Below are 57671 nucleotides of genomic sequence, written 5' to 3' on the forward strand. Positions count from 1 at the left end.
TCAATAAAGTTACTTTTTTACCTATCTCATCAGAAGTCACCGATGTAAACCGCTATCGTGCGGGTGAAATCGATATGACTTATAGCAATCTGCCGATTGAATTTTTCCAAAAATTGAAAAAAGAGATCCCAGATGAATTACGTATCAGCCCATACTTATGTACTTATTATTATGAAATTAATAATGAGAAAGCTCCCTTTGACGATCCACGAGTACGTGAAGCACTAAAACTATCTATGGATAGAGATATCATCACTTATAAAGTGAAAAACCAAGGTGATATCCCTGCTTACGGATTTACACCGCCTTTCACCGATGGCATTAAAGAGAGTAAACCAGAGTGGTTCGCTTCTTGGACCCAAGAGCAACGTAATGAAAAGGCGCGCCAATTATTAGAAGAGGCGGGTTATAACAAAGCCAATCCATTAAAATTCAAGTTACTGTATAACACCTCTGATCTACACAAAAAAGTCGCGATTGCGGCCTCTTCTATTTGGAAGAAAAACTTAGGTGCTGAGGTTTCTCTTGAAAACCAAGAGTGGAAAACGTTCTTAGACACACGCCACCAAGGTAATTATGATGTTGCACGTGCAGGATGGTGTGCAGATTATAACGAACCTTCTTCATTCCTTAACATGATGCTGTCTTACAGCAGTAATAATACCGTTCACTATAAAAACAAACAATTTGATGCGTATATGAAAGAATCTTTACGCGTGAAATCGGATGATGAACGTGCAGAAATTTATCAAAAAGCAGAAGGTGTATTAGATAAAGATTCTGCCATTGTTCCACTTTACTACTACGTAAACACCCGTTTGGTTAAACCTTATGTCGGTGGTTATTCTGGTAAAGATCCACTGGATAATTTACATACTAAAGACTTGTATATTATTGCTAAATAATCGGGCGAGACCTTGCTTAAGTTAAGCGAGGTCTTTTTATCACCACGCCTGAATAGGTTTGTGTTATAGGAACGGGCAATGCTCAAATTTATTTTTCGTCGCTTTTTGGAAGCGATCCCGACACTTTTTATTCTAATAACGATTTCGTTCTTTATGATGCGCTTAGCGCCGGGTAGCCCTTTTACTGGGGAAAGGAAATTACCCCCTGAAGTTATGGCCAACATCGAAGCGAAATATCATTTAAACGATCCCATTTACAAACAATACTTCGATTATTTAATTCAATTATCGAAAGGGGATTTAGGGCCTTCTTTTAAATATAAAGACTACAGTGTTAACACTTTAGTCGGTAAAGCATTCCCTGTTTCTGCAAAATTAGGGCTATCGGCCTTTGTATTAGCGGTTATTTTTGGTGTGGGGGCAGGCGTGATAGCCGCACTGAATCAAAATACCAAATGGGATTATACCGTCATGACATTTGCCATGACGGGGGTTGTGATACCGAGCTTTGTGGTGGCGCCACTATTAGTGCTTATCTTTGCGATTACCTTACGTTGGTTACCGGCGGGAGGTTGGAATGGTGGGCAAATTCAGTACATGTTACTGCCGATGGTTGCATTATCGCTCTCCTACATTGCAAGTATTTCGCGTATCACACGTAGTTCTATGATTGAAGTTTTACACTCAAACTTTATCAGAACGGCCAAAGCTAAAGGCTTACCAATGAAACGCATAGTGCTACGTCATGCGTTAAAACCAGCATTACTGCCAGTGATCTCTTATATGGGGCCGGCATTTGTGGGGATTATCACAGGCTCTATGGTCATTGAAACCATTTTTGGATTACCGGGTATTGGTCAACTTTTTGTTAATGGTGCATTAAATCGAGACTACTCATTGGTATTGAGTTTAACCATTATTGTGGGTGGTTTAACCATTTTATTTAATGCCATTGTTGATATTTTATACGCCGTAATCGATCCGAAAATTCGTTATTAATAGAGACTGGAGCACGTTATGTTATCGATGAAAGAAAATAGCGAAGCTCTGGGGAATTTCTCGGAGCAGCTAGATGTTGAAGGTCGTAGTTTATGGCAAGATGCCCGTCGTCGTTTTATGCACAATAAAGCGGCGATCACCAGCCTAGTACTACTATTTTGTATTTTACTTTTTGTCATTTTCGCCCCCATGTTATCGCCTTTTGTTTATGACGATACGGATTGGGAAATGATGTCAATGCCACCTGATTTTGCCTCTGCGCACTATTTTGGCACTGACTCATCAGGACGTGACTTATTAGTTCGTGTAGCAATTGGTGGACGTATTTCACTGATGGTAGGTATTGCAGCGGCATTTGTCGCGGTGATTGTTGGCACCCTCTATGGCGCGATGGCAGGTTATATTGGTGGGCGCGTTGACTCAGTGATGATGCGTTTACTGGAGATATTAAACTCCTTCCCATTTATGTTCTTTGTTATCTTACTGGTGACCTTTTTTGGGCAAAATATCTTACTGATCTTTGTTGCCATCGGCATGGTATCTTGGCTCGATATGGCTCGTATCGTACGGGGACAAACACTCAGTTTAAAACGTAAAGAGTTTATTGAAGCGGCGTTAGTCTGTGGTGTGTCATCACGTAATATCGTCCTTAAACACATCGTGCCGAATGTATTAGGTGTTGTTGTGGTATACGCTTCATTACTGGTTCCTAGCATGATCTTATTTGAATCATTTTTAAGTTTCTTAGGATTAGGCACACAAGAGCCATTAAGTAGTTGGGGAGCACTACTGAGTGATGGTGCAAATTCAATGGAAGTTTCTCCTTGGTTATTACTTTTCCCTGCTGCATTTTTAGTTGTCACCTTGTTTTGCTTTAACTTTATCGGTGATGGTTTACGTGACGCGTTAGATCCGAAAGATCGTTAAGGAGAACATGATGACAAATTCAACAAATAAGCCATTGTTAAGTGTAAAAGATCTCTGTGTCACCTTTGGTACTCCAGATGGGGATGTAACCGCAGTAAATAAACTCAACTTTGAGCTATCTGCAGGGGAAACCTTAGGAATTGTCGGTGAATCTGGCTCTGGGAAATCGCAAACGGCGTTCGCCTTAATGGGATTATTAGCTAAAAACGGTCGTACTGCTGGAAGTGCGCATTTTAATGGTCGTGAAATTTTAAACTTACGCCAAAGTCAATTAAACAAAATGCGTGCTGAAGAAATATCCATGATATTTCAAGATCCAATGACCTCACTTAACCCCTATATGAAAGTCGGCACTCAGTTAATAGAAGTGCTTATGCTTCATAAGGGTATGAGTAAAAATGATGCATATGCGGAATCTGTTCGCATGCTTGATGCAGTAAAAATGCCCGAAGCCCATAAACGTATGGGCATGTATCCCCATGAGTTCTCTGGTGGGATGCGCCAACGGGTAATGATAGCGATGGCACTATTATGTAAGCCAAAACTATTAATTGCTGATGAGCCAACAACGGCACTGGATGTGACTGTTCAGGCACAAATCATGACACTGCTAAACGAGCTAAAAAAAGAGCTTAATACAGCCATTATCATGATCACCCATGATCTCGGTGTGGTTGCGGGTATTTGCGACAAAGTACTGGTAATGTATGCTGGGCGAACCATGGAATATGGTAATGCGCGAGATATTTTCTACCAACCATCACACCCATATTCTATTGGGTTGCTACAAGCAGTACCTCGTTTAGATGGTGAAGATGAACGTTTGGCGACCATTCCGGGTAATCCTCCTAACTTATTGCGTTTACCTAAAGGTTGCCCATTCCAGCCTCGTTGCCAATATGCAACAGAGCAGTGTTTGAATAGTGAACCTCAATTAACACAATTTGCTCAGGGAAGATTACGAGCCTGTTTTAAAGCGGCGGAGGAGTTAGTATGAGCCAAGCCACCTTACAAGATAGAAAAGTGATCCTCGAAGTTAACGATCTAAAAGTTTATTTCGATGTACAAGATAATAAACAGTGGTTCTGGCAACCTAAAAAAAGCCTCAAAGCCGTTGATGGCGTTACCTTACGTTTATACGAAGGTGAAACCTTAGGTGTAGTAGGGGAATCAGGTTGTGGCAAATCAACTTTTGCGCGTGCCATTATCGGCTTAGTTAAAGCATCGGGTGGTACAGTCACTTGGTTAGGCAATGACTTATTAGGCATGGGCAATAAACAGTGGCGCGATGTTCGTCAAGATATTCAGATGATATTCCAAGATCCACTTGCCTCCTTAAACCCAAGAATGACGATTGGCGATATTATTGCCGAACCACTAAAAACCTATCATCCGAAAATGAAACAGGCTGAAGTGGTTGAAAAAGTCAAAGCGATGATGATGCGAGTGGGGTTATTACCAAACTTAATTAACCGCTATCCTCATGAGTTTTCTGGTGGACAGTGTCAACGGATTGGTATTGCTCGCGCACTGATCTTAGAGCCAAAACTGGTTATCTGTGACGAACCTGTATCGGCACTGGATGTTTCTATTCAAGCTCAGGTAGTCAATCTACTGAAAGATATCCAAAAAGAGATGGGATTATCGCTCATCTTTATTGCGCATGATCTTGCGGTAGTGAAACACATCTCAGATCGTGTCTTAGTGATGTATTTAGGTCATGCGGTGGAGTTGGGGACTTATGATGAAGTTTATCATCACCCATTACACCCTTACACCAAAGCATTAATGTCAGCGGTGCCTATTCCTGATCCGGATAAAGAGCGTAACAAGCATATTGATTTGTTAGAAGGAGAGCTTCCTTCACCAATTAATCCACCATCAGGCTGTATTTTCCGTACACGTTGTCCGATGGCTGATGAAGAATGTGCTAAAACGCGCCCCTTATTAGAGGGAAGTTTCCGCCATGCGGTATCTTGTTTAAAAGTCGATCCGCTTTAATAAATAATAAAATTATATTAATAGGAAAAAGGGTCTGAATTTATTCAGGCCCTTTTTCTTTATATATAAAGCATATGGCTCAAAAATTTAATATTCAAATAAACTTATTTGTAATAGATTTTTTCTAAAAATTTATTTTCTATTTGATATTATCATTTTTTTTAAATATGAAAAGTGTTGATAATGATGATAATCATTTATTATAAATAAGTTATGTTGTTTTTATCGGTTTGTAATTTTAATATCAAAAGTTTTTATAGTTATAAAAATATTATTTTTTAATAAGATAAAATAATGGTTAAAAAAACTTATCTAATTACAAATATCAGTACCAAAAAAAATAAATAAATATTAATTTATATCAAGTAAAAATTTTTAGGATGAGATATAAAGGCATAATCATTAATAAAACTTATTATTGTAACTTTGTTAAAATAACATTTGAAATAAAATGGTATAAATTTTGTACTAACCCTATCTGTTTTAGTTTTACAGTAAGCTAAAACAATAAAAAATATTTCTATTAAAAATTAATAAAAATTTAATATGTTTTTATTAATAGATTATTATGTCTTATTTGTGTCTATTTTTCCGTAATTTTAGAATTAATCACTGCCTTAAAACGACTATTCAAATCAGATAATCAATTAACTCCCTGATACAAATAAAATGAGTATATTTACCTACTCTTATTTAGTGTTTTATTATGAGGTTTTTAATTCGTTAGAAATTTTTGAATAATTGATTTTATTAATCTCATAAAGTAAATTAAATGCAAATACAGTTGAGGAAGTGAATTTTGGAAATAAATAATTTCTCATTGAATTTTGAATATATTTCAGAAAGAAAAATATTTTGTCATTCGATTGGATATGAACTTTTTCTTTTAAGGCAACGTAATTCTATGACGGGGGCTGAGTTAGGAAAATTATTGAATATCTCTCAACAACAAATTTCTCGTTATGAACGAGGAATAAATAAAATACCTATTGATATACTTTTTCACATACTAAATATATTTGATATTTCAATAAGTGATTTCTTTGAAAAGGTTTCCAAAAGAGTTATCACATTAAAATATAAAATAAAATATGATTCTGATAATAATATTCCATTCTTTGAGAATATTATTTAAATGTAAGATAAATAATATTATTGGTGGCAAGTATATCAATGAATTAATTAATAGGGATTTTATTTAAAATTAAAACCCTATTTATTTAATGTTTATTAAATCACCCTTATTAAGGCAGTTAACGCTTTATCATATAATTAGTATATGGATTCAAATATTGTTATCTAATATAGATTTACTATTTTAATTTATAAGTGAAGTTGTTGTGTATATTTACCTGTAATGTAAAAGGAAAAGTCAATGCTTAAAAAAAAGATGTTAGTTAAAGCTCTATTTACAGTATCTGTTTTATCACTGAGCGGTGTTGCTTCTGCAGCGACTATCGTTAATGGTGGTAAAATTAATTTTACTGGAGAAATTGTTAATGCTGCATGTGTTGTTAGTACAAAATCAATAGATCAAACTGTTAATATTGGACAATATCGTACCGCACAATTTGATAGTGTAGGGAAAACAGTTGGTAATACTGATTTTTATATCAATTTAGAAGCTTGTGATACGACTGTCGCACAGAATGCCTCAGTTTCATTTTCAGGTGTAAGTGATTCAAATGATAAAACAGTATTAGCTGTAAGCAACATTACAACAGGTGGTGCGGGTGCTGCGACGGGCGTTGGTATTGAAATTACAGACCATACAGGAAAAGTGTTACCACCAGACGGCTCTGTTTTTTCTACAGCAAAACAGTTAATTGATGGATCAAATACACTTAACTTTGTTGCACGTTATAAATCTACATTAGATACCGTTACCCCTGGTCATGCTGATGCTGATGTAACTTTCAAAATGCAATATGAATAAATAAATTGGATTAACTTAAAGTATGACCTGATAAAGGTCATACTTTTATATCGAGGGAAATATGAAATATAGTTTAATATATTCTATTGTCCTATTTTTTACTCTTTCATTTACAGCCTATTCTAATGACAGGGAAAATATCTCTTTAGACGATGGTATTGTGACTTTTAAAGGGGGAATTGTAGAGCCTGCTTGTACAGTATCTTCTGAAAGTGAATATCAAATTGTTGATCTTGGTGTTATTAGTAGTAACCAATTTCATGGAGTAGGAAGTCACTCTATAAAAATTCCATTTTTTATTAAATTAATGGGATGTAATAAAAGTATTACGGATAAAGTCAGTATAATTATTATAGGTGATGTAAACAATAATGATAAACGATTATTTAGCATCACCGATCAACAAAATTCAGCTTCAGGATTAGGTGTTGCATTATTTAATGATGAAGGTGAAATAATTATTCCTAATAAATTCAATAAGTATAAATTTATTGAAGAGAATGAATTAAAACTAAAATTTAAAGCAAGTTATCTGGCAACGAAAGAAAACGTTATCGGTGGAAAAGCTGACAGCGTAGTTTGGTTTGTTTTCAATTATCAATAAATAAACCTATCATTTGAGGTTAATATGCATTTAATATCTAAACACTTTATTGCGTTATTTTTTCTCTTCAGTTTTTCATCGCTATCATATGCGGGAGGTGTTGCATTAGCTGCAACACGCATAGTCTATCCTATGGATGCAAAACAGACGTCAATTACTCTTAATAATACAGATAAAAGATTACGCTTTTTAGTGCAATCATGGATTGATGATAGCCAAGATCAAAAAAGTAATGAATTTATTGTTACACCACCACTGTTTGTCAGCAAACCAGAAAGTGAAAACAAGCTAAGAATAATTTATGCTGGTAAGGCATTACCAAATGATAGAGAAAGTTTGTTCTGGTTAAATACAAAAGCAATCCCTGAAATTGAGCGAGAAGAAATAAAAGATAAAAATATATTACAGCTAGCAGTATTATCTAGAATAAAAATTTTTATTAGACCTCAAGGATTAAATTTTAACATAGAGGATGTACCTAATAGTCTTGAGTTTAAAAAATCACAAGGAAACATAATAGTAAATAATCCTTCACCTTATTATGCGACATTAATTAATTTAGAAGCTGATAATGAACAGCTAAATAGTATTATGGTTCCTCCTATGGGAACAGTAATGATTAAAGTCAGCAAGCCTAACTATAGTCAAATATCTTATCAAACTATTAATGATTATGGTGCTAGTACACCCAAAGTAACGAAACAGATTGGTAAGTAATGCTATAACATTCATTAATGATAAGGCTTTATTATGCTAAAATCTAAAACTATATGTTTTAATTTATATATCTTTTTAGGTACATGCTTTTCTGGTGTGGTGTATGCGGATAGTTTTTTTAATCCTAACTTAATTTCAAATATTGATAATGAAGTAGCAGATTTATCTCGATTTGATAAAGGTGAAGGCCAACCTGAAGGAATGTATTCAGTAGAAATTTATGTAAACGATGAATATGTTGAAACAAAAAATTTAATATTTTATGAAAGCGATGCATCATCCGATGATACAGGCTTATTACCTTGTATAGATAATAAAACTTTGACAAATTTTGGAATAACTTTAACTGAAAATAGCAAAAAGAAATCAGAAGAGGTAGAAAGTAAAGATAGTGCTTGTGAGAATATTTTAGATAAAATAGAAAACTCAAGTGTTAAATTCGATTTTGAAGGACAAAAATTATTTTTAAGTATTCCACAAATAATGTTTAAAAATAATGTTCGTGGCTTTATCCCACCTGAAAAATGGGATAATGGAATTAATGCGTTTTTACTAAATTATAATTTCACAGGAAGAAATAGTAAGAACTTTAAGGATAACGTTGATAATAATAATTATTTTTTAAACTTAAATCCTGGTATTAATCTTGGTTCATGGCGATTTAGAAATGAAAGTTCATGGAACTATGCTAGTGGTGAAAGTAAGCAAAATAAATGGAGAAATATAAGAACATATGTACAAAAACCTATTATTCCATTACGTGCAGAATTAACCCTTGGTGACTCTTTTTCTAATGGAACCATTTTTGATAGTCTTGGTTTTAGAGGGATTAAGCTAGAATCTGATGATAATATGTTGCCTGATAGCATGAGAGGATTTGCACCTACGATAAAGGGTATTGCGAATAGCAATGCTATTGTTACAGTCAAGCAGAATGGTTTTGTTATTTATCAAATTTCTGTACCTCCAGGTGCATTTGAAATAAAAGATCTCTATGCCACATCAAGTAGCGGTAATTTAGATGTCACAATCAAAGAGAATAACGGTAAAATTACACAATTTGTTGTACCTTATTCAAATGTGCCTATTTTACAACGTGAAGGACGCTTAAAATACGAATTGATTGGAGGGGAATTTCGTAGCGGAGCAGATTATCAAGATAAACCTAATTTTGGTCAATTAAGTTTAGTATATGGCTTACCTTATAATATGACGTTATATGGAGGAAGCCAATTTTCAAATAATTATCAAGCCTATGCGATTGGTTTAGGTGGTAATCTAGGCACCTTTGGGGCGATATCAGCAGATGTAATACAGGCGAATAGTATATTGCCAAACGATGAGCATAAAAAAGGGCAGTCATTCCGATTACTTTATGCTAAATCGATTAATAGCACAGGCACTAACTTTCAAATAATGGGGTATCGATATTCAACGCAAGGCTATTATACCCTAAATGAAGTTAGTTATAAAAAAATGGCAGGGCGTGAAATAGTAACAGATAATGGAATAATAAGAGATGAGGATAACTTATCTAACTACTATAATTTAAATTATTCTAAAAAAGGGAGGTTTCAACTTAATATAAATCAACAAATTACCAATAATAGTTCTTTGTATATTTTAGGCTCTTACCAAAACTATTGGCGCACAACTGAAACTGAACAGTTATGGCAACTGGGTTATAATGCTAATATTGATAGGATAAATTATAGTCTTAGTTTATCGAAATTAAAATCACCGGGTATGCGTGGTGATAATAAAAATGTAGCTTTTAATATATCAATTCCTCTTAATGATGTATTTAACCAGCAAACTGTAAGTGACTTACATTCAAGTAGAAATAGTATGTATGCTGTTTACTCAATGAATAGAAGCGATGACAATGTTTGGGTCAATCAAGTGGGACTAACAGGAACTCTCCTTGAAGACAATAATTTAAATTATAATATTCAACAAGGATATACGCATAATGGTTCTGGTTATTCAGGAATGGTTTATGCTAATTATAAAGGTAAATATGCTAATATAGGTAGCGGATATAATTATAGTAATGATTGGCATGAGTTTAATTATAGTTTAAATGGTGGTGTTGTTGCTCATGCAGGAGGTATTACTTTAACTCAACCTTTAGGGGATACCAATATTCTTATTAAAGCAAATGATGCTAATAATATTAAAGTAGAAAATGCAAATGGTATATTAACTGATAATAAAGGTTATGCCGTCTTACCGTTTGCTTCAACATATAAAAATAATCGAGTTTCATTAGATGTTAATTCATTAGAAGAAAATATTGAATTAGAAAATACGATTATTAATGTAGTTCCTACTAAAGGGGCATTGGTTGAAGCTAATTTTAAAACGAATATTGGCTATCGAGCAATGGTTACATTAAGCAAAAAAGATGGCGCTATTATACCTTTCGGTGCGATGGTTGTTGATGAAGAGCGTTCCGTAAGTGGTATTGTTGGCGATAATGGGAATGTTTTTATCTCTGGTTTAGCACCTGTTGGTAGGCTAAAAGCAAAATGGGGAAAAATGGCTGATCAACAATGTATATTTGATTACCAAATTAATGAGAAGTCATCAAAAGAAAAAGGTATCTATTTTATTTCTTCCACATGCCAATATTAAAAACAAGCATATTTACGGATTTTATTATGATTAGAATAGTATTGTTTACAATAATAGCCATTATTTCAAATAATGCAGTCGCTGTGAGCTGTGTCAGTGGTTGTAATGCGAATGAATATTCCACGCTTAGTGGACAACTATCAAAGACGGAAAATAAAGTCGGTGTTACTAAAGATGCTTCTGATATTACTTTGTCCAATCGAATTACATTAAGATGGAATGCGGGGCAAGCGCAAACATGGGCGACATATTCCAATGGTAATATTCCTAGTGCAAATACCAGCAATAATGATTGGATTTATTCTAAGATAGATGACTATATTTCTGTTGCGTTAAGAATGACTAATAATTGTAGAACAATTTATGTTCCTTATAATGTACCTACGCTAAGCTCTACTTGTGGTGCCCGTACTTATACTGAAAACGAAGAAAGCGTCGTTTCTGTAAGAAAGTATAAACCAGAATAAAAATTGACAAGGCTATTATTTCTGGTACCTATGTAAAAAATATTTTTGTAGGCGAATTTGGTTTTTGCCAACCACAGAATTGTGCGACTAAACAAACTATCATTACAAAGCTATTTTTGAATCTTTCAATGACAGTTCCACAATCTTGCGTTATTAATTCAGGGCAAGTGTTGAATATTGATTTTGACAATATTCCTGCATCAAGTTTTAAAGTAGCAGGGAAAAAAGCCGAAGGAGTTAATACGGTTTCTAGAAACTTAAGTATTCAATGTGACAATATAGATGCCAGTGCTGATTTAACAATGCGATTACAAGCAGATTCAGTTCAAGGTAATGCTATTGTTTCTAATAATAAAAGTGTTGGCTTTGTGGTTGCTAATTCAAGTGGATCTGAATTAACACCTAATGATTTATCAAGTTTTATTCCTTTCAGACTCAACCAAAATGCTGATGCTAATGTCACGATTAATGTTTATCCCGTAAGTATTGATGGAAAAACACCAACTGAAGGCGCTGTCACATCAAGTGGCTTTCTAAGAGTTGATTTCCCTTAATTTTAATAGGCTAATATCATGAATGAGTTATTACATACTAGAAAAATAATGCGCTTTCTATTATGGGGAATGCTACTTTTTAGCGGATATACAGTATTTTTTACTAAAGATGCAACAGCAGAATTAGCTAATACAAATATTGTTATAAAAGCGAACATTGTGGCAAATACTTGTAGAGTCAGCCCTGATTCGCTAAATAAATTTGTTGACTTAGGGGTTTGGGGAACAAAAGATTTTCAGCAAAAAAATACAACAGAGCCAGTAAAGTTTACACTTAACTTAACTGATTGCAGTATTGTTACTAGCGGTGTAAAAGTAATGTTTAGTGGTGATACTGACAGTAAGGATAGTACCTTGTTTAAGTTGGCAGAAAAAAATGCGGCTCAAAATATAGGTATTGCTATTTTAGATAAAAATCAGAATAAAATATTACCGGGAAAAAGTAGTATGATTTACCCTGTAGAGACAACTAATAATATTTCTCTCGATTTTTATGCGCAATATATCGCAACTAATAAGGACGTAGTTGGGGGAAGTGCAAATGGTGAAGTATTATTTTCTTTAGAATATCTGTAAATAACAAGGGAACTGTGTCGTTCCCTTTTAAATACATTTATAACTATTGGTTGTAGAGGATTATATCCATCCTTTAGTTCTAAACTCTTTTAACGTCGCGACAAAATAACTCATCTCCTCAGGGGTTCCTAAGGTCAAACGGCTCCAACCTAATGCGGGAGGAAACTCACGTCCTACCATAATATTTGCCGCTTTCATTCTCTCTTGATAAGTTTTCACATCACCTTTGACTTTATGAAAAATAAAGTTGGCGTGAGAAGGTGCATACTCGATATTTAAGGCGTTTAAAGTATCAACCACCATTTGTCGTGATACATCAATTGACTTGCGACTATATGCCACAAAAGCGTGATCTTTTAACGAGGCTAATGCGCTAACAGCACCGGCAGTATTGGTATTATCAATAGAAACGAAACTATCTACTTCACTAATTACCTCAGGGACTGCCACACCATAGCCTACCCTTAATCCAGCTAATGCATAAATTTTTGAAAATGTACGGGTAACAATCAAGTTTTTATAACCTTGAGCAACTAATGCTATCGCACTGGTAAATTCAGGTGTTGTCACAAATTCAGCGTAAGCTTCATCAATAATAAAAAAGACATTTTCTTTTGCTGAGGTGATCCAATTTGTTAATGCCGCTGTTGGTGTCAGCATTGCGGTTGGGTTATTAGGATTGCACAGATATACCATGCTAATACCATCAAATGCTTGTGCTTTTTTCTGCATGGCGGTTAAATCAAAAGCCAATGTGTTATCAACCGGCACTTTTACGATATTAACACCTAAAGGTTCAGCATAAAGTTCGGCATAATTAAACGTTGGATCAGGCACAATCAGTTGTACTGTTTTACCTGCTTTTTGCGCTTTATTCGCCACATATTGTACGGCTGCTTGTATGGTTTCAGAGGAGCCATTACCTAGAGTGATGTGTTTGTCTGATAGCTTAAATTCTTCACCTAATGCACTGATAAGTGCGCTTCGCGCATCATCTGGATAGCGAAAAGCATGGGGAAGTGCATCAATAATCGCCTGTTTGGCATTGGATGACATGCCTAGCGAGTTTTCATTAAAGTTTAACAGTAAAGGATTTTCTGCATTAAATAGCTGTTTAGGGTTTGAAGTTTCTGCGCCATAGGCAGCGCTAACAAACGAACTTAATGAAAGTCCCCCGATCACTAAGCTTGATGATGTTAAAAATGAACGACGATTCATGTGATGTTTCCCAAGTAAATTATTCTACATTTTTATTGTTTATGTAGATTACTAAAAAAACACAATAAGTAAATAAATATGTTTTAATTTTGATTATTTATTCACTGCTAGGTCAGTTTTTAGGAATTAGCTTAAGCATGTCAATATGAAATAAAGTCAGAAAATAGCGATGTATTGCATGAGGTGTATGATGCAGGCTAATAAAAAAGGGAACCGATAAAACGGGTTCCCTTGAGAGATAAGATAGCTCAGTCGCTAATTAATTTGATTCTGGAAATGTTAATGTTGCACCGGGCGCTTCACGACTTAAGTGAATAAAGTTTAAGTGTTTTTCATATTGGTCGAGAATATCACTGATCACTTGCTCCTTGGTATAGTCCATTAAATCGTTACCCTGTGAACCTTCCCATAAATAGGTTTCTAGTCGGTAATAATGGGATTTTCCTCGACGAGCACGATAAGTAAATGCAGGTACTGAATATTTTTGTGGCCATATTTGATAAATAAAATGCTGCTCTTGGCCTAAATCAACCACTAATTCTAAATGGTTTAAACGAGGCTCTTCTTCCAGCGGGTAAAGATTAAACGAGACATTTGCACCACGTAATGACAGCTCATTAGCCACATCTTGCATCGCTGGGGTACAAACTAAATCTAACATCCGTTGGGTATAGGTAGTACCTGGAAAATTCATCACACGACCTAGACGCTGTTTCCAGTTCATGGTGGTGTTACCATAAAGAGGTGCTGGCGCATTGGTGTTTAATGAACTGACGCGTCTAAAATCTTCTACTTTTAATGACTTATATAGTCCTGCCATAATAAAGAAAATAACAAAGCTAAAAGGTAATCCCATAATAACCGTGGTATTTTGCAAAGCAGAAACCCCGTCTGCCATTAACATACCTAATGTTAATAGACCAATAGCGATAGACCAGAATATGCGCAGCCAATTTGGGGCATCATTATTTATATCACTCAGTTGAGAAGTGAAATTACCTAAAACTAATGAACCGGAGTCTGCCGAGGTTACATAGAAAAGTAATCCTGTAATAGTCGCTACGGAAGCGGTTAAACCAAATCCCGGATAGAGTTCAAGTAGAGAATAAAAGCCTTTTTCTGGTGAGGCTAATACTGTTTCAGCAAAGGTTTGATTACCGTGGATCACTTCATAAAGTGCACTATTACCAAAGATAGACAACCATAATAGCGTGAATACAAAAGGGATGATCAAGGTGCCTATAACGAATTGACGGATAGTTCTCCCCCTTGAGATACGTGCTAAAAATAAGCCCACAAAAGGTGACCAAGCAACCCACCAAGCCCAGAAGAAAAGTGTCCAGCTATTCATCCAATCCGTCGGTCTATCAAAAGCAAAGCTATTTAGTGTCATTCCTAAGAATCGGTTTACATAATCACCGACATTAAGTACTAACGCATTTAATAAAAATTCAGTATCACCAGCAAATAGGATAAATAAAATTAACCCTAAAGCGAGTAATACATTTAATTCTGAAAGAATACGTATGCCTTTATTGACGCCTGATGTGGCTGAGATCACCGCCATAATTACGGAAAGTAGAATTAAACCACCTTGTACACCTAACCCTTGCGGTAAATCGAAGAGAACTTTCAATCCATAATTAAGTTGTACTACGCCAATACCTAAGGTGGTGGCAATACCAAAAATAGTACCCAATACGGCAGCAATATCGACAGTATGACCGATGGGGCCATAAATACGATTACCAAAGATAGGATAAAGTGCAGAGCGGATGGTCAAGGGTAAATTATAACGATAACTAAAATACCCGAGTGCAATACCAATCAGTGCATACATAGACCAGCCCGTCAGGCCATAGTGGAATAATGTCCACACCATCGACTGACGGGCTGCTTCTATTGTTTCACCTTCGCCAGTAGGCGGTAGCATATATTGGGTAATAGGCTCAGCGACTGAGAAAAACATTAAGTCAATCCCAATCCCCGCGGCAAACAACATAGCAGACCAGCTTAATACACTAAATTCAGGCTTTGATTGTTCTGGGCCTAATTTAATATTACCAAAGCGAGATGTGGCAACGAAAATAACGAAAACAATGTACAAAGTTGCCGCTAATAAATAGTACCAACCAAAGGTTTTTGATACCCAACCTAGTGTTTTAATGATCCACGCATTGGCGGTATCTGTCATTAAAATAGTGAAAAAAGAGAACGCTAAAATCAGCGTTGCGGAAGCGAAAAAAACAACAGAATTGAGCTTGTCTTTCTGTGGTTTTTTTGAGCTATTAAGAGTTGTCATCAGAAATTCCAAAAATTTATTCATCTAAAAGTTAAAAGTTGCATTCTTTGCTAATCAATTGATTTATATGCAAAGATTCAAATTTTCACGATCTGCTCCTTATGTCATTTGTGAATTAATTGTGATAAACAATAGTTAATATTGATTGAATGTTCAATTAAAAAAACGTTTAATAAAAGTGTTCAATGTATTTTTTAGGTCTTGAAAACATGCCGAAGATAGGGATGCAGTCGATACGTAAACAGCAATTAATTCAGGCGACATTAGCGGTGATTAATGAGGTCGGAATGCAAGATGCCAGCATTGCATTAATTGCACGAAAGGCCGGGGTATCTAATGGCATTATAAGCCACTACTTCCGTGATAAAAATGGTTTATTGGAAGCGGCAATGCGCCATATCCAATATCAGTTAGGTTTTGCCGTCGCAATGCGATTACGTATTTTAAGCGATGCTGAGCCTAAATTGCGTATTCAAGCCATTGTCGATGGTAACTTTGATACGTCACAAACCAGTGAAACCGCAATGAAAACTTGGCTGGCTTTTTGGGCAAGTAGCATGCATCAGCCTAATTTGCATCGTTTACAAAAAGTTAATGATAGACGTTTGTACTCTAATCTCTGTTATGAATTTGGACGTGCGTTAACAAAAGATAAAGCACGCTTAGCCGCCAAAGGCTTGGCCGCTTTAATCGATGGTTTATGGCTACGTAGTGCCCTTAGCGAGGAGCCATTTTCGTTAGCAGAAGCAAAAAAAATTACTGATGAGTATATCGATATGCAACTTAATCTTTGCCAGGATAAACAGACTTAACTTACTCACTATAAAGGAGAAAATATGCAAAACCCACCGTTACACAAGCTTTATATTCATGGTGGATATGTTGATTGCGCACAACCTGAATGTGAACAATTTGCCGCAATTAATCCTGCTACAGGTGAGGTGATTGCACATTTACAATCAGCCTGTGAAGAAGATATTAATTGGGCGGTAGAAAGTGCAAAGCAAGGACAAAAAATATGGGCTGCCATGCCTGCGATGGCGCGCTCCCGTATTCTTCGACGTGCCGTGGATATTTTACGTGAACGTAATGATGAGTTAGCGCATTTAGAAACGTTAGACACCGGTAAACCCCTGTCTGAAACACGTTATGTCGATATTGTCACCGGTGCTGATGTATTGGAATACTATGCGGGTCTTATTCCTGCCCTAGAAGGGGAGCAGATCCCACTACGTGACAGCGCTTTTGTTTACACCCGTCGTGAGCCATTAGGTGTTGTTGCCGGCATTGGTGCATGGAATTATCCAATTCAAATTGCGTTATGGAAATCAGCACCTGCATTAGCAGCAGGTAATGCGATGATTTTTAAACCGAGTGAAATGACATCATTAACGGCATTAAAATTGGCTGAAATATATACTGAAGCGGGCTTGCCTCAAGGGGTATTTAATGTGGTAACGGGTGATGCCACTGTAGGGCAATGGCTAACGCAGCACCCTGATATCGCTAAGGTCTCATTTACGGGGGGGATCGATACTGGGAAAAAAGTGATGGCGAGCGCTTCTTCATCAAGCTTAAAAGATGTCACTATGGAGCTAGGTGGTAAGTCTCCGTTAATTATTTTTGATGATGCCGATCTTGATACCGCAGCTGATATCGCCATGATGGCTAATTTCTATAGTTCAGGACAAGTATGTACCAATGGAACACGCGTATTTGTGCCAGAAAAGTTAAAACAAGCTTTTGAAGCTAAAATCATTGAGCGTGTCTCTCGTATTCGCGTTGGTTCACCACTGGAAATGGATACCAACTTTGGACCATTAGTCAGCTTCCCTCATCTTGAAAAAGTTTTAAGCTATATCGAGTTAGGTAAAGCTCAAGGTGCAAAACTACTTTGTGGTGGTGAACGTTTATTCGCTGGTGCATTGGCGAAAGGGGCTTATGTGGCGCCAACGGTATTTACCGATTGTACTGATGATATGAAAATCACGCAGGACGAAATCTTCGGCCCTGTAATGAGCATTTTAAGTTATCAAACAGAAGATGAAGTTATTTTACGCGCCAATAATAGTGTCTATGGATTAGCCGCAGGCTTGGTGACTCGAGATCTGACAACGGCACATCGCGTTATACATCAATTAGAAGCCGGAATTTGCTGGATCAATACTTGGGGTGAATCTGCAGCAGAAATGCCTGTTGGTGGTTATAAACATTCCGGTGTTGGCCGTGAAAATGGGCTTGTCACACTACAAAATTACACTCAAATCAAATCTATTCAAGTTGAACTTGGGGAGTTTTCATCCGTTTTTTAATCCATTCTATTTTTAATTTTAATGACTGAAACAGAGGAGATAACAATGGTCTATGACTACATTATTATCGGTGCTGGTTCAGCCGGTAACGTTCTTGCTACCCGCTTGACAGAAGATCCTGATGTTACTGTGCTGCTCCTTGAAGCTGGAGGACCGGACTACAGGTTCGATTTTCGCACACAAATGCCAGCAGCATTAGCTTATCCGTTACAGGGTAGACGCTATAATTGGGCTTATGAAACAGAGCCTGAGCCACATATGAATAACCGCCGCATGGAGTGCGGCCGAGGTAAAGGATTAGGAGGATCATCACTCATTAATGGTATGTGTTACATTCGTGGTAATGCGATGGATTTTGATGAGTGGGCCAAATTACCCGGTCTTGAAGATTGGAATTATTTAAATTGCTTACCCTATTTTCGTAAAGCAGAAACCCGAGATATTGGGGCTAATGATTATCATGGTGATAGTGGGCCTGTTAGTGTGACTACACCGAAAAAGGGGAATAATGTTTTATTCCATGCGATGGTCGAAGCTGGTGTACAAGCTGGATATCCTAGAACTGACGATCTCAATGGTTATCAGCAAGAAGGATTTGGCCCTATGGATAGAACGGTAACCCCCCATGGGCGTCGAGCCAGTACGGCACGGGGTTATCTTGACCAAGCTAAATCGCGCAAAAACTTAACTATTGAGACACATGCTACAACCGATATTATTGAATTTAAGGGTAAAAAAGCAAGTGGTGTGCGCTATTTTAAAGGAACGAATACCACGCCACAGCATGTGAAAGCATGTAAAGAAATACTGCTTTGTGCCGGGGCGATTGCATCACCACAAATCTTACAACGCTCAGGTGTCGGCCCAGAAGATGTTCTCAACGAGTTTGATATTTCGCCAGTACATGTTTTACCGGGTGTGGGGCAGAATTTGCAAGATCATCTAGAGATGTATCTGCAATATGAATGCAAACAACCCGTTTCACTTTATCCAGCGTTAAAATGGTATAACCAACCTAAAATTGGTGCCGAGTGGTTATTTAAAGGAACGGGTATTGGGGCGAGTAATCAATTTGAAGCAGGGGGTTTTATTCGCTCAAGTGAAAAGTTTGCTTGGCCAAATATTCAGTTTCACTTTTTACCAGTGGCGATTAATTATAATGGCAGTAATGCAGTGGAAGTGCATGGTTTTCAAGCTCATGTGGGGTCGATGCGTTCACCCAGTCGCGGACGTATAAAAATAACCTCACGAGATCCACATCAGCATCCAAGCATCTTGTTTAATTACATGTCAACAGAGCAAGATTGGCAAGAGTTTAGGGCTGCTATTCGTATCACGAGAGAAATTATGGCGCAACCTGCATTAGATCCCTATCGCGGTGAAGAAATTAGTCCGGGGAAAGATATTCAAACGGATGAACAGCTGGATGCTTTTGTGCGTGAACGGGCAGAAACAGCATTTCACCCTTGTGGTAGTTGTAAAATGGGAAATGATGAAATGGCCGTCGTAGATGGTGCCGGACGCGTTCATGGTATAGAAAGCTTAAGAGTTATTGATGCTTCCATTATGCCCAATATAATTACTGGCAATTTAAATGCGACAACCATTATGATTGCTGAAAAAATGGCAGACAAAATTAAAGGCATTAAACCATTGCCAGCAAGCCAAGCAGATTACTATGTTGCTGGACATTCACCTGCCAGAAGAAATTAATTAACTTATCAAAACAATAGTCAAGAGGAATGAAAATTCCTCTTTTTTGTGACTGAAAGTAAAGCTTCTTTTTTCGTTATTATTTTATTTTTTTTTAGTTTTATTAAATATTATTTATGTATTTTTTCATAATTAAATGATTATGAACTTTCCATTGTTATCATAAATATTTCTAAAGCAATCTCCTTTTTACAATCATTTTAAATAAGTCGAGTGACTCAAGTAAAACAACCATAACATCAGGATTGATGTGAGATATATCAATTTTTTTTCTATCACCGATCACATTAATTATCATAAACAGAGTACGAAAACGTTTGCATAAAATTTTTATGCCGATAGAATGCGTCAGATTTTTTGGCCTGGTGAAATGAATAGGGGGTTAAAGTGTCTCAGGACAACAATTATAGTCAGGGCCCGGTGCCCATATCCGCAAGAAAGGGTGGATTAGCGTTAACCTTTGTGATGTTGGGATTAACGTTTTTTTCAGCCAGTATGTGGACTGGCGGCGCTCTTGGTACTGGTCTCTCCTTTAATGATTTCTTCCTCGCAGTTCTTATCGGTAATCTTCTCCTTGGTATTTACACCGCATTTCTTGGTTTTATTGGTTCTAAAACAGGTCTTACCACTCATCTTCTTGCTCGTTACTCTTTTGGTATTAAAGGCTCTTGGCTTCCCTCATTTTTACTCGGTGGTACACAAGTCGGGTGGTTTGGTGTCGGTGTTGCGATGTTTGCTATTCCCGTTGGTAAAGCCACGGGGATTGATATTAATCTCCTGATTGCGATATCAGGAATTTTAATGACTATCACTGTGTTTTTTGGTATCTCTGCATTAACTATTCTCTCCATTATTGCGGTTCCTGCTATTGCTATCCTAGGAAGTTACTCTGTATATCTTGCGGTACATGATATGGGAGGGCTTAATACACTAATGGCAGTGAAGCCTGCCGAACAACTCGATTTTAATTTAGCCCTTGCCATGGTGGTAGGCTCTTTTATTAGTGCCGGTACATTAACGGCGGATTTTGTTCGTTTTGGACGTAACCCTAAAATTGCCGTGATTGTCGCTATTGTGGCTTTTTTCTTAGGAAATACTTTGATGTTTGTCTTTGGTGCTGCGGGAGCGGCATCATTAGGCATGGCGGATATTTCCGATGTGATGATAGCGCAAGGTTTATTACTGCCGGCGATCATTGTATTAGGTTTAAATATCTGGACGACCAATGATAATGCGTTATATGCATCAGGATTAGGTTTTGCCAATATTACAGGGTTATCGAGTAAAAAGTTATCTGTGGTTAATGGCATTATCGGCACATTGTGTGCGCTATGGCTTTATAATAATTTTGTTGGTTGGTTAACCTTTCTATCCGCGGCGATCCCCCCTGTAGGTGGCGTTATTATTGCAGATTATCTGATGAATAGAGCGCGGTATAATCAATTCAACGCTGACAAGATGCAAAATGTGAACTGGGTAGCCTTACTTGCTGTGGCTATCGGTATTGCTGCCGGTCACTGGTTACCAGGGATCGTACCTGTTAATGCCGTATTAGGTGGCGCAATCAGTTTCGCGGTATTAAATCCAATATTAAATCGTCGTACAGCTCGACAAGCGGAGATAAGTCATGCTGGGTAAAAATATAGAACAAATTAATCATGCTCGTTTAGCTGGAAAAGAAGGTTTATGGCGCATTACAGTTAAAAATAACCAGATTGCAGCCATTGAGCCACAACCACAAAGCGATTTTCATCCCCAAGGGTTAGATGCACAAGGTGGATTGGTTCACGCTCCTTTTGTTGAACCTCATATACATTTAGACACCACGCAGACAGCAGGACAGCCAAACTGGAATCAATCAGGAACCTTATTTGAAGGTATTGAGCGTTGGGCAGAAAGAAAAGCATTACTCACCCATGATGATGTTAAACAACGGGCGTGGCAAACATTACAATGGCAAATCGCCAATGGTATTCAGCATGTAAGAACCCATGTTGATGTTTCTGATGCATCGTTAACGGCTTTAAAAGCCATGTTAGAAGTCAAACAAGAAGTCAAACCTTGGGTTGATTTACAAATTGTGGCATTTCCCCAAGAAGGGATATTATCTTACCCTAATGGCGAAGCATTATTAGAAGAGGCCTTGAAATTAGGTGCGGATGTTGTGGGGGCAATCCCGCACTTTGAATTTACCCGTGAGTATGGCGTGGAGTCACTACATAAAACCTTCGCATTAGCGCTGAAATACAATCGACTTATTGATGTGCATTGTGATGAAATTGATGATGAACAATCGCGTTTTGTTGAAACCGTTGCTGCATTAGCACATAAAGAAAATATCGGCTCACGGGTGACAGCAAGTCATACAACCGCTATGCACTCTTATAATGGCGCTTATACTTCGCGTTTATTTCGTTTATTAAAAATGTCAGGCATTAATTTTGTAGCCAATCCATTAGTGAATATCCATTTGCAAGGGCGTTTTGATAGTTATCCAAAACGTCGGGGGATCACCCGTGTCAAAGAGATGTTAGCGAGTGGTATTAATGTTTGCTTTGGTCATGACGATGTCTTTGATCCATGGTATCCATTAGGTACAGCAAATATGCTACAAGTGCTGCATATGGGGTTACATGTTTGTCAGTTAATGGGCTATGGGCAAATTGATAATGGATTACAACTTATCAGTCATAATAGTGCAAAAACATTGGCATTAACGGATTATGGTGTGGAAGTCGGTAATAGTGCTAACTTTATTATTCTTCCTGCTGAAAATGGTTTTGATGCGTTACGTCGTCAAGTCCCTGTACGTTACTCTATTCGTCACGGTAAAGTGATTGCACAAACCGAGCCGGCTAAGACAGAAATTATGTTAGCTAAGCCAACACCAATTACGTATAAATAAAGAATAATTGTGCAATATTAACTAATAACGGATAAGTAATAAATGCTTATCCGTTATTGCTATTAGTTTATTATGGCTGGATCAATTACTGACTATTTTGGCGAATAAGCGCAGCTAATTGCGCTAATTCCTCATCATTTGCGCGCTCAAAATCATGAGATGAAAGATAACCGGGGTAGTTATCAAAGAAAACCTTTTGTTTGTTTTCAATGGGCGCCCATTTTGTCATATCACCCGTACCGTGCATTGGGCTGAGTTTGCTATGAACATGATCAACGCCAAAACCTTCAAAAAACATCCCCGTGCGTGACACATCTGGGAATGTTTTATCTAGGATTTTTGCCACTTTTTTAGTGGCAATGATCAATAACGCTAAGGCTTCATCGCTTAAATCAAAAGCATAACTTGGATAGTGTTTTTTCGGAATAACAACCGTAAAACCCTTGGTATTAGGGAAAATTGAAAGAAACGCAAGATGATGTTCATCCTCCCAAATTTTATGGCAAGGTGCTTTTCCCGCTACAATTTGACAGAAAATACAGTTATCCATAGTCGCCTCATAATATAGGGTGAAAAATACTTCAAATTATCGTTATAACTTGAAGTATTTAGCGTATCTAACCGCCATGTTTTTAGTGGTGGGGTTAGTCATATACTGAAGATTCCTAGTGATCTATTCACTTGTCATCTAGATACAAGGGTGATTAAAGTAGATTTCTTTCTGCTAAATCAAGCGCAAAGTAAGAGAGAATTAAATCAGCGCCTGCGCGTTTAATGGAGCCTAGTGTTTCCATTACCACGCGATCTTCATCGATAGCACCCGCTAATGCAGCAAATTTGATTTGCGCATACTCCCCACTAATTTGGTAGGCTGCTAACGGTAATAGTGTACGTTCACGAACATCACGAATAATATCTAAATAAGTACCAGCAGGCTTAACCATTAACATATCCGCACCTTCTTGCTCATCAATCAATGATTCGCGGATAGCTTCCCGACGATTCATCGGATTCATTTGATATGTTTTACGATCACCAATTAAGCGAGAGCCAGCAGCATCACGGAATGGACCATATAATGCAGAGGCAAATTTAGTTGAGTAGGAAACAATACCGGTATCGGTAAATCCTGCTTTATCTAAGGCAGCACGAATAGCGGCAACTTGACCATCCATTGCGGCAGAGGGAGCAATAAAATCAGCACCAGCTTGTGCGGCGGCAACCGCCTGTAGACCTAAATTATGGATAGTTTCATCATTATCGACATGTTCACCATGTAAAACGCCACAGTGCCCATGTGAAGTATATTCACAGAAACAAGTATCTGACATAACAATCATTTCTGGTACAGCATCTTTACAAATACGAGACATGCGAGAAACTAGACCGTCGCTTTTCCAAGCGTCGCTACCTGTTTCATCAAGATGGTGTGAGACACCAAAGGTCATGACCGTTTTGATACCCGCTTTAGCGATACGCTCAATTTCATAAGCAAGGCGTTTTTCAGGAATACGTACCACACCTGGCATACTTTTGATCGGCTGATAATCCTCTAAGCCTTCTTCAACGAAAATAGGTAGGGCTAGATCATTTTTGCTGAGTGTCGTTTCTTGAAACAGCGCGCGCAGGTTCTCTGACTGGCGTAGTCTTCTTAATCGCTGGATGGATTGTTCGTTGCTCACAATATCTCCTTGTTATGGCCAGTTCTAATGATTATTTACTAAAGTATTATAAACCTTAATCGCAATAGATGGATACTATCATGCATAATAAATAGCGGCAGGGAAAAGTTAGCAGGGTTAAACGTAAGAAATGAAATAGGGGGGTTAATAAAAAAAGAGCAGGATTATTTCTGCTCCTTGGACTCTGCGCTTAATCATTTAAGGCAGTCAATGGATTATTTTTTCTGCTCTTGTAAAACAGAATCCATTTGAATTTTACATGCCGCAACAATTTGCGTTAAGCCTTCTTGGAACTCTTCACGTGAACCAATTTCTGCTTTTGCATCACGTAAAGATTTAACAACTTCAACGGTGCCATTAGAAAAATCAGCTTCCGTTGCATCTAGTTTTGCAAAATCAAAGTTTTGAGATTTCAATGTTGCTAATGCGTCTTTGGCGATTTTCTCAGGTGCTTCATTAGTATCATAAGCTTTTACTGAGATATCTTTGAATGTATTGCAATAATCTTCAGCCATTTTACTTGGGTTAGCAAATGCAACAGCAGGAAGTAAAAGCAGGGATAACAGAAGTGGTTTCATTATAAGCCTCATGGTTTATTTTTGGTGCGTACACTGTAAGTGTAACATATAAACCCATATAGCGTTAAATCAGAATAGGATTAACATTAGTTATTTATTACAGATAAAAAAATCCCCTCTATAACAATAGAGGGGCAGTTAAATGAATAAAGAATGGTTTATTTCGGAATTAAGTATATAGACTTTTCAGATTTACTTTTTGCTTATTTGTGCAGCACAAAAAGAAGCGACAATAAATTAAAATCATGCGCAATTGCACTTTGATGACGTCAATATCATTATTGACGATAAGCTGTTTTAATTTGGTTTAATGTGTTGCGGAAGGTTTCTGCTTGTTGTTCATCAGCAACTTCGGAAATAGCTCGCTCAATATTTAAGATAACGCGTCCAGCATCTGCTTGACCTAATGCTTTTAACATATAAGTCACAAGCGTTTTTAGGCATGCAACTTCTTGCGCTAATGTTTCAACATCTGCTTGTGTTTTAAACTTCTCATTCATGGTGAATTTCCCTTTATATCGTTTGTTTATTAACCTAAAAATAATGCCTAGTAACAGAATAACATTGTATTCATCTGGTATGAATAGCTTTTCTTATCGCCCATAAAAGAAATAAATGAATAAAACGAATAAACAAATAGTAGATAAGAAATCATTTCCGCTAGCACACTCTTATTATGATTATGTCATCGATATCACGCTATACTTTAAATTAGCCATTACCGTTTCATGCGGTTTGATATAAAAATAAACACTCAGCAATAAAAGGTGAGGAATATGAGGAATAATAGATGAACAGAGAGCAACTATTACAAGCAATATCTCACTATCCTGCACTCGCTCAGCGAAATATGGGAAATACACATAAAGGCACTTTTGGTACATTAGCCATTATCGGCAGCTCAGAAGGCATGAGTGGTGCGATTGTTTTGGCGGGAAAAAGCGCGCTTAAAGCAGGGTGTGGTAAAGTCTTTTTGGGCTTTGCACAACCACAATTGCCACTGCCTTTTATTGATAGTGCACCCGAACTGATGCTACAAACAGCCATAACATTATTAGAGCAACCACAAATATCAGCATGGGCGATTGGCTGTGGTTTAGGGCTTTCACCTGATTCGGAACAATTGCTGACTACAGTACTAGCACAACGTAACGAGAAAATACCTTATGTTTTTGATGCCGATGCGCTGGTGTTATTGGCTCAATTAAACTTATCGCATATTAACACGAATTTAACCGCTAATTGTGTATTAACGCCCCATCCGAAAGAGGCCGCAACTTTACTTCATTGTGATGTTGCTGATATTCAAAATAACCGTCAACAAGCAGCAATAGAAATTACACGCCAATATCATTGCTGGGCCATAGTGAAAGGACAAGGAACGGTGATTGCTTCACCTCAAGGAGATATCACAGTAAATACAACAGGGAACAGTGGATTATCGACAGCAGGGAGCGGTGATGTATTAACCGGTGTCATGGCAAGTTTTTTAGCACAAGGTATGCCAATCGCAGAGGCTGTGCCGAGTGCCGTATGGATACATGGTATAGCCGCAGACCAATTAATAAAACAAGGAATAGGGCCAATAGGATTAACCGCATCAGAGCTTATTGATACCATCCGTGCGGTTCGCAACCAAATGTGGGCAACCCACCAACAGCACAGCACTGATTTATTTTAACTGAGTAGTTTATTTTTTGTAGTAACTCATTAATACTTAAAGCCGATTGATAATTGATATTAGGTTGGTTTTAGTTAATTGACTCACAGTAATCTTGAGGTTATTGCGATACTATTAAGGCAAATGGAGAGTTGAGAGGAGTTATTATGTATAAAACAATTTTAGTGCCTATCGATATTGTAGAAGAAGAGTTAACCAGTAAAGCAGTACGCCATGCGGTTTATTTAGCCAAAGAAACAGGAGCTAATTTACATCTTATCCATGTGCTTCCTATCTCTTCAGCCATTATTAATGCTTATTCACTGGGTTATCCCGAAATTAAAGACAAAGCGACAGTAAAAGCCGAAAATGATATGCAAATGCTGGTGGATTCGGTGGATCTGCCTGCTGAAAAAGTGGCTTACACTGTCACTTTTGGCTCTCCCCGTGATGAAATTTTAACGACAGCAAAAGATATTCAAGCAGATTTAATTGTTATCGGCTCTCGCAGACCCAACATTAGCACACATTTATTAGGCTCTACGGCCGCAGGCGTTGTTCGTTATGCAGATATTTCTGTGTTAGTGGTTCGTTAATTGACACATGCTAATAGGTTATGAGGTTTCATAACCTATTTTTTTCTTTTAAATTATCTATTTTACCATTATTAAATTATTTTCATTGGGTTGCGCATTAATAGAGTCAATGGGATGGAAAAATTTACACAAGAACTTTTAAGGCTCGACCATTTTATTCTACGTATTCTACGCTACTATATAATAGGTACTGTATTCTTTTTTTTAGGATTATTACCGGGCGTGCTAGGGTTCTATTTTATTGAAGGACATACTTTTATGGAGTCCTCATTAAACGCAATATCAATGTTAAGTGGTCAACCGGTAGAGCCTGCGCCTGCAACACCAACAGGGCGTTTTTTTATTGCGATTTATGGTTTGTTTCTTCAGTGTGTTTTTATTTTATCGATTGGATTAGTGGTGACCCCTTTTATTCATCGACAATTACATAAATGGCATCTTGAAGAGGATTAGCAATCATACTGTTGGTTGAAAAAATCAAAATAACAAACAGACGATAATTAATAATGAGGAGTTGCTATGTATAAGACAATTCTAGTGCCCGTGGATATTTCAGAAGATGAATTAACCGAAAAGGCTTTACAACACGCTGTTTATATTGCAAAGCTTGAAGGGGCTAAGATCCATTTGTTTCATGCTATTCCTGATGTTTCACGTTTTTCAATTAGTTATAGCTACCATTATGATATGTTAAGCTCTTTTGCTAATAAAGCGATTGAACGAGTTCAGGAACAACTGCAAGAATTAGCTAATTCTGTAGATTTACCTAAAGAGCAAGTTGATTTCTCTGCCGCATTTGGCTCAGCAAGAGATAAAGTGTTAGAGCTGGCAGAAAAAATTAAAGCGGATTTAATTGTCGTTGGCTCTCGTCGTCCTAGCATTTCAACTCATTTATTAGGCTCTAATGCATCAGGAATTGTGGCTTACGCCAAACAATCTGTGTTGGTTGTGCGTTAATCCTATAAGCGATGAAATAGGCTAACATCATAGTATAATATGGTATAAAAGGAGATAGAGGTAACACTATCTCCTTATTAATCAAACTAGAATATTTAGTGTTTGATAATCAATTATTTTATCGATACTACTTGCTTAGTATTGGGATCATCAGCAATTGTAAAGGAGATGTAACTATATCTAGCGCCAAAGTAACGGGTAATAATATTCTTGGTGTGCTGGCACCAATAAGATTTTCTTTGTATTGGTAGAATTCAACATTAAAGGGATGGTTAAAAGGTAGTAAATACTCATTTTTTTGTTCTTTATTTTTTTGATGAACTGTTCCAAGTAAATTATCTATTTTTAGTGAACAGGTGTTTATATCTTTTTTACATATAAAACCGTAAGTTAGTGCTGCTTCTTTATCGGTTTGAGTTATCCAGTTATAATTTATTTTAATTTTCCCATTAAATTGCTTCTTTTCATTATCAATAATAAATTCAACTGGATTTTCTACGCTCAATTTATCATGGTGGATAAGCGGATCTCTTAAAATATTTACTGCGTTATCTCCACCTCTTATTAATAAATAATCAAAATGCTCACCAATAAATACCCATCCGCTAGTACCGTTACTATCTTTTGCTAGAGAGAGTGCGGTAATTGAATCGCCTTTCCAATGAGAACGATGATAGCCATTATCATTTTTAGTTGATAACATTAACCCGAATGAAAAACAGCCTGATAATAAAAAGAAAATAGGAAAAATAACTATTGATAATAAGACAGCGGACTTTGTTCTCAAAAAACTTACCATATTAATTTTCTCTTAGTTATAAATTAATGAATTCTGTCATGATAATCTTTAAATGACTTCAAATATATTTTCAAATTTATAAAGTGGTCATTTTATGAATGGCTTATTTATTAAAAATAAAATAATTATAAAGAATATATAAAATAATTATAGTGTTTTATATATTAAAAGAATAAATATAAGTCGATAGAAATTTATTGCTGATAAAAATTGTCTATTAATGCGATCAGTGCACTAATAAAGAGCCTTTTTATTGAATGTAAATGATAATTATTCTAATCTAAAGTGAAGATAATGACTGAGAGATAACAATATGTTGAATAATAACAATTTTACAATAATGTCTGTTGACCAATTTCCCATTATTACCATGCAGGTTTTCCCAGAAACGTTAGAGCATGCTAATAACTGGATTGCTGAAATGGACTTAGTGCTTGCTCAAAAACAAAACTTTGTATTGGTTTACCCACCTATCAACAAGAAAAATGAACAAGAGGATATGGAGGGCATGAAAGCCGTTAGACGCTGGCTGAAAACAGGGAAAATGCCATTAAGTCAATATTGTGCTGGAATGATCATGACCGTCAATCAACAAACAAATGATAAAGAGCAACTGATGCAGTTATCTCCCGTTGTTTCTGCGGTGTACGGTGTACCTATCTTTGTTGAAGAAACCCTTGATGGGGCTTATGCTCAAGCTAATAAACTTCTGGGCAATAAATAATAAATAAAGGATTATGAATAATTTAAGTTAGGTATAAAAGCATCCTAAGGTGCTTTTATACTAATTTGAAAGCGTAATAGTCATATTGATGATGTAAGTTAACAATAGAAAGAGAATATTTTATCGTTGTGTGAAAGAGGTAAAGACGCGAGAATAAAGAGATGGTATTTTAGCTATTAAAGTAAACATTTCAGGGCATTCCAATGAGAATTAGTTCAATTTATACACAATCTGTAGGACCATTAGCTGATGGTGTTATTAAGTTAGAAGATGATTGGTCTAATGAGATTGAAGCTCAAGTTTTATTTACCGGTAATAATGGTTGTGGTAAATCGACTTTATTACGGGGCATAGCTATTTTATGGGAAGCATTAGGTATTTGGCTAAGTACTGAACAACCGTTAGCTCCAGCGAGCAATACACGAAAATGGTTAGAACGTTGGGGAGGGATCGCTATTATTTTTGAAGATTTTAATCTTTCTTCTGATGATAAGATTAAAATTGGACTTTTTTATGGTTCAGATGATTTTTTTTCCCAAGTAGTAACAAACTATTTAGATGTAATGTGGATAGGTGAAATTTCAAATAATAAAAAGAAAAATAAATTATATTTTCCATCTAGTGAAAATAAACATAATGATAATCTGATTGAGACCTATAAATATTTAGGGAAAAGACGTATTCAATCACTTTATAATGAATTGGATCCAGAATTATCTATTCCTAATATTGTCTATTTAGATGCAGAAGCGCGTAAATGGGTAAATCCAACAGCAACGAGAAAATCATTATACCCAGACGATCTTAACCAAGCATGGCTCGCGACTTATACGGTGACTAATGATTGGAATGGGCAAATAGAAACTTCACTGTTTAATTTAAAAGCGACACTGCCTAATGAATACCCTAACATGATAAAGAGTTTAAATTACTTTTTTTCAGATAAAAGAATTGATAGTGAAATTCTTCCAGGTACACGTCAACAGATTATTTTATCAAATGGAAGGCAACATACGTTTGATGAGTTAAGTTCTGGCGAACATCAAATACTTATTATGTTATTTACAATCCAACGTTGGCTAAAACCAGGAGGAATTGTATTAATAGATGAACCTGATCTACATCTACATCCTTCTGTTATCGCACCTCTCTTAGCGGCTATCGAAAATATTGTGACTAATAAGAAAGGGCAGTTAATTTTAACGTCACACTCAACAGAAGTTTGGCAACGCTATGAAAAATTTGGTTCACGTATTGATCTTACTTTGCTAAAAGGATCGGTGAATGTCGAAAATTGATGGAACAATTAATCGAATAAAAGATCAACAAATAGGTAGCTCAACTAAAAAAGTATTATTAGTTGAAGGCAGTGATGATGAGTTAGCTTTTGGCGCTTTTTTAAGAAAAAAGTTTCCTAGTTGGGAACAGTATTGGGTTATTGCTAGCACGGGCAAGAAACAAAATGTGTTGGATATTTTAGCCCAAGAACAAGATTGGCTTGGTATTGTCGATAGAGATGAATGGGATAATGCTAAAATTGAGGAAAAACAAGAACAATTACCCAATTTATTCATCCTTCCTCGTTTTTGTATTGAGAACTATCTTGTTCTTCCTGATGAAATTTGGTCTGCATTACCTGAAAATAAGAAAAATAGCATAGAAAATGGATGTGAAACATTAAGGAAAGATATCGAGACCCAGCTTGAAAATTGGCGAAATCATGCTGCGGTATGGGCAATCATTAATCCTTTATGGGAAGGATTAAGAAGTTTAGGATTTAAAGAATCGTTATTAGAACTTAATACAAGCAATGATACAGTAAAAATTGAACAAATTTTACAAAAGTGGCATCAATATCTTGAGCCTTCTCAATTATTAGAAAAACTCAAGGATAAAAAGCAAGAAATAAATGCATGCACAGTAGATCAACAATTAAAACAATATATACACGGGAAACATTTTTTTAAAAATGTAGTTTATCCTGTGCTTATTTCTCATATTGGTAATATAAAAGAAAAAGAACTTAAAAAACAGTTATTTAATTCACAACCTATTCCGGAAGATCTTGATTTCCTTTGGCAACATATGATGACTAATATCAATACTATTTGAGAAATATAATCACTATATTTTATATTTATTACAATCATATGATAGTAAGAGAAAACTTTGATCTACTTTCAGCCTTAAATATTTTAATTATTCATAATAGTATAGAAAGACGATAGCGTCATGATTGAACTATACTGATAAGCTTTCAATTGGTTATGGCGCGTTTTTTGATAAATACTAAGGCGTAGTATGGATAATCAGATAATGGCTGAAGAATATGCCATTTCACAAGATAAACAGCGTGAAATTACGAAATTATGTATTCAAACGGCGCTATTGTTGTTACAACATGGTGCTGAAAGTATGTTGGTTGAACAGCTCTCAACGCGACTTGGGCTGGCTTTAGGCGTTCATCAAGTTGAAACGGCCATTTCAGCCAATGCGGTGGTATTAACGACAATAGTTAATGGTCATTGCCAAACCTCAACACGAAAAATTGTTGATCGTGGTATCAATATGCATGTTGTTACCGAAGTTCAGCACATTGTTATTTTAGTTGAGCATCATCTCGCGGATATTGATGAAGCAAGGAAACGTTTTGAACATATCAAACCACTACGTTATCCACGTTGGATAATTATTGTTATGGTTGCACTTTCTTGTGGATGTTTTTCCAAATTGAATGGCGGTGATTGGGATGGCTTTTTAGTCTCTGCTTTGGGGGGAGGAATGGGAATGTGGGTTCGTCAGCTCCTCACTCATCGTCAAGTAAATCCTTTAATCAACTTTTGTATTACGGCATTTGTTGCGACATCAGTATCAGGTTTATTGCTAAAACTCCCTTATTTTCAAGTTACTGCCACTATATCAATGGCCGCGAGCGTTCTATTATTAGTTCCTGGATTTCCTTTAATTAATGCTGTTGCTGATATGTTTAAAGGTCATGTTAATACAGGACTCGCACGCTGGGCGATGGCAACGATGTTGACACTTGCTACCTGCTTAGGGGTTATTTTAGCGATGGCAGTATGGGAGTTAAGAGATTGGGCATAATCAACATTATTCTAACGCTAATTGAAGATATGATTTTAGCGGCAATACCTGCGGTGGGGTTTGCAATGGTATTTAATGTACCGCTACGTGCATTAAAGTATTGTGCGTTATTAGGTGCAATAGGGCATGGCTCTCGTACGGTATTAATGATAAGTGGTATGAATATTGAGTGGGCAAGCTTTTGTGCCGCTATTCTAGTCGGTTGTATAGGTATTCAATGGTCACGCTGGTGGTTAGCTCATCCAAAAGTTTTCACTGTTGCAGCGATTATTCCTATGTTTCCTGGGATCAATGCTTATGTTGCGATGATCTCCGTGGTGAAGTTGACTCAAATAGGCTATAGCGAAGAAATTTTTGAAGCTTTAGTGACTAATTTTCTTAAAGCTTCATTTATTGTGGGTGCTCTTTCTATTGGGCTATCTTTACCTGGATTGTGGTTATATCGTAAACGCCCCAGTGTATAAATGCTTTATACCGCATGTTGTAGCGAATTTAATGTAATATCCAGTTCGTTTTTACCAGAAATAATAATTTGAATTCTTAATTTATTTTCTGACTCTAAATTAGCATGCGCTTTAACATCTTCATTGTTCGCATGCTTTTTGGTTATTTCGACGAGCTCATTCATTAAATTCAGCATATTCTCATTCATTTTATCTATTCCATTAAAATACCAATCTTTAAACCATAGCAAAGATGTTTTTACACAATGACATGAATAGCGCCTTTTTCTAGCACTTTTCATTTGTATTGTTTTAGTAAATCCATCAAAAAATGAATTAAAAAGATATCTTCAAATAAATAAAAAAGGTATGGTAAGCGCAAATAAAAATAAGATTATTAGTTGGTTATTTAATAATAAATCTTATTAGGTTTAATAAAAGAGAGTATAAGGTAGATAGCACTTTGAGAAAAATATTACACTATATTGTTTTAGCGTTAGGTTTATTTATTATTACGCTAAATGTATCCGCACAGGCACCGGAAAATTTCACTAAAGCAAAACAGCTAGCCAGAGAACGCATTTATTATGATCAAAATCAAAACAACCAAGGTACGCTGTATTGTGGTTGTCATTGGGAGTGGGTAGGAAAATCGGGGGGACGTGTTAATTTAGCCAGTTGTGGTTATCAAGTGAGGGCACAAGCCACCCGAGCTTCACGCATTGAATGGGAACATATCGTCCCTGCTTGGGTTTTTGGTCATCAACGTCAATGCTGGCAAAATGGTGGGCGAGCTAACTGTGTTAAAAACGATCCTATTTTTGGCAAAATTGAGGCTGATTTACATAATCTAGCGCCTTCGATTGGAGAGGTGAATGGTGATCGCAGTAATTTTAGCTTTGGTCAATTATCATCTCAAGCGCCTTATCAATATGGCCAGTGTCGCAGTCGGGTCGATTTTACTTCTCGCACCTTTGAGCCTCGTAATGAGGTGAAAGGTCAAGTTGCACGTGTCTATTTCTACTTGCATGATCGTTATAACCTCTCAATGTCACGTCAACAACAACAGCTTTTTATGGCATGGGATAACGCTTACCCACCAACACCGTGGGAAAGAGAGCGAGATAATCGAATTGCTAACATTGTTGGGCATCATAATCCCTTTGTTACGGGACAAATGAAGTGGCAGTTAGGACATAAAAATAGTGGAGCAGGATTAACTGCAACATATCGTCCTACAACTGACAAAATAGAAATGCCTAAAGCGCCCACAGTCTCCCAAGATGAGCAGATCAAAGGTAATCTAAATAGTAAAATTTATCATTTTTCACACTGTACTGGTTATAGAACCATGTCAGATAAAAATGCGGTATATTTTAAAACCGAAAATGAAGCAACTAAAGCGGGTTACCGATTAGCAAATAACTGTAAAGCGCTTTAGTCTACATCTGTTATATCCAGCGTCGAACGTGGCGGCAATATTGTCGCCACGCTTGTGGAAACCGCTCACTTAATATTTTCTCTTCTTGCACAATAGTATAGCGATCGGTAATAAAGTAGAAGGCAAGCGCAGCCCCTAAAAATCCCCAGTTACCAAAAATAAAAAACAGCCCAATACTAATATCGAGAAAGCCAAGATACATAGGATTTCTACTTATTTTATATGGACCTGTGGTGACTAACTGGCGCGGTGTCTGGTGAGGGTTAGGAGATGTATTATGTTTGATAAAAAAGTAAAGGCAGAAAAATAGCCAAATCCCTGAAGTGATGATCGTTAGGGCACCTAAATAGAAAAAAACACCGGGTTTTATATTGCCTGAGTGTAGTTCAAAGCCAATAAATGGGATGCAATTGAGTAGCAGCCAATAAATAAAAGGTAATTTTAAAAAACGCATTTTATTCCCCTCAATAGCGCTCTTTGTTAGCAAAATGTTAACTTAATCGCGTTATTAATGACTTAAATATTGAAAAAATTTTTGTTCTGTCATTATACTGTCATAAAGCTTCGTTAATTTTCACTCTAACTCCATGATGGGGAATATGAATGACAGAAGCAATCAAAATTTTAAATCACCAAGACAAAGCTGGTAGCAACTGTGCATTGATGTTTAATGCTCAAGTTTGTGACCAGCTTTTTTGTTTTCTACAGCGCAATAGAGTCTGAGGGAGGCTCACCTTATTTTCTAGTCAAACAATGATTGATCTGATGACTTTTTGAGACTAACAAAGGTAAATACCATTATGAGTAGACAAAAAGCAGCAACACGTTTACGTAGAGAAAATAAACGTACATTACGTAAAGAGCAACGTAATGCCGCCCATCGAGATAATGTTATGGTTTTACCAGGATTTGGGGATCTAGAAACAATTGGTATGGCGAGAGAGAAACGTGATCAACGAACACTCTCTCCTCGTAATGAAGTTCAACGCCAATATATGAACGCTATTAAACATCAAAATTTAGTTTTTGCGACAGGGGAAGCGGGGTGTGGTAAAACGTTTTTAAGTGCAGCAATGGCTGCTGATGCCCTTATTAATAAAGAGATAGAGCGAATTATTGTTACTCGGCCTGTATTACAAGCTGATGAAGATTTAGGTTTTCTTCCTGGCGATATAGCAGAAAAATTCGCGCCTTATTTTCGTCCTGTCTATGATGTATTAGTTAAACGTTTAGGTGCCTCTTTTTTACAATATTGTTTACGGCCTGAAATCGGCAAAGTTGAAATAGCCCCATTTGCCTATATGCGAGGACGTACTTTTGAAAATGCATTTGTCATATTGGATGAAGCGCAAAATGTCACCATTAATCAAATGAAATTATTTTTAACGCGAATGGGAGAAAATGTGACAGTGATTGTTAACGGTGATATTACGCAATGCGATTTACCTGCCAATGTAAACTCAGGATTAGCTGATGCACTAAGTCGTTTTCAAGCTAATGATCGTGTTGGTGTCATTAAATTTAATGAAGAAGATTGTGTGCGTTCCAGTCTATGTCAGCATGTATTAGCAGCATATAGTGATTAAAATATTTCTTTAGCATAGCAATAAAAAAGGCAGCATATTAAATAAGAGTATTAATATGCTGCCGATAAAAAACATTCATGTTATTTAAATTACTATATGGCGTACATGAGCATAATAGTATGTGGATAATATTACTTAAAATAATCAGGTATAAAATCCTATGCTAATAGGGGGTAAGAGAAGCGACTGTAAGAGAAAGGAGAATCAACACAGTAAGTAAATTATATAAATAGTTTACTCACTGTATTAAGATAGAAATTAATTAGCTATTAAGCTTTAGGATCAAGACCAAATCTATTTTCACCTCTAGTACCATCTAAACACATAAAAATAAACAGGATCAGTCCGCCAACGAAAGGAATAAATGATAATAAAACCATCCAACCAGATCTATCTTGGTCATGAAAACGGCGCACTGTCACGGCAATATTAGGAATAATAGTTGCTAAAGAGTAGATACCGATAATAATCAAAGCAGCAAAGCCTGTGCCACTCATTTCACCAGTATAACTGTCGATAGAAGAGAACATGATCCCATATAACACGGCTAAAATAATGGTATTTACCACTATAAACATCCAATATTCTTTTCGGCGCGCACGGCCTGAAAAATTAGCGTAATTATTTTTAATAACCTCTAGGTACCAATTCATTTTTCATCCTTAATTCAATAGTAGAAATACATAGATTTAGGTTAATCTTTATTATTTTTTTGCTCAGTCAAATTCTAATAATCAAAATAAGCAATTTAAAGTAACAAGTCTATTATTTGCTATTGTTTTTGAATTTTTCACTCTAAAAATATAAATAAATTAAGTTCAATATGTTATATCTAGCTAATAAAGAGTAACGTCAAGCGGCGGTATAATAATTAAATTACTGTTCTGTTTCAATAATAATTAAATATTATTTTAGTGAAAACTTTTGATTGGCTTAATGGTTTATATTTTTTTGTTTGAATTGACTGTGTAAATTGGGTTTTATTTCTGTTATTTATTTAATTTTGATGAGTTGATAGTTTTTTTGTTTGTTTTGTCAGGAGTTGTGTTAGGTGAATTATTGTTTATATAAGTTAAATATTAAAGATTTCTTCGCTATTACCATTCCTATAAAAAGGCAGCATATTAAATGAGGGTCTTAATATGCTGCCGGTACAGCCAACTCGTTTTATCTAAAATACGCTTAGCTTACATCTTCATTATCCATAACATGATGACGCTCTGCATGATAACCTTCTTCATTAAAGCCAAAACGCCAATAAGGGATAGCATAAATCTGTCCGCGCTCATAGCCTTTATCACGACGAATATAACGTCTTAGTGCACGGATAATTTTATCTTCTCCGGCGATCCAAAATGCCACATCTTCCTTTGGTAACGACCAAGAGATAAATTCATCAATCAGAGGTTGAGTTTGTGTTTCAACAGAGCCGACTAGCCAAACAATTTCTAGCCCCTGAGGAGCATCAATGATTTGGCGATCGGATTCATTTTCTATGCGGATCACCGCTTTACCCTGTACATCGGGTAACATTGTTTCAATTAATGCCATTAAAGCGGGTAATGAGCTGGGATCGGCTGCCATATAGTAATGAGAGGCGGGAGCCAATAGGGGATCAGGGCCTCCAGGATTAGTAATGCCAATATAATCACCTACCTTGGCATTTAAAGCAAAATTAATGGCCGGCCCTGCATCTTCATGAACCGCAAATTCAATATCAAGCTCTTTTAATTCAGGACGAATAGCTCGCACACTGTAAGTTCGTACTATCGCTCTTGGTTGGTTTTCGGGCCAACTAGGGCCTTTGTCAGTGAGTGTTGGAATTGTTGGTTTAGTTTGGCCTTCTACAGGTAAAAATATTTTTAAATGGGCACCCCCTGTGTGACTTGGATAATTGTCCAAGTCATCGCTAGTAAAGGTAATAGAGCGCATGCCCGGCGTGATATCTACTATACGTTTTACTTGCACCAAACGAGGTGGTGCAGGACGATAAATATTCTTTTGTTGCGTGCTGTCTTGATTACTCACGTTTATCCAACCCATCTAAGCTATTTATTACTTGTTATATATTATCATTTACAATAAATAATGATAGTCATTATCACTATTAACACTAATTTAGTAAAGCCATGAATAAGATTGACTTGTCGAAGCGTGATGTAGTTCAAATAAGATGTAAATAAAGAAAATAAAAATCAACAAATTAAAGCGCTTGTATTTTTATGAGGGGAGAGTCACTAACAGTAACGCGAGTTAAAAAGAGGAATTTTTTTAACTAAAATAAAGCGGGAATTTATCCCGCTTTATTTTTATATTACCTGATTGATTTTTTACTTTACTTTCATTCCCGCTGCCGTCATTAAAAAACGAAATAGCGAAGAAACGGCAAATAGCGCTAAAACACTACAAAACCAAATGGTAATTAACCAACCCCATTTTTTCAGTAATGAGGGTTTTGTTTCAGGGTTCGGATCAGTGATAGCCTTCTTCATAATTGGTTTTTCCTCTGAATACGTAATAACTCCAGAATGTATAAACGAGAATAATGGGAATGATAAATAGCGCACCAACGAGCATAAAACCTTGGCTTTCCGGTGGTGCTGATGCATCGATAAAACTAATTGCCGGCGGTATAATATTTGGCCAGATACTAATCCCTAGCCCAGTAAAACCAAGAAATATAATCGCTAGAGAAGCAAAGAAAGGTAAGTAATGACCTTTTTTCTTTACTGCGCGAATAATCAACCAAGCGCTATATAACACTAGCAGTGGTACAGGTAAGAAAAAGAAAATATTGGGTAGTGAAAACCAACGTTCAGCAATCGCCGGTTGTGCTAATGGTGTCCATAAACTGACTATGGCTATCACTGCTAGCATAACGAACGTTAATGGCAAGATCACTTTATACAAACTCTGTTGTAAATGGCCTTGAGTTTTCATAATGAGCCAGCCACACCCTAACAGTGAGTAGGCAATGACTAGACCAAAGCCACAAAACAGGGCAAAGGGTGATAGCCAATCAAAATAGCTTCCTGCAAAAGTACGGTCAATAATGGGTAAACCTTGAACAATACTACCGACGACTATACCTTGCATAAAGGTGGTTAATAGAGAGCCGACAATAAAGGCGTTATCCCAAAAAACTTTATGAGTGTCATCGGCTTTAAAGCGAAATTCAAAAGCAACGCCCCTGAAAATAAGCGCAACTAGCATGATAGTTAAAGGCATGGCTAAAGCATCAAGGATCACTGAATACGCTAAAGGAAACGCACCAAATAGCGCCGCACCACCTAAAACTAGCCATGTTTCATTGCCATCCCATACTGGGGCGACAGTATTCATCATTAAATCGCGATCTTCTCTCTCTTTTATAAAAGGATAGAGCATGCCAATGCCGAGATCGAAGCCATCCATCACAATATACATTAATGTGCTAAATACGATGATGATGAACCAAATAACGGGTAAATCAATTCCCATCTTGAACCTCCGGCGCACCTTTGCGGATAAGTTTTAACATATAGGCATATCCAATTCCGAATACAGATCCATAAACGATAAAGAAAATCAGTAGGCTAATGCTCATATGCATTTCACCATGAGCAGATACCGCATCACGTGTTCGTTGTATCCCATACACAACCCAAGGTTGTCGACCTACTTCTGTAGTAAACCAACCCGCTAAAATGGCAATTAATCCTGAAGGAGCCATTAGAAAAGTGAATCGCAAGAAGAGGTTAGATTGATATAATTTTTTCTTGTAACGTAACCATGTGCCCCATACACCCACTAAAATCATCAGCATGCCAAGGCCGACCATAATACGAAATGACCAAAAAACAATCAGTGAATTTGGCCTATCATCTTTAGGAAATTCTTTTAGTGCTGGTACTTGTTTATCTAAACTATGAGTTAATATCAGGCTACCTAAATAAGGAATTTGAAGGGCATATTTGGTTTTTTCTTCATCCATATCCGGTATACCAAATAGAATTAACGGTGTAGCCTCACCAGGATTATTTTGCCAATGCCCTTCAATCGCGGCAATTTTGGCGGGTTGATGTTTTAACGTGTTTAAACCATGCATATCACCAATAAGTGCTTGAATAGGCGCTAAGATTAAGATAATCCATATAGACATCGAGAGCATCTTCTTCATTGCAGATGTCTTGTTGCCTTTTAATAAATGCCATGAAGCCGAGGCGGCAATAAAGAATGCCGAAGCAAGAAATGCAGCAACGCCCATATGAGCAAGACGATAAGGGAAGGAAGGATTAAAAATAACCGCTATCCAATCAACGGGAACTACTTGATTGTTGACGATTTCGAATCCCTGTGGTGTTTGCATCCAACTGTTGGAGGCTAAAATCCAAAATGTTGACATTAATGTACCCAATGCCACCATGCAAGTGGCGAAAAAGTGTAATTTTTCACCTACTTTGTTCCAGCCAAATAACATCACACCTAGAAATCCAGCTTCTAAGAAGAATGCTGTAAGTACTTCATAAGTCAATAAAGGGCCGGTGATAGAGCCGGCAAAATCGGAGAAAAAGCTCCAATTAGTACCGAACTGATATGCCATAACGAGACCAGAGACGACGCCCATAGCAAAGTTAACAGCGAATATTTTTGACCAAAAATGGAATAGCGCTAAATAATCCTTATTGCGAGTTTTTAGCCATAAGCCTTCCAAGACAGCTAAGAAGCTGGCTAGCCCTATAGTAATTGCGGGGAAGATAATATGGAAAGAAACGGTAAACGCAAATTGGATACGCGCCAAATCAAAGGCACTTAACCCAAACATAAACAACCTCATTATTTTGATATACAAATCGCGCTGATCTGTAAATAGCAGGTAAATCGTGTGGATAAGTAGACCATATGACAGTAAACTATAATAGTGACAATAAGTTTAAAAACGACTATAACAGTTTGAGGGTGAATAGGTAAATATGACTCGATATGAACAGCTTGCGGCACAGATACGCCAACAAATTGAAGATAATATTTGGCAATCAGGCGATCGTTTACCCTCATTACGGGATACGGTTAAACAATCAGGTTTAAGTTTAATGACCGTTTTACAATCTTATCAACTGTTAGAAAGTCAAGGGTGGATCACCGCTCGTCCGCAATCAGGTTATTATGTTGCACATCGCAATACAGGTTTTGCTCAAGTAACTGCCAGCAAAGGGCTACATATGAGTGAAAATGTTGAGATAAGCGCCTCTATATTCAATGTTCTTCAAGCCTGTAAAGATCCCAATATCATTCCGTTCGGTTCCGCCTTTCCAGATCCCAGTTTATTCATTCAACCTAAATTAAGCCGAGCATTAGCCTCTGCCGCTAGACATTTAGCCCCTCAAAGTTCAGTGATTAATTTACCTCCTGGTAATGAAAAACTACGTCGTAATATAGCCCAACGCTATGCACTGCAAGGTATTCATGTATCGCCTGATGATATTGTGATCACCGCAGGTGCGATGGAATCATTAAGTTTTAGTTTACAAGCTGTTACTGAGCCAGGAGATTGGGTTGTCATAGAATCTCCTGCTTTTTATGGTGCATTACAGGCGATAGAGCGTTTACGATTAAAAGCGATTGCTATCAAAACCGATCCGGTGACAGGCATCTGTTTAGATGAGTTAGAAAAGGTGGTAGAACAATACGACATTAAAGCGTGTTGGTTGATGAGTCATTGCCAAAATCCATTAGGTGGCACTATGCCTGATGAAAATAAAATCAGACTAGTGGAAATTTTAGCGGCAAAACAGATAACCTTAATTGAAGATGATGTCTATGGTGAACTGTATAATAGTCCAAAAGCGCCAATGCCTGTGAAAGGCTTTGATAAATCCAATAGCGTATTGCACTGCGCTTCTTTTTCTAAATGTTTAGCGCCAGGATTTCGAGTCGGGTGGGTCGCAGCCGGAAAACATGCGACTAAAATACAGCAGTTACAAATGATGAGTACTGTATCAGCGAGTATGCCAACACAACAAGCTATTGCTGACTATTTATCACAAGGGGGTTATGACGGGCATCTACGTCGCTTAAGATTATTATTAGAGCAGAGACGTTATCGTATGTTACAGGCCATACAAACGCATTTGCCTAAAGATGTTAAAGTGAATATTCCTGTCGGAGGCTATTTCCTATGGTTAGAATTCGAGCCAAGCTTTGATGCTAATACATTGTACCATTTTGCTCTCGAAAGAGGGGTGAGTATTGCACCAGGTGCTATGTTTTCGACCAGTTCACAGTTTAATCATGCTTTTCGTTTAAACTCTTCTTTTCAATGGAATAGTCAGACTGAAAAAGGAATGCAAATTATTGGTGAAGGGTGTCGAAAATTACGTCGTAAATAGCACATTAGCGTACGTATTCATCAGTTAAATGGTCATATTGCACGGCATTGAGCAAATATCACTATAAAGTGATGCTAGCCCTCTAATTAAGGGCTAAATTAACGGCTGCAAAGGTAAGTAAACTGCCGGCAATGCCATCATTATAACGGCGTCCTTTATCACTTAATCCGCCTTTTAAACCAATATAAGCGAAAATCGTACCTAAAAAGCCATAGATAAATAGACAAATAGTGATAAATATCCCAGATAAAAGCAGAGATTGCATAGCGATATCATTCTGGTTATTGATAAAATTTGGTAAAATAGCCAGATAGACGAGTAAGCCTTTCGGATTAAGAAAACTCGTTAAAAAGCCCTTGCGAAAGAGATGTGTTTTTTTATCTGCATGTAGTGCGAGTTGGCCTTTTTGGCAGGCAGATATCAGCATTTTGATTGCTAAGTAGGTAATATAAATCACACCTAGCCACTTTAGTAGATAAAAGAAAATGGGATAGGTTGCCATTATCGTTGCAAGACCCAAAGCACTAAGAATAGCATGTGTGATATAACCTGAAATGACACCGATATTGGCAAACCACGCTGATTTTATTCCTCCCGCTAATCCTTGTGAGGAGATAAAAAGAATATCGGGGCCAGGTGTGCAAATTAAAGGCAGTACTGTAAGGGCAAAGAATAACAAAGTGTTAAATTCCATCTTTTTCACCTGATTGAACAATTGAAGAAAATATCGTTTTTGCTGTGCAATTTAGCTGAAAAATTATATGATATTTTCGTAAAAATCGGGTTGCTTTGTTGCTAACAAAAATAATTAATTGGCAATAAAATTCCACAAATAGAACTAAGGTTAATCTTTGATGTCAATAAAATTGGATAAGATAGACAAGCATATTTTGCAAGTGTTACAGCGCGATGGCAAAATTCAAAACATCGAACTGGCAAAAGAAGTGGGACTCTCACCATCTCCTTGTTTACGTCGTGTACGTTTACTTGAAGAGTCAGGTGTGATCACGCGTTATGTTGCCGTATTAGATGGTAGTAAAGTTGATGCAGGATTATCTTTATTTGCGCGAATTTGGTTCAGAGCACAAGATGCTGAAACTATTGAAGAATTTGTAAAGGCGATAAAAGTATTACCCGAAGTGGTTGAATGCCATCTAATGGCGGGAGAATGTGATGCACTTATTCGCATTGTGACAAAAGATCTCGCCACTTATCGCCGTTTTCACGCTGATTATTTAACACAAATTCCTAGCATTCAAAGCATAAAAACAGAAGTACCCATGGAGACGGTAAAAGTGAGTTTTGCTTTACCATTGCAGTAATACTCTATTTGGTGAAGGTAATAATCATCCAATAGAAATTATGTTATTAAGCGTCTTTTAAGGACTGAGCTCTGTATTCAACAGGGCTCAGTCCTTTCTCTTTTATTATTTATGGGCGTAAAAAAACTTGAGGTTGAGATAATTCAGGATGAGTATTAATACTGACCTCGGCGCCATACCATTTTTCAATATTCTCAGCGGTGAGCACATCTTGAGGTGTACCTTCGCAAACTAATTTTCCCTGATGCAGTAATAAAATACGATCAGCATAAAGGGAGGCGAGGTTGAGATCGTGCAGAACACAACACACCATCAAATTTTGTGTTTTGACCAGTTGCTTTAATAAACGCAAACTTTGTTGCTGGTGGTAGAGGTCAAGTGCCGATGTGGGTTCATCAAGAAATAGCGCAACATTCTCAGGTGTTGGTTGCCAAAGTTGAGCAAGCACTCTAGCAAGTTGCACTCTTTGTTGTTCTCCACCTGATAATTGACGGTAATCTCTTGTTTTGAGCTTTAAACAATTGGTTTGTAATAGCGCGGTTTCTATTGCGATTTGTTTATGTTTTTGCCCATGTGGTGCTCTTCCCATAGCGACGACTTCTTCTACAGAAAAAGAGAATGATAGCTGGCTGTTTTGTCGCATAACAGCACGGTTTTGCGCTAATAATTGGCTATTCCACTGTGAGTAAGTTTTCCCTTTAAAAAAACATTCTCCTTGTGTCGGGGGAGTATAGCCGGTCAATAAACGTAATAATGATGATTTCCCAGCACCATTCGGACCAATGATTGTGACAAGCTCACCGGTATTAAGTGCAATAGAAACATCCTCAAGAATAGTTTTATTGCCGATTTTATAGCTCAAGTTATTGCCATATAATAATGGAGTGTGTTGATTTTCCATCATGACATGCGTCCTGCTGGTTGTCGTAAAATAAGCCAAAGAAAATAAGGTCCACCAAGAAGTCCGGTAATAAGTCCTACAGGAATTTCCGCAGGGGATACCAAGGTTCTTGACAGGGTATCTGCGGCTAATAAGAGTATTGCTCCCCCTAATAGGGTGGCCGGTAATAACCAAATATGGTTACTGCCTAATCGCATACGAATAAGGTGGGGCACCACAAGACCAACAAACCCAATAACACCACTTAATGCAACGGCACAACCGATTAAAATGGCACTGAGTAGTAGTAAAATAAATTTTGTTTTTCTTACATTTAACCCTAAATAATGTGCTTCTTCATCACCGAGTTGTAATAGGTTAAGTTTATGACCTTGCCAACAGGCTAATGCACTAATGGGAATAATCACGAGAGTTGCAATCGCCAAGGTGTTCCAGTCTATTTTACTTAAAGAGCCCATCATCCATAGTGAAAATTGGCGCAGTTGCTGATCTGTGCTGATATAGCTCAATACACCAATAAAAGACATACAAAGCGCATTAATGGCAATTCCCGCTAGGAGCAATCTTGCCAAGTTACCATCACTTAATTGATGCAATGAAAAAATAATCATTGCCACTATTAAGCCGCCAATAAAGGCGGCAATAATATGACTGTAGAAAGAAAATACGGATAAAAAAGAGAAGGGCAAAATAATCACAATAGCGACCATTAGCGCAGCACCACTGCTAATACCTAGTAATCCAGGATCGGCAAGTGAGTTTCTAAATAGTCCTTGCATGATGGTGCCTGATATGGCTAAAGCGCCACCGACGAGAATAGCTAATAGTACTCGAGGTAAACGAATATCAAGCCAAATTTGCCACTCTATATCATCAAAAGAGCGATCCCATAAAGTACTAAATGAGAGTGCTAGCGGGCCGCTATTAACAGAAATAAGCGTAATGATGGTAAATAAGATGAGTAAAATGGCAATACTCATCCACGGTGAGCGAAAACGAGACATTATTGCTCCAATGCTTGACGAATTTGTTGCATAACTTTGGGGGTTGATAAGGTAAAGCCTAATAAACCCATATCATCAACAACGATATAGCGCTTATTTTTACCTGCGGGGGTGTACTTTATGCCGGGCAAGTCCCACAGTTTTTCGATACCTCCAATACCTTTTATTCCCTCTTTAGTGACCAACAAAATATCAGGCTGGCTGGCAATAACCCCTTCTTGTGACAGTAAGCGGTAACTACTAAAACCTTGCATAGCATTTTTTCCGCCTACCAGTGTGATAATCGTATCTGCAGCAGTATTTTGACCGGCAGCCATAGGGGCAACACCACCATGGCTCATGATATAAATAATTTTTTTATCAATAGGCGTCGTGGCAATTTGATTAATAGATTGAGTGAGCTTTTCTTTTAATTGCTGACTCTCTGTTTCTTTTTGTAAGAGGGTTGCAATGGCATCGATTTTTTCATTAATGGCTTCTAATGAACGTGTACCCGTAATAGTTTCAACAGGTACACCTGCTTTTTCGATACGACGTAATGCAAAAGAAGGACGAGCTAATTCGCTAGCAATAATCAGCGTCGGTTTAACCGAAAGAATACCTTCAGGATTGAGCATGCGCATATAACCCACATCGGGTAATGATTTAACTTGCTCTGGTACTAAACTCGTACTATCTCTAGCAATGACCTGATCGCCTGCACCTAATGCAAAAACAATTTCAGTAATATCACCACCAATAGTGACAATACGTTGTTTAGCGAGGCTGGTGAATGTCATCAAACTACACAGGATCAAAAGAAGCCATTTTTTCATTGAGCTATCCTTCTATTAAGCTATTTTAGCAAGAGCGTTGAGTTGCTCACGCCATTGTTGTTGTTCTTTTGTTCCCTCAGTGCGTTGTCCATAGAGCTGAGCAATCTGTTGACCTTTGCTATCAAATAGTTCAAGACTTGTGACAAAACCATCTTGGGTTGGCTTACGAGTGATCCAGCTTTCCACAATTTCGCTCTCAATTAAATGCAGTGTAAATGCAGGATTAAAAATGTTAATCCATACTTGTTCACTATTTTCAAATTGATGAGGTACTAAACGATCAATTTTACCGGTAAAGATCTGTACACAACCTCGATTTCCCACGAAAATCATAATTTCATTTTGTACTTCTTTCGCCAGTGCTAATAATGTTTTTAAGGCACTATTATCTACTTGATAAGCTAAATCATCACTGACCGCTTTGAACGCTTGCTGGCGACTGAGATTATTTTCTTGCAGGATTTTAAAGAATTGATGAACGTCAGTCATCGAGCGCCATTGCTGTTCTAACTGTTGTGCTAATGCCGTTGTTACCGGTGCATCAGTAAAAGGTTTAGCGGGGGTAATCTCTAATACGGGATTTTCTGGTGATAAATAAGTATCGATTAAGGTATTCCATGCGTCCATATGAGTATTATCAGTGGTATACACTTTATGGAGAGAATCACCATGAAGATCAAAGAATTGAATACTATGACGAATGCCACGAGTCGTCTCTTCGGTTAATGCAAAGATACTTGCCCAATGAGAGAAGAAAAAGCGTAAATCGAGGGCTCGAGGGTTTAAGATCAATCCTGCATGATCGTTAAAACGAGCATTGGTATATTCACCAAGATGTTCATGAACCGCAATTTCATTACGAGTAATGGCTTTCACTTCGCCTACGGTTGCGAGAGCGGTTAAAATATCACGAACATCACCATGTAAGCGTTTAGCATCGTGCCCAACACGCGCGTGAGTAAGCTCAGCTTCACTTACATTAAGGTAAGTTGCTAAATCACGCGCATAAGATGCTTTTTTTTCATTTTTTGCTTGCAGGTAGCTCTCATAAAGAGGTTTAGTCACGGAAACTCCTATTGTTTCGTTTATTTTATTGTTAATTACCATTGATAACTCACCAGTACTTTTGCATTGCGCCCCTCTTGAGGAATACCCGCAGAAGAGTAGTATTTTTTATCAAATGCATTACCCAGTACCAGTGAGGTTGTTAGCCCTGTTAATGAAGCACTACCTTCATAACGGAGGTAGAAATCATTGACACCATAACCCGCTTGTTGGCGATTGGTCGGGCGATTAAAGCGATCATGTTTTGTAAAATCTGTTTTTTTAGTAAATTGTCCCACCCAACCTACGGAAAAATCACTATTGGGTACGGGAATATCGAGGCGACTGGTTAATGTATCTGGCTCAATAGAGGTAATAGAGGCATTACTGGCATTATCTTTTCCTTTTGTATGGTTATAAGCCAAATCCCAACTAAAGAACTTCGATTGATAATTCATCTCGATATCCCAACCCCAAATAGTTGCTCTTGGAATATTCGTCGATTGTGTATATCCCTGAAAAATAGCGACATCTGTATCAATATAATCTTTTGCACGCGTATTGAAATGGGCAGCTTTAATTTTCAGATTATCATTATTAGATAATAAGTCGTCGAATTGAAAACCGAACCCGTATTCAGTTGTTGAATTGGTTTCGGGCTTTAAATTAGGGTTAGGGCGCCAGTAATTGGTTGGTGCTCCGGGGAATGGGGCATCAAAATGTTTAGCATCGTTATACATCTCGCCAATTGTTGGTGCTCTAAAAGCTTGAGCATAAGAGGTATAAAGCATTAACCAATCTGTGGGTGTAATACTAACGGCTCCTTTTGATGACCATTTATCAGCGCTGATGTCATCATAACGATCATTTTGACTGCTATATTTATCAAACCTTGTACCGACGATGAATGAAATGGGTACATCACGTAAAGTCATTTCATCTTGTAACCAGCCTGACATAAAACGAATATCTGCTTTAGGGAAGCTTTCGGCATTTGCACTGGGTGATTGCTTTTGCTTATAGATCTCACCGCCATAAGTTAAAGCGTGAGCAGCAAAGGGGTAGGTGGCTAATTGAGTGCGATTTTCAATTTTAATGCCATAGGTTTTTTGCTCTCTACCTTCAAATCCTTTTTGTTGTGTTTTCGCATTAATATCTACCTCGCTGTAATAGGCTTGTGTTTTTAGGTTAATCCATGACATATCACTAGGATGATATTGATAGGTTAACTGTGCATCTTTTTGTGTTGTAGTACGATTTGTCGCTACATTAGCCAGTGTTGGGTTATTGGCGAGTTGTGGATCCTTAGGCTGTTGTGCGTTGTTATGATAATAGCGTAATTGGCCACTTAACGTATTGCTATCATCAATAAACCAACGTCCTTTAGATAATAAGTTAATGATTGTTTCATCGTTTTGCGCACGATAACCGCCTCCATAGCGAGTTGTACCTTTATCACGAGCGGAGAGGGCGAGTAATCCATCGAAATTGTCTTGTTGACCAAAAGCGGTAATGCCAAATCCTTGACTCTGTTGTGCCGTATTACCAAGGGCTGTAACACGCACACCACCATGTTCATTTTTTGCAAGCAAGTCGCTGGCATCAACGGTATCATATGCCACAACCCCACCGAGGGCACCGCTTCCATATAAAAGTGCTGAAGGGCCACGAACCACTTCAACTTGTTTAATGAGTAGAGGATCGACAAAAATACTGTCAATATGACCTGTATCAGTACCTTGGCGTATGCCATCTACTAGTGTCAAAACACCGTTACTACTGTAGCCACGCATACTGATAGTTTCACCGTTTGTGCGGCCAGCTCCTGATATTGAAATGCCCGGTATATGACGCAACAATTCAGTGGCACTTCCTGCCGTTTCTGTCCAAGCACTGTTATTTTTTATGACGGTCGACATCATTGGTAATGTAAAGCTATCTCGCTCGTTACCTGTTGCATAAACCGTTATTATTTGTGTGTTTCTCTCCCCGCTATTTTTTTCTCCATAGATTTGATTTTTATTTTCAGCGAATGCACTGCTAATCGCTGTTGCAACAACTAAAACACTCACCTTTATGCATCGCGATGATTGAGACATACAGGTCGATCTCCGTTATTAAAATGGGCTGCTAAACTCAACAGCCCGTTATGATAAAAATCATTGCTCTTTTTATTGTTTACCAGCGATAACTGACAGACATTTTGATATTTCTAGCTTCTTGAGGCACACCTACCGTTGAGTAATACACTTTGTTGAATGCATTATCGAGTACCAATGAGGCTTGTATATCTTTATTATTGGATTGATAGTTGACTGCAAAACTATGCACACCATAGCCAGGGTATTGCTGAAGATCTTCTTTTAATCGAGTAGTCACTTCCTCTGAACCAGGGTATTTATGTGTGCCTTTTTTGGCCGTTGGACCGGCAAACTTTCCTGACCAAGCAACAGAAAATGGTGTTTTGATAATGGGTACATTTATAAAAGCGGTTAATGTTTCAGGGCGCACCATTGAAATAGTCTCTAGAGACGACAGTTCCAAGGTTTTAGTTTGATTGTAATTTACCCCCATAGCGATGTATGGATGAGAATATAGCAATCTTAAATCAAAGCCGTGAATAAGCGCTTTAGGCAAGTTAACTGATTGAAATAATAAAGGTTCACGAGCATCTTTAATGGGAGATAACGCAATATGACTATTTTTTAATTGGATAGGCTTACGACTATGATACCACTGTTGATAAGTAATGTGGTCAATCGATTCAGTGCTGTAATATGAAGCTTTAATGTTTATCTGGTCATTGGTAAAAATCAACGCATTTTTTTGTAAATTGATACCATGTTCCCATGTTCTATTCGTCTCTGGTTCTAATGTGGAATTTGGAACCCAACGAGCATCATAGCTTTTCTTATTAAAAGGGGAAATTATAGTGAAATGTACTGAGTCATTATACATTTCGCTTAAAGTCGGCGCCCTAAAGGCAACAGAATAAGAAGAATAGATCTGTAACCATTTGGTCAGTGTGAGACGTAACGCAATATTTTTAGAAATATTTTGATATGTTTCTTGATATTTGTCGGCGGAGGTCATGTCTCCTTTTTTATTTAAGTCTTTGTAGTAATCTAAAGTTTTACTGTTATCAGGGACATTTTGATAATAGTTGTAACGAAGACCCGCAATTAAAGTAATGGGTAATAGAGGGGTATTGAACGTGTTATGAACCCAACCTGAGGCATTATCCATATGTGATAAAGGGAAATTTTTAGCCTTATTATTCGATACCATCTTCTGTTTTTCAGCATCAATGCCGATAATCACAGATTGAGTCAACCTATCTTGAAAGTAATTTAAATTAAAGGCGTTTTCTACTTTCATACCATAGGTATATTGGGTACGTTTTTCAGAATTACCTAGCACACTTTCTATGTCTGGATATATTTCTTTGCGTGTATCCGTCAGAAACGTATGCGCAATTTTAAACTGAGAATAATAAAGTTGAGTGCTCAGATCGAGCCAATCATAATTATTTGGATTTAAATGATAGGTGAGTGAGATATCATTTTGTTTGGTGGCTCGATACATATTATTACTGTCTCTTTTTCCAAACCCTCCCATTCGATTTAAAACTTCTCTTTGCTCTCCTGCATTATTATATTGACGGGCAGAAAAAATAACGGTTTGTTCCTCTGTAGGGTAAACATAGGCTTTTGCAAAATAATTTTTGATACGTTCGTGGTTATTTAATATTGAGTCATCAGCAATACGTATTGGGCCACGCTCTCTTTGGCTATAAGCCAATAACCCTTCCACTAACTGATGTCTACCTGCGATCACACCACCATAAGAAAAATGTTTATCCGCAGAAGAGAATGAGCTAAATAATTTAGCACCAAGGTTTTTATTGGCGTCTAATAACTCATTTGGATGGAGAGTTGAGAACGATACAACGCCACCTAGCGCGCCACTTCCATGTTTAACCGAAGAGCCACCATGTTTGACTTTAACGCGCGAAATAAGTGAAGGTTCAATAAAAAGGCCACCAAGCTTGTTCATAGTATTATCAATAGGTTGATGAATACCATCCACAAAGATTTTGACACCTCTTTGATCGTAACCACGCATCATAATATTGCCACCATTGGCGATCCCCGTCCCTGATACGGTGATCCCCGGGATTTGTTTTAACAATTGCCCCGTGGTAGATGCGGTTTGAGCTTGTGCTGAACGGGTATCGACGACAGATTGAAAATCCGTTATTTGATTGTCTTGTTGCCCAATAACAGTCAATGTATCTGTCTCTACTTTTTCAATATGAGCAAAAGTAGTCGGCGCGTATAACAGACAAATTGCTGTAGCTAATGTGGAGTATTTGAAATTTCTTTTCAGCATAGACATACCATTAATATCCATAAAAGTCCTTGTATATGGAGTGAATTAGCTGGCTGCCTAGCAAAATAGGTGGCTTGCGAAAAGGGATTAAATATTTATTTTGTTAGGATAAGTTTTCCTGTTTTTGTTTGGCGTAACTGATACAACTCTCCGTTATGTTGAATATAAACCACGCCCGATTTACCCAGTAATTCTATGCTATTTATAGATTGAATGACTGGGGAGCTTGTTTCACGTGTTATCGATGAATCGTTTAAATTATGAACATTTTTATTCATTTTAATAGCAATACTGATAGAGGTTATGATTATGATAATCATTATCGTTATCAGGATATTTTAGACAAGCTTTTTTTAACGTAAACGCCTAAATTTAAGATGATTAGTAACAAAAGAACAACAAAATAGGATGTTAGAATAAAAATCATACAGTTGATTAGTGTGGGAGAAGGTAAAGCTTAATCTTAATGAAGATGGATAACGACTTTTTGTGTAAGTTAAAAAGGAGAGGTAACACTCTCCTTTTTGGCGATATTATTTAAATCGACTTTCAACCGCTTGAGCTAATAATTCCAGTAATTGTTCGGTATCTTCCCAACTGAGACAAGGATCAGTGATCGATTGTCCATAGGTCAGCACCTTATCTGCTGTGACTTTCTGTGATCCCTCTTGTAAAAAGCTTTCTGCCATAACACCAACAATAGCTTGTGAACCATCCGTAATTTGTTGAGCGACATTGCGTGCAACTTCAAGTTGGCGACGATGAATTTTTTCACAATTACCATGGCTAAAATCGATGACCAAGTGTTCAGGTAAATCAAGTTGTTTCAGTGCATCAACAGCATCTGCTACATCACTGGCATGATAATTAGGCTTTTTACCGCCACGCATAATAATATGACCGTAGGGATTTCCGCTGGTTTGGTAAATTGTCATACGTCCCGTTTTATCAGGTGATAAAAAGGTGTGACTAGCACGAGCGGCACGAATGGCATCTATCGCAATGCGTATATTACCGTCAGTGCCATTTTTAAATCCCACAGGGCAAGAGAGGGCGGAGGCCATTTCACGGTGAACTTGACTCTCTGTTGTTCTTGCCCCGATAGCCCCCCAACTGATTAAATCTGCAATATATTGCCCCGTGACCATATCAAGAAATTCAGTGGCTGTGGGGAGTCCTAATGCGTTGATCTCAATTAGCAGTTTCCTTGCAATACGAATGCCTTCATTAACATTACAAGAGTTATCAAGGAAAGGATCAGAAATAAGGCCTTTCCAACCAATAACGGTACGCGGTTTTTCAAAATAGGTTCTCATCACGATTTCTAGACGGTCATGAAAACGCGCTTTTTGTTGATTTAGTTTTGTTGCGTACTCTTTAGCCGCCTTGGGATCATGTATAGAGCAAGGGCCAATAATAACTAATAGTCGTTTATCTTCACCAGTGAGAATAGCTTCAATGCGTTGACGGGCAGAAGTGATATTACTGATAATCTCTTGTGAGATGGGTAACTCATTAGCTAACGTTTCCGGCGTTACTAGGCTGGCTAAAGCCTTTGTCCGTAATTCGTCTGTTTTTAACATAATTTATCTCAATAAAAATACAGGGTAAGTCTACCCAGTGATTAAGATCACAATAAACGAAATTCAGCTAATTTCAACACTGTTATTGGTGAAAAATAAATAAAAAATGACTTACTGTCTCTAGAACATTCTTCTGGCTAATCCCATAGAATCAATTACCTTAGTGGAAATTTCTTCAACAGAGTAGTTTGTCGTATTTAGGTAAGGAATGTTATTTTTCCTAAATAGCGCTTCAACTTCCGCTAATTCAATACGACATTGACGAATAGATGCATAACGACTGTTTTCACGACGTTCGCTACGGATAGCAGCAAGGCGTTCTGGAGCAATGGTTAAGCCAAACAATTTATGTTGATACTCTTTTAATTCAGGAGGCAATTTTAAAAAATCCATATCATCAGCAGTAAAAGGGTAATTAGCCGCTTGAATGCCAAATTGCATCGCTAAATATAAACTGGTAGGGGTTTTACCGCAGCGTGAGACACCGATTAAGATCACTTGCGCTTGGTCGAGATTGCGTAAAGAGATCCCATCATCATGAGATAAAGTGTATTCAATAGCAGCAATTCGAGCATCATATTTGCTGAGATTTTTTTCCGTTAAACCGTGCGTTTTATTTAATTGAGGTAGCGCTTGAACGCCAATTTCTTTTTCTAAGGGGAGAACTAATGACTGCACAATATCCTGACAGAATCCTTCACTACTATTTATTATTCGTTTTACATCAGGACTAATAATAGAGTAGAAAACCAGAGGCTTGGCGCCACTTTTTTTATAAATTTCATTAATCTTATTTTTTATTTCTTCTGCTCTTTCTACAGAAGATACAAAAGGTAAGGTATAGCTTTTCATTTTTAATGGAAATTGTGAGAGTACCGCATGGCCTAAGACTTCTGCAGTAATAGCGGTGCCGTCAGAGATAAAAAAAACAGTTCTATCAACAAGTTCATTATTATCACAGTTAATTGAATTCAAACTTAATATCATTCCTCTCACCTTTTTTTTAGCTGAATTAGCAATTCAGACAATATTATCTATAGTATTTTTAGTGATTATAAAGGATAAAAAAATAAAGTTTTCTGGTTGATCGATTCACCTTTCTATATTCTCCATAACATTGTGATACGCTTATTTATGTTGTCGTTTTGACAGCGGGTTTTTCTTTTTTTTCTCTCTCTCATTTGTTTAAAAAAGGATTGTTCTCAATGTCCAGCAATAGCCTCACCCCGTGCAATGTACTTTGGTATAACCAATTGGGTATGAATGACGTTGATCGTGTTGGTGGGAAAAATGCTTCCCTCGGTGAAATGATCACTAATCTTGCGGAACTGGGTGTGTCTGTTCCTAATGGATTTGCCACCACAGCGCAAGCGTTTAATGATTTTCTGGAACAAAGTGGTATTAATCAGCGTATTTATGAGCTACTCGATAGTATTGATGTTGATGATGTTAATCAATTAGCACAAGCGGGTAACCAAATTCGCCAATGGGTGATTGATACACCTTTTACCCCTCAGTTTGAGAAAGATATTCGTGATGCTTATCAGACCTTAAGTGAAGGTGAATCTGAAGCCTCATTTGCAGTACGATCATCAGCAACCGCTGAAGATATGCCTGATGCTTCTTTTGCCGGCCAACAAGAGACATTTTTAAACGTTCAAGGTATCGATGCAATTTTAGTTGCGATTAAACATGTGTTTGCTTCACTGTTTAATGATCGCGCAATCTCTTATCGTGTTCACCAAGGCTACGATCACCGCGGTGTTGCTTTATCTGCAGGTGTCCAACGTATGGTTCGCTCTGATTTAGCTTCATCAGGGGTGATGTTTACTATTGATACTGAATCAGGCTTTGATCAAGTAGTCTTTATTACCTCTGCTTATGGTTTAGGGGAAATGGTGGTTCAGGGGGCAGTTAACCCAGATGAATTCTATGTTCATAAACCAACTTTGGCGAAAGGTTTACCGGCAATTGTGCGCCGTAACCTAGGTTCTAAAAAGATCCAAATGGTTTATGCCGATAGCATTGAGCATGGTAAACAAGTCCGTATTGAAGATACGCCAGAAGCATTGCGCAATCGTTTCTCTTTAACTGATGATGAAGTGCAAGAGCTAGCAAAACAAGCGGTATTGATTGAACAACATTATGGACGTCCAATGGATATCGAGTGGGCTAAAGATGGTCATAATGGTCGTCTATATATTGTTCAAGCGCGTCCAGAAACAGTTCGTTCTAACCAACAAGTTATGGAACGCTATCAGTTAAATGAAACAGGCACTGTGATTGTAGAAGGTCGTGCAATTGGTCATCGTATTGGTAGTGGTACGGTTAAGGTTATCCATAACTTAAGTGAGATGGATAGAATAGAGGCGGGTGATGTGTTGGTCACCGATATGACAGATCCTGATTGGGAGCCTATCATGAAAAAAGCCTCTGCGATTGTGACTAATCGTGGTGGAAGAACCTGTCATGCGGCAATTATTGCTCGTGAATTAGGTATTCCAGCAGTGGTAGGTTGTGGCGATGCGACGGAGTGTATTAGCGAAGGGCAAGTGGTCACCGTCTCTTGTGCTGAAGGGGATACCGGATTTGTTTATGATGGGAAACTCGATTTTTCTATTCAAAGCTCCGCAATCGATAACATGCCAGAACTTGGCTTAAAAATCATGATGAACGTCGGTAATCCTGATCGCGCCTTTGACTTTGCTGGGTTACCAAATGATGGGGTAGGCCTTGCGCGTTTAGAGTTTATTATCAACCGTATGATTGGTGTGCATCCTCGCGCTTTACTCGAATACGAAGATCAAACAGATGCACTAAAAGCTGAAATTGATGAAATGATGGCGGGTTATGCATCACCTGTTGAATATTATATTGGTAAATTAACCGAAGGTATCGCAACACTCGCTGCAGCATTCTGGCCAAAACGTGTCATTGTTCGCTTATCTGATTTTAAATCAAATGAGTATGCAAACTTAGTCGGTGGCGATCGCTATGAGCCTGATGAAGAAAACCCTATGTTAGGTTTCCGTGGTGCGGGTCGTTACGTATCGGATGATTTCCGTCGTTGTTTTGCACTCGAGTGTGAAGCAGTGAAACGTGTGCGTAATGAGATGGGATTAACTAACGTGGAAGTGATGATCCCATTTGTACGTACGGTGCGCCAAGCAGAAGAAGTGATAGATGAGTTAGCACGTAATGGTTTAAAACGTGGTGAGAATGGCTTAAAAGTGATTATGATGTGTGAAATTCCATCCAATGCTTTATTAGCCGATCAATTCTTGGCTCATTTTGATGGTTTCTCTATCGGCTCTAATGATATGACTCAGCTAACATTGGGCTTAGATCGTGATTCTGGTGTCGTCTCATCACTGTTTGATGAACGTAATGATGCGGTAAAAGCGCTATTATCTATGGCAATTCAATCAGCGAAACGTCAAGGTAAATACGTCGGGATCTGCGGACAGGGCCCTTCTGACCATGAAGATTTTGCACAATGGTTAATGGAAGAGGGTATTGATAGCTTATCTTTAAACCCAGATACCGTAATTAAAACCTGGGTGAAATTAGCACAACAATAATTATATTATTATTGAATAATTAAAAGCTCACAAAATAATGTGAGCTTTTTTTATACTATTTATAAATAATAGATAAAAAAAAAGCCTATCATGGGCTGACAGGCAAAGACTACACACAGCAATATTTTATATACTTTGGTCTCGCCTTTTAATCTATTAATAAAATAGGCAAAACCATTAATTAAATGAAACATTCGTTTCGATGAGATTTATATTAAGAGAAATGAGTTAATTATTCTCTAAGAATTATCTCAATCAAAAAAATATTAGGATATAAAGAAGTGAATATAACTCGCTGGTAGCAAACAGGTTTAAAA

At 37.3% G+C, this 57671-nt stretch carries 56 protein-coding genes (1 of these 56 running past the window's edge); 32 read left to right on the plus strand and 24 right to left on the minus strand.

Translation table 11 applies throughout. From position 1 onward, the window contains the following. The 13 genes from oppA to HMPREF3129_RS03015 form a co-directional block, all read left to right on the plus strand. Positions 1-905, plus strand: the 3' portion of a protein-coding gene (oppA, locus tag HMPREF3129_RS02960) for an oligopeptide ABC transporter substrate-binding protein OppA (RefSeq protein WP_004248215.1). It extends 733 nt beyond the left edge of the window; the window shows 905 of its 1638 coding nt (coding positions 734-1638); the start codon falls outside the window, past its left edge; it ends in the stop codon at positions 903-905. 78 nt (positions 906-983) lie between these two features. Next, complete coding sequence (gene oppB, locus HMPREF3129_RS02965) at positions 984-1904, plus strand: oligopeptide ABC transporter permease OppB (protein ID WP_004243230.1); 921 nt, start codon at positions 984-986, stop codon at positions 1902-1904. 18 nt (positions 1905-1922) lie between these two features. Then, positions 1923-2831 carry an oligopeptide ABC transporter permease OppC gene (oppC, locus tag HMPREF3129_RS02970; RefSeq protein WP_004243229.1) on the plus strand — a complete coding sequence of 303 codons (909 nt, stop codon included), beginning with the start codon at positions 1923-1925 and terminating at the stop codon, positions 2829-2831. 7 nt (positions 2832-2838) lie between these two features. Continuing rightward, positions 2839-3828, plus strand: coding sequence for an ABC transporter ATP-binding protein (locus HMPREF3129_RS02975; RefSeq protein WP_004243228.1), 990 nt, complete (start codon positions 2839-2841; stop codon positions 3826-3828). Next, a complete protein-coding gene (oppF, locus tag HMPREF3129_RS02980; RefSeq protein WP_004243227.1) occupies positions 3825-4832 on the plus strand; it encodes a murein tripeptide/oligopeptide ABC transporter ATP binding protein OppF in 1008 nt (335 codons plus the stop codon). Before HMPREF3129_RS02975 ends, oppF begins: the two co-directional genes overlap by 4 nt. Before the next feature lie 799 nt (positions 4833-5631). Next, positions 5632-5967 carry a helix-turn-helix domain-containing protein gene (locus HMPREF3129_RS02985; RefSeq protein ID WP_012368005.1) on the plus strand — a complete coding sequence of 112 codons (336 nt, stop codon included), beginning with the start codon at positions 5632-5634 and terminating at the stop codon, positions 5965-5967. 240 nt (positions 5968-6207) lie between these two features. Next, positions 6208-6768 (plus strand): type 1 fimbrial major subunit FimA, encoded by a 561-nt coding sequence (fimA, locus tag HMPREF3129_RS02990; RefSeq protein ID WP_004243225.1) that lies wholly within the window; start codon positions 6208-6210, stop codon positions 6766-6768. Between the two features lie 61 nt (positions 6769-6829). Beyond that, a complete protein-coding gene (locus tag HMPREF3129_RS02995) occupies positions 6830-7372 on the plus strand; it encodes a fimbrial protein (protein ID WP_004243224.1) in 543 nt (180 codons plus the stop codon). A 24-nt stretch (positions 7373-7396) separates the two neighbouring features. Next, positions 7397-8089, plus strand: coding sequence for a fimbria/pilus periplasmic chaperone (locus HMPREF3129_RS03000; RefSeq protein ID WP_004243223.1), 693 nt, complete (start codon positions 7397-7399; stop codon positions 8087-8089). Between the two features lie 33 nt (positions 8090-8122). Next, positions 8123-10726 (plus strand): fimbria/pilus outer membrane usher protein, encoded by a 2604-nt coding sequence (locus HMPREF3129_RS03005; protein ID WP_017628066.1) that lies wholly within the window; start codon positions 8123-8125, stop codon positions 10724-10726. A 41-nt stretch (positions 10727-10767) separates the two neighbouring features. Next, on the plus strand, positions 10768-11193 hold the full coding sequence (locus HMPREF3129_RS18820; RefSeq protein ID WP_254668231.1) for a hypothetical protein: 426 nt from the start codon (positions 10768-10770) through the stop codon (positions 11191-11193). 128 nt (positions 11194-11321) lie between these two features. Continuing rightward, positions 11322-11747 (plus strand): fimbrial protein, encoded by a 426-nt coding sequence (locus HMPREF3129_RS18825; RefSeq protein WP_231338122.1) that lies wholly within the window; start codon positions 11322-11324, stop codon positions 11745-11747. A gap of 18 nt (positions 11748-11765) precedes the next feature. Further along, positions 11766-12323, plus strand: coding sequence for a fimbrial protein (locus HMPREF3129_RS03015; RefSeq protein ID WP_004248209.1), 558 nt, complete (start codon positions 11766-11768; stop codon positions 12321-12323). Between the two features lie 60 nt (positions 12324-12383). Here HMPREF3129_RS03015 and HMPREF3129_RS03020 read toward each other — a convergent pair whose 3' ends face one another. Together HMPREF3129_RS03020 and HMPREF3129_RS03025 are read right to left on the minus strand one after the other, a co-directional pair. Beyond that, positions 12384-13541, minus strand: coding sequence for a pyridoxal phosphate-dependent aminotransferase (locus HMPREF3129_RS03020; RefSeq protein ID WP_036918440.1), 1158 nt, complete (start codon positions 13539-13541; stop codon positions 12384-12386). 259 nt (positions 13542-13800) lie between these two features. Further along, positions 13801-15843 carry a choline transporter gene (locus HMPREF3129_RS03025; protein WP_004248207.1) on the minus strand — a complete coding sequence of 681 codons (2043 nt, stop codon included), beginning with the start codon at positions 15841-15843 and terminating at the stop codon, positions 13801-13803. 209 nt (positions 15844-16052) lie between these two features. Here HMPREF3129_RS03025 and betI point away from each other — a divergent pair, with 209 nt between their 5' ends. The 5 genes from betI to HMPREF3129_RS03050 all read left to right on the plus strand — a co-directional run bounded on the left by betI (position 16053) and on the right by HMPREF3129_RS03050 (position 22773). Then, a complete protein-coding gene (gene betI, locus HMPREF3129_RS03030) occupies positions 16053-16655 on the plus strand; it encodes a transcriptional regulator BetI (RefSeq protein WP_004248206.1) in 603 nt (200 codons plus the stop codon). Positions 16656-16679: 24 nt separating this feature from the next. Next, complete coding sequence (gene betB / locus HMPREF3129_RS03035) at positions 16680-18155, plus strand: betaine-aldehyde dehydrogenase (protein ID WP_004243216.1); 1476 nt, start codon at positions 16680-16682, stop codon at positions 18153-18155. A 45-nt stretch (positions 18156-18200) separates the two neighbouring features. Next, on the plus strand, positions 18201-19868 hold the full coding sequence (betA, locus tag HMPREF3129_RS03040) for a choline dehydrogenase (protein ID WP_036918438.1): 1668 nt from the start codon (positions 18201-18203) through the stop codon (positions 19866-19868). 387 nt (positions 19869-20255) lie between these two features. Next, positions 20256-21506 (plus strand): cytosine permease, encoded by a 1251-nt coding sequence (gene codB / locus HMPREF3129_RS03045; RefSeq protein WP_004250947.1) that lies wholly within the window; start codon positions 20256-20258, stop codon positions 21504-21506. Beyond that, complete coding sequence (locus HMPREF3129_RS03050) at positions 21496-22773, plus strand: cytosine deaminase (RefSeq protein WP_036918435.1); 1278 nt, start codon at positions 21496-21498, stop codon at positions 22771-22773. The genes codB and HMPREF3129_RS03050 overlap by 11 nt, the downstream gene beginning before the upstream one ends. A gap of 85 nt (positions 22774-22858) precedes the next feature. Here HMPREF3129_RS03050 and HMPREF3129_RS03055 read toward each other — a convergent pair whose 3' ends face one another. The 4 genes from HMPREF3129_RS03055 to HMPREF3129_RS03070 all read right to left on the minus strand — a co-directional run bounded on the left by HMPREF3129_RS03055 (position 22859) and on the right by HMPREF3129_RS03070 (position 25533). Further along, positions 22859-23323, minus strand: a complete 465-nt coding sequence (locus HMPREF3129_RS03055; protein WP_004243211.1) for an HIT family protein — start codon at positions 23321-23323, stop codon at positions 22859-22861. 154 nt (positions 23324-23477) lie between these two features. After that, positions 23478-24455, minus strand: a complete 978-nt coding sequence (gene hemB, locus HMPREF3129_RS03060; RefSeq protein WP_036918433.1) for a porphobilinogen synthase — start codon at positions 24453-24455, stop codon at positions 23478-23480. Between the two features lie 215 nt (positions 24456-24670). Beyond that, positions 24671-25033 (minus strand): hypothetical protein, encoded by a 363-nt coding sequence (locus tag HMPREF3129_RS03065; protein WP_004248202.1) that lies wholly within the window; start codon positions 25031-25033, stop codon positions 24671-24673. Positions 25034-25311: 278 nt separating this feature from the next. Then, on the minus strand, positions 25312-25533 hold the full coding sequence (locus HMPREF3129_RS03070; protein ID WP_012367999.1) for a DUF2594 family protein: 222 nt from the start codon (positions 25531-25533) through the stop codon (positions 25312-25314). Positions 25534-25823: 290 nt separating this feature from the next. On the opposite strand from HMPREF3129_RS03070, the gene HMPREF3129_RS03075 reads away from it, so the two are divergent. The 4 genes from HMPREF3129_RS03075 (at position 25824) to HMPREF3129_RS03090 (ending at position 28246) form a co-directional block, all read left to right on the plus strand. After that, positions 25824-26714 (plus strand): NAD(P)H-hydrate dehydratase, encoded by an 891-nt coding sequence (locus HMPREF3129_RS03075; protein WP_036918431.1) that lies wholly within the window; start codon positions 25824-25826, stop codon positions 26712-26714. 146 nt (positions 26715-26860) lie between these two features. Beyond that, a complete protein-coding gene (locus HMPREF3129_RS03080) occupies positions 26861-27289 on the plus strand; it encodes a universal stress protein (protein ID WP_004243205.1) in 429 nt (142 codons plus the stop codon). Between the two features lie 114 nt (positions 27290-27403). After that, positions 27404-27742, plus strand: coding sequence for a hypothetical protein (locus tag HMPREF3129_RS03085; protein ID WP_004243204.1), 339 nt, complete (start codon positions 27404-27406; stop codon positions 27740-27742). A gap of 66 nt (positions 27743-27808) precedes the next feature. After that, entirely contained in the window at positions 27809-28246 is a 438-nt protein-coding gene (locus HMPREF3129_RS03090) for a universal stress protein (protein ID WP_004243203.1), read from the plus strand. Positions 28247-28373: 127 nt separating this feature from the next. Here HMPREF3129_RS03090 and HMPREF3129_RS03095 read toward each other — a convergent pair whose 3' ends face one another. Next, positions 28374-29045, minus strand: a complete 672-nt coding sequence (locus tag HMPREF3129_RS03095; RefSeq protein WP_036918429.1) for a YidX family protein — start codon at positions 29043-29045, stop codon at positions 28374-28376. Between the two features lie 313 nt (positions 29046-29358). Here HMPREF3129_RS03095 and HMPREF3129_RS03100 point away from each other — a divergent pair, with 313 nt between their 5' ends. The 5 genes from HMPREF3129_RS03100 (at position 29359) to HMPREF3129_RS03120 (ending at position 33338) form a co-directional block, all read left to right on the plus strand. Next, the gene (locus tag HMPREF3129_RS03100) at positions 29359-29769 is read left to right on the plus strand and encodes a hypothetical protein (RefSeq protein WP_004243201.1); all 411 of its coding nucleotides are present in this window, start codon (positions 29359-29361) and stop codon (positions 29767-29769) included. Positions 29770-29972: 203 nt separating this feature from the next. Beyond that, positions 29973-31067, plus strand: coding sequence for an AAA family ATPase (locus tag HMPREF3129_RS03105; protein ID WP_017826953.1), 1095 nt, complete (start codon positions 29973-29975; stop codon positions 31065-31067). Continuing rightward, complete coding sequence (locus tag HMPREF3129_RS03110; RefSeq protein WP_004250952.1) at positions 31054-31881, plus strand: DUF4435 domain-containing protein; 828 nt, start codon at positions 31054-31056, stop codon at positions 31879-31881. Before HMPREF3129_RS03105 ends, HMPREF3129_RS03110 begins: the two co-directional genes overlap by 14 nt. A gap of 189 nt (positions 31882-32070) precedes the next feature. Beyond that, a complete protein-coding gene (locus HMPREF3129_RS03115; protein ID WP_004243198.1) occupies positions 32071-32874 on the plus strand; it encodes a threonine/serine exporter family protein in 804 nt (267 codons plus the stop codon). After that, entirely contained in the window at positions 32850-33338 is a 489-nt protein-coding gene (locus HMPREF3129_RS03120; protein WP_004243197.1) for a threonine/serine exporter, read from the plus strand. Before HMPREF3129_RS03115 ends, HMPREF3129_RS03120 begins: the two co-directional genes overlap by 25 nt. Positions 33339-33343: 5 nt before the next feature. Here HMPREF3129_RS03120 and HMPREF3129_RS03125 read toward each other — a convergent pair whose 3' ends face one another. Beyond that, complete coding sequence (locus HMPREF3129_RS03125) at positions 33344-33526, minus strand: hypothetical protein (protein ID WP_004248195.1); 183 nt, start codon at positions 33524-33526, stop codon at positions 33344-33346. 254 nt (positions 33527-33780) lie between these two features. Between HMPREF3129_RS03125 and HMPREF3129_RS03130 the strand changes: the two genes are divergently transcribed. Then, a complete protein-coding gene (locus HMPREF3129_RS03130) occupies positions 33781-34758 on the plus strand; it encodes an endonuclease (protein ID WP_036918427.1) in 978 nt (325 codons plus the stop codon). Positions 34759-34768: 10 nt separating this feature from the next. Here the strand turns inward: HMPREF3129_RS03130 and HMPREF3129_RS03135 are convergent, their stop codons facing one another. After that, the gene (locus tag HMPREF3129_RS03135; protein ID WP_004248191.1) at positions 34769-35212 is read right to left on the minus strand and encodes a methyltransferase family protein; all 444 of its coding nucleotides are present in this window, start codon (positions 35210-35212) and stop codon (positions 34769-34771) included. 346 nt (positions 35213-35558) lie between these two features. Here HMPREF3129_RS03135 and phoH point away from each other — a divergent pair, with 346 nt between their 5' ends. Next, on the plus strand, positions 35559-36344 hold the full coding sequence (phoH, locus tag HMPREF3129_RS03140; protein ID WP_020945737.1) for a phosphate starvation-inducible protein PhoH: 786 nt from the start codon (positions 35559-35561) through the stop codon (positions 36342-36344). A 269-nt stretch (positions 36345-36613) separates the two neighbouring features. On the opposite strand, the gene HMPREF3129_RS03145 is transcribed toward phoH, so the two are convergent. The 5 genes from HMPREF3129_RS03145 to HMPREF3129_RS03160 form a co-directional block, all read right to left on the minus strand. After that, positions 36614-36997 carry a DUF805 domain-containing protein gene (locus HMPREF3129_RS03145; protein WP_004243189.1) on the minus strand — a complete coding sequence of 128 codons (384 nt, stop codon included), beginning with the start codon at positions 36995-36997 and terminating at the stop codon, positions 36614-36616. Between the two features lie 529 nt (positions 36998-37526). Next, positions 37527-38387, minus strand: a complete 861-nt coding sequence (locus HMPREF3129_RS03150; protein WP_036918423.1) for a siderophore-interacting protein — start codon at positions 38385-38387, stop codon at positions 37527-37529. Between the two features lie 287 nt (positions 38388-38674). Further along, entirely contained in the window at positions 38675-38836 is a 162-nt protein-coding gene (locus tag HMPREF3129_RS18210) for a DUF2474 domain-containing protein (protein ID WP_004243187.1), read from the minus strand. Further along, on the minus strand, positions 38817-39824 hold the full coding sequence (gene cydB / locus HMPREF3129_RS03155; RefSeq protein WP_012367993.1) for a cytochrome d ubiquinol oxidase subunit II: 1008 nt from the start codon (positions 39822-39824) through the stop codon (positions 38817-38819). Before cydB ends, HMPREF3129_RS18210 begins: the two co-directional genes overlap by 20 nt. After that, positions 39814-41148, minus strand: coding sequence for a cytochrome ubiquinol oxidase subunit I (locus tag HMPREF3129_RS03160; RefSeq protein ID WP_036918421.1), 1335 nt, complete (start codon positions 41146-41148; stop codon positions 39814-39816). Before HMPREF3129_RS03160 ends, cydB begins: the two co-directional genes overlap by 11 nt. 148 nt (positions 41149-41296) lie before the next feature. On the opposite strand from HMPREF3129_RS03160, the gene HMPREF3129_RS03165 reads away from it, so the two are divergent. Continuing rightward, complete coding sequence (locus tag HMPREF3129_RS03165) at positions 41297-42712, plus strand: aminotransferase-like domain-containing protein (RefSeq protein ID WP_017628073.1); 1416 nt, start codon at positions 41297-41299, stop codon at positions 42710-42712. Positions 42713-42794: 82 nt separating this feature from the next. Here HMPREF3129_RS03165 and HMPREF3129_RS03170 read toward each other — a convergent pair whose 3' ends face one another. Next, positions 42795-43406: a LysE family translocator gene (locus HMPREF3129_RS03170; RefSeq protein WP_036918419.1), complete on the minus strand. Its 612-nt coding sequence runs from the start codon at positions 43404-43406 to the stop codon at positions 42795-42797. A 160-nt stretch (positions 43407-43566) separates the two neighbouring features. Here HMPREF3129_RS03170 and HMPREF3129_RS03175 point away from each other — a divergent pair, with 160 nt between their 5' ends. After that, the gene (locus HMPREF3129_RS03175; RefSeq protein ID WP_004243182.1) at positions 43567-44034 is read left to right on the plus strand and encodes an Lrp/AsnC family transcriptional regulator; all 468 of its coding nucleotides are present in this window, start codon (positions 43567-43569) and stop codon (positions 44032-44034) included. A 109-nt stretch (positions 44035-44143) separates the two neighbouring features. On the opposite strand, the gene HMPREF3129_RS03180 is transcribed toward HMPREF3129_RS03175, so the two are convergent. The 9 genes from HMPREF3129_RS03180 to ppsR all read right to left on the minus strand — a co-directional run bounded on the left by HMPREF3129_RS03180 (position 44144) and on the right by ppsR (position 54760). After that, complete coding sequence (locus HMPREF3129_RS03180) at positions 44144-44938, minus strand: heme ABC transporter ATP-binding protein (protein ID WP_036918417.1); 795 nt, start codon at positions 44936-44938, stop codon at positions 44144-44146. Next, on the minus strand, positions 44935-45939 hold the full coding sequence (locus HMPREF3129_RS03185; RefSeq protein WP_004248185.1) for a FecCD family ABC transporter permease: 1005 nt from the start codon (positions 45937-45939) through the stop codon (positions 44935-44937). The genes HMPREF3129_RS03180 and HMPREF3129_RS03185 overlap by 4 nt, the downstream gene beginning before the upstream one ends. Further along, positions 45939-46754: a heme/hemin ABC transporter substrate-binding protein gene (locus HMPREF3129_RS03190; protein ID WP_004243179.1), complete on the minus strand. Its 816-nt coding sequence runs from the start codon at positions 46752-46754 to the stop codon at positions 45939-45941. Before HMPREF3129_RS03190 ends, HMPREF3129_RS03185 begins: the two co-directional genes overlap by 1 nt. Positions 46755-46769: 15 nt before the next feature. Then, positions 46770-47819, minus strand: coding sequence for a hemin-degrading factor (locus tag HMPREF3129_RS03195; RefSeq protein WP_036918415.1), 1050 nt, complete (start codon positions 47817-47819; stop codon positions 46770-46772). A 35-nt stretch (positions 47820-47854) separates the two neighbouring features. Further along, positions 47855-49897, minus strand: a complete 2043-nt coding sequence (locus tag HMPREF3129_RS03200) for a TonB-dependent hemoglobin/transferrin/lactoferrin family receptor (protein WP_036918412.1) — start codon at positions 49895-49897, stop codon at positions 47855-47857. 79 nt (positions 49898-49976) lie between these two features. Next, positions 49977-52211: a TonB-dependent receptor domain-containing protein gene (locus HMPREF3129_RS03205; protein ID WP_017628077.1), complete on the minus strand. Its 2235-nt coding sequence runs from the start codon at positions 52209-52211 to the stop codon at positions 49977-49979. Between the two features lie 74 nt (positions 52212-52285). Continuing rightward, positions 52286-52510: a hemin uptake protein HemP gene (hemP, locus tag HMPREF3129_RS03210; protein ID WP_070486772.1), complete on the minus strand. Its 225-nt coding sequence runs from the start codon at positions 52508-52510 to the stop codon at positions 52286-52288. Positions 52511-52723: 213 nt separating this feature from the next. Beyond that, positions 52724-53773 carry a 3-deoxy-7-phosphoheptulonate synthase gene (locus HMPREF3129_RS03215; RefSeq protein WP_004243174.1) on the minus strand — a complete coding sequence of 350 codons (1050 nt, stop codon included), beginning with the start codon at positions 53771-53773 and terminating at the stop codon, positions 52724-52726. 120 nt (positions 53774-53893) lie between these two features. Continuing rightward, the gene (ppsR, locus tag HMPREF3129_RS03220) at positions 53894-54760 is read right to left on the minus strand and encodes a posphoenolpyruvate synthetase regulatory kinase/phosphorylase PpsR (RefSeq protein ID WP_004243173.1); all 867 of its coding nucleotides are present in this window, start codon (positions 54758-54760) and stop codon (positions 53894-53896) included. A 218-nt stretch (positions 54761-54978) separates the two neighbouring features. Between ppsR and ppsA the strand changes: the two genes are divergently transcribed. Then, positions 54979-57354, plus strand: coding sequence for a phosphoenolpyruvate synthase (gene ppsA / locus HMPREF3129_RS03225; protein WP_004243172.1), 2376 nt, complete (start codon positions 54979-54981; stop codon positions 57352-57354). Positions 57355-57671: the final 317 nt, after the last annotated feature.

It is taken from the genome of Proteus sp. HMSC14B05, assembly GCF_001808035.1.
Taxonomy (GTDB): Bacteria; Pseudomonadota; Gammaproteobacteria; order Enterobacterales; family Enterobacteriaceae; genus Proteus; species Proteus mirabilis.

What these genes read in the sequence shown, in the direction of transcription:
- oppB (WP_004243230.1), top strand. Translation starts at nt 984, where the DNA reads ATGCTCAAATTTATTTTTCGTCGCTTTTTGGAAGCGATCCCGACACTT.
- oppC (WP_004243229.1), top strand. Translation starts at nt 1,923, where the DNA reads ATGTTATCGATGAAAGAAAATAGCGAAGCTCTGGGGAATTTCTCGGAG.
- HMPREF3129_RS02975 (WP_004243228.1), top strand. Translation starts at nt 2,839, where the DNA reads ATGATGACAAATTCAACAAATAAGCCATTGTTAAGTGTAAAAGATCTC.
- oppF (WP_004243227.1), top strand. Translation starts at nt 3,825, where the DNA reads ATGAGCCAAGCCACCTTACAAGATAGAAAAGTGATCCTCGAAGTTAAC.
- fimA (WP_004243225.1), top strand. Translation starts at nt 6,208, where the DNA reads ATGCTTAAAAAAAAGATGTTAGTTAAAGCTCTATTTACAGTATCTGTT.
- HMPREF3129_RS02995 (WP_004243224.1), top strand. Translation starts at nt 6,830, where the DNA reads ATGAAATATAGTTTAATATATTCTATTGTCCTATTTTTTACTCTTTCA.
- HMPREF3129_RS03000 (WP_004243223.1), top strand. Translation starts at nt 7,397, where the DNA reads ATGCATTTAATATCTAAACACTTTATTGCGTTATTTTTTCTCTTCAGT.
- HMPREF3129_RS03005 (WP_017628066.1), top strand. Translation starts at nt 8,123, where the DNA reads ATGCTAAAATCTAAAACTATATGTTTTAATTTATATATCTTTTTAGGT.
- HMPREF3129_RS18825 (WP_231338122.1), top strand. Translation starts at nt 11,322, where the DNA reads ATGACAGTTCCACAATCTTGCGTTATTAATTCAGGGCAAGTGTTGAAT.
- HMPREF3129_RS03015 (WP_004248209.1), top strand. Translation starts at nt 11,766, where the DNA reads ATGAATGAGTTATTACATACTAGAAAAATAATGCGCTTTCTATTATGG.
- HMPREF3129_RS03020 (WP_036918440.1), bottom strand. Translation starts at nt 13,541, where the DNA reads ATGAATCGTCGTTCATTTTTAACATCATCAAGCTTAGTGATCGGGGGA.
- HMPREF3129_RS03025 (WP_004248207.1), bottom strand. Translation starts at nt 15,843, where the DNA reads ATGACAACTCTTAATAGCTCAAAAAAACCACAGAAAGACAAGCTCAAT.
- betI (WP_004248206.1), top strand. Translation starts at nt 16,053, where the DNA reads ATGCCGAAGATAGGGATGCAGTCGATACGTAAACAGCAATTAATTCAG.
- betB (WP_004243216.1), top strand. Translation starts at nt 16,680, where the DNA reads ATGCAAAACCCACCGTTACACAAGCTTTATATTCATGGTGGATATGTT.
- betA (WP_036918438.1), top strand. Translation starts at nt 18,201, where the DNA reads ATGGTCTATGACTACATTATTATCGGTGCTGGTTCAGCCGGTAACGTT.
- HMPREF3129_RS03050 (WP_036918435.1), top strand. Translation starts at nt 21,496, where the DNA reads ATGCTGGGTAAAAATATAGAACAAATTAATCATGCTCGTTTAGCTGGA.
- HMPREF3129_RS03055 (WP_004243211.1), bottom strand. Translation starts at nt 23,323, where the DNA reads ATGGATAACTGTATTTTCTGTCAAATTGTAGCGGGAAAAGCACCTTGC.
- HMPREF3129_RS03065 (WP_004248202.1), bottom strand. Translation starts at nt 25,033, where the DNA reads ATGAAACCACTTCTGTTATCCCTGCTTTTACTTCCTGCTGTTGCATTT.
- HMPREF3129_RS03070 (WP_012367999.1), bottom strand. Translation starts at nt 25,533, where the DNA reads ATGAATGAGAAGTTTAAAACACAAGCAGATGTTGAAACATTAGCGCAA.
- HMPREF3129_RS03075 (WP_036918431.1), top strand. Translation starts at nt 25,824, where the DNA reads ATGAACAGAGAGCAACTATTACAAGCAATATCTCACTATCCTGCACTC.
- HMPREF3129_RS03080 (WP_004243205.1), top strand. Translation starts at nt 26,861, where the DNA reads ATGTATAAAACAATTTTAGTGCCTATCGATATTGTAGAAGAAGAGTTA.
- HMPREF3129_RS03085 (WP_004243204.1), top strand. Translation starts at nt 27,404, where the DNA reads ATGGAAAAATTTACACAAGAACTTTTAAGGCTCGACCATTTTATTCTA.
- HMPREF3129_RS03090 (WP_004243203.1), top strand. Translation starts at nt 27,809, where the DNA reads ATGTATAAGACAATTCTAGTGCCCGTGGATATTTCAGAAGATGAATTA.
- HMPREF3129_RS03095 (WP_036918429.1), bottom strand. Translation starts at nt 29,045, where the DNA reads ATGGTAAGTTTTTTGAGAACAAAGTCCGCTGTCTTATTATCAATAGTT.
- HMPREF3129_RS03100 (WP_004243201.1), top strand. Translation starts at nt 29,359, where the DNA reads ATGTTGAATAATAACAATTTTACAATAATGTCTGTTGACCAATTTCCC.
- HMPREF3129_RS03105 (WP_017826953.1), top strand. Translation starts at nt 29,973, where the DNA reads ATGAGAATTAGTTCAATTTATACACAATCTGTAGGACCATTAGCTGAT.
- HMPREF3129_RS03110 (WP_004250952.1), top strand. Translation starts at nt 31,054, where the DNA reads ATGTCGAAAATTGATGGAACAATTAATCGAATAAAAGATCAACAAATA.
- HMPREF3129_RS03115 (WP_004243198.1), top strand. Translation starts at nt 32,071, where the DNA reads ATGGATAATCAGATAATGGCTGAAGAATATGCCATTTCACAAGATAAA.
- HMPREF3129_RS03120 (WP_004243197.1), top strand. Translation starts at nt 32,850, where the DNA reads ATGGGAGTTAAGAGATTGGGCATAATCAACATTATTCTAACGCTAATT.
- HMPREF3129_RS03125 (WP_004248195.1), bottom strand. Translation starts at nt 33,526, where the DNA reads ATGAATGAGAATATGCTGAATTTAATGAATGAGCTCGTCGAAATAACC.
- HMPREF3129_RS03135 (WP_004248191.1), bottom strand. Translation starts at nt 35,212, where the DNA reads ATGCGTTTTTTAAAATTACCTTTTATTTATTGGCTGCTACTCAATTGC.
- phoH (WP_020945737.1), top strand. Translation starts at nt 35,559, where the DNA reads ATGAGTAGACAAAAAGCAGCAACACGTTTACGTAGAGAAAATAAACGT.
- HMPREF3129_RS03145 (WP_004243189.1), bottom strand. Translation starts at nt 36,997, where the DNA reads ATGAATTGGTACCTAGAGGTTATTAAAAATAATTACGCTAATTTTTCA.
- HMPREF3129_RS03150 (WP_036918423.1), bottom strand. Translation starts at nt 38,387, where the DNA reads ATGGGTTGGATAAACGTGAGTAATCAAGACAGCACGCAACAAAAGAAT.
- HMPREF3129_RS18210 (WP_004243187.1), bottom strand. Translation starts at nt 38,836, where the DNA reads ATGAAGAAGGCTATCACTGATCCGAACCCTGAAACAAAACCCTCATTA.
- cydB (WP_012367993.1), bottom strand. Translation starts at nt 39,824, where the DNA reads ATGGGAATTGATTTACCCGTTATTTGGTTCATCATCATCGTATTTAGC.
- HMPREF3129_RS03160 (WP_036918421.1), bottom strand. Translation starts at nt 41,148, where the DNA reads ATGTTTGGGTTAAGTGCCTTTGATTTGGCGCGTATCCAATTTGCGTTT.
- HMPREF3129_RS03165 (WP_017628073.1), top strand. Translation starts at nt 41,297, where the DNA reads ATGACTCGATATGAACAGCTTGCGGCACAGATACGCCAACAAATTGAA.
- HMPREF3129_RS03170 (WP_036918419.1), bottom strand. Translation starts at nt 43,406, where the DNA reads ATGGAATTTAACACTTTGTTATTCTTTGCCCTTACAGTACTGCCTTTA.
- HMPREF3129_RS03175 (WP_004243182.1), top strand. Translation starts at nt 43,567, where the DNA reads ATGTCAATAAAATTGGATAAGATAGACAAGCATATTTTGCAAGTGTTA.
- HMPREF3129_RS03180 (WP_036918417.1), bottom strand. Translation starts at nt 44,938, where the DNA reads ATGATGGAAAATCAACACACTCCATTATTATATGGCAATAACTTGAGC.
- HMPREF3129_RS03185 (WP_004248185.1), bottom strand. Translation starts at nt 45,939, where the DNA reads ATGTCTCGTTTTCGCTCACCGTGGATGAGTATTGCCATTTTACTCATC.
- HMPREF3129_RS03190 (WP_004243179.1), bottom strand. Translation starts at nt 46,754, where the DNA reads ATGAAAAAATGGCTTCTTTTGATCCTGTGTAGTTTGATGACATTCACC.
- HMPREF3129_RS03200 (WP_036918412.1), bottom strand. Translation starts at nt 49,897, where the DNA reads ATGTCTCAATCATCGCGATGCATAAAGGTGAGTGTTTTAGTTGTTGCA.
- HMPREF3129_RS03205 (WP_017628077.1), bottom strand. Translation starts at nt 52,211, where the DNA reads ATGGATATTAATGGTATGTCTATGCTGAAAAGAAATTTCAAATACTCC.
- hemP (WP_070486772.1), bottom strand. Translation starts at nt 52,510, where the DNA reads ATGATTATCATAATCATAACCTCTATCAGTATTGCTATTAAAATGAAT.
- HMPREF3129_RS03215 (WP_004243174.1), bottom strand. Translation starts at nt 53,773, where the DNA reads ATGTTAAAAACAGACGAATTACGGACAAAGGCTTTAGCCAGCCTAGTA.
- ppsR (WP_004243173.1), bottom strand. Translation starts at nt 54,760, where the DNA reads ATGATATTAAGTTTGAATTCAATTAACTGTGATAATAATGAACTTGTT.
- ppsA (WP_004243172.1), top strand. Translation starts at nt 54,979, where the DNA reads ATGTCCAGCAATAGCCTCACCCCGTGCAATGTACTTTGGTATAACCAA.